Source organism: Pyxidicoccus sp. M6, from assembly GCF_055568925.1.
On the sequence record NZ_CM145714.1, the window covers coordinates 907,443 to 965,113 of the forward strand.

A 57,671-nucleotide genomic window follows, 5' to 3' on the forward strand; every position below is an offset into this window, starting at 1 on the left:
CCCCAGCATCAACATCCAGACGGCGTGCTCCACGTCGCTCGTGGCGCTGCACCTCGCGTGCAGGAGCGTGCTGGATGGTGAGTGCGACATGGCGCTGGCGGGCGCGTCCACCATCCGTTTCCCGCACAAGAACGGCTACATCTACCAGAGCGAGGACATCCTCTCTCCGGACGGGCACTGCCGCGCCTTCGACGAGAAGGCGCAGGGCACCATCTTCGGCAGCGGCGTGGCGGCGGTGCTGCTCAAGCCCCTGCGCGCGGCCGTGGAGGCCGGTGACCACATCTACGCGGTCATCAAGGGCAGCGCCATCAACAACGACGGCGGGCAGAAGGTCAGCTACGGCGCGTCGAGCGTCCCCGGCCAGGCCGCGGCGATGCTCGAGGCCATGACGGTGGCGGACGTGTCGCCCGACACCATCGGCTACGTGGAGTGCCACGCCACCGGCACCACGGTGGGTGACCCGTTGGAGGTGCAGGCGCTGACGCGCGCGTTCCGCACCGGCACCTCGCGCAAGGGCTTCTGCGGCATCGGCTCGGTGAAGACGAACATCGGCCACCTGGAGCAGACGGCCGGCATGGCCGCGCTCATCAAGACGGCGCTGGCGCTCAATCACCGCAAGATTCCCCCCTCCATCAACTTCGAGAAGCCGAACCCGAAGCTGGCGCTGCCGACGAGCCCCTTCTACATCCAGACGCAGCTCACCGACTGGGCGGCCAACCCCGAGCACCCTCGCCGCGCGGGCCTCAACGGCCTGGGCCTGGGCGGGACGAACGCCTTCGTGGTGCTGGAGGAGGCGCCGGAGCTGCCGTCGAAGAAGCGTGCCCCGACTCCGGAGGACCGGCCGCTGCACACGCTGGCCCTGTCCGCGCGCAGCGAGGCCGCCCTCACGCAGAGCGCCGGACGCTTCTCACGCTTCCTGAACGCCCACCCGGACGTGGACCTCGCGGACGTCTGCTTCACCGCGAGCACCAGCCGCGCGTCCTTCCCGAACCGCCTCGCCATCTCCGCACGCTCCACCCAGGAGCTGGTGACGCGCCTGGAGAGCGTGGGCCAGGAGGTGCTCGCGCCGGGCGTGGCCCTGGGCAACGGCAAGCAGCGCCTGGTGGCGTTCCTCTTCACCGGCCAGGGCTCGCAGTACGCGGGCATGGCTTCCGAGCTGTACCGCACGCAGCCCGTCTTCCGCGCCGCCCTCGACGAGTGCGACACGCAGTCCCGGGCGCACATGGACCGGTCGCTCTTGAGCGTGCTGTTCGCGGAGGGCGCGGACGCGCAGCTCGTCAATGAGACGGGCTACACGCAGATTGCGCTGTTCGCCGTCGAGTACGCACTGGCGACCCTGTGGCGCTCCTGGGGTATCAACCCCGACGTGGTGATGGGCCACAGCGTGGGCGAGGTGACGGCGGCCTGCGTGGCGGGCGTCATGGACCTGAAGGACGCGCTGCGGCTCATCTCGCACCGCGGCCGGCTGATGCAGGGGCTGCCTCGCAACGGCGGCATGGCGGCGGTGTTCGCCACCGAGGCGCGGGTGCTGGAGCTCATCGCGCCCTACGGCGGCAAGCTGTCCATCGCCGCGAGCAACGCGCCCCAGAGCACGGTGGTCTCCGGTGAGAAGGAGTCGCTCGCCTCGCTGCTCCTCACGCTGAGCACGCACAACATCGGCTTCAAGGAGCTGGTCGTCTCGCACGCCTTCCACTCGGCGCTGATGGACCCCATCCTCGACCAGCTCGAGGCGGTGGCCGCGTCCATCCGCTTCCGCAAGCCGAACATCAAGGTGGTGTCCAACCTCACGGGCACCTTCATGGAGGAGGCGCCCACCCCGCGCTACTGGCGCGAGCACGCGCGCGAGGCGGTGTGCTTCGCGAAGGGCATGCAGACGCTGCGCGAGGCCGGCATCGAGCTGTTCCTGGAGGTGGGCCCCGGTTCCAGCCTCCTGGGCCTGGGCCGGCAGTGCGTCCCCGACGCGACGGCCACGTGGCTGTCGTCCATCAGCCGCCAGAAGGGCGACTGGGACGTGCTCTCGGAGAGCCTGCGCGCCCTCTACGTGGGCGGACACGCGGTGGACTGGGCCGGCTTCGACAAGCCGTACGCGCGCAAGCGCCTGGCGCTGCCCACGTACCCGTTCCAGCGCAAGCGCTACTGGGTGACCGAGTCGCGCAGCACCGGCCCCGCCCAGCGCAACAAGGGCGGCCACCCGCTGCTCGGCGAGCGGCTGCGCTCCACGCTGAAGGAGGCCCAGTACGAGGCGCACTACAGCCTGGACGTGCTGACCTACCTGGATGACCACCGCATCTTCGGCCTGCCGGTGCTGCCCACCACGGCGGCGCTGGAGCTGGTGACGACGGCCGCCCGCCAGCACTTCGGCGTGGACGACGTGGTGATGGAGACCTTCCTCTACCGCGAGGCCATGGTGCTCCCCGAGGAGGGCCACCGCGTGGTGCACCTGGTCGTCTCGCCCGAGGGCGATGGCCGCGCCACCTTCAAGGTCTACAGCACCGACGAGCGGCCGGGTGCTCCGTGGATTCACCACATCGACGGCGAGCTGAAGCCGCGCCGTGACGCGAGCCCGCCGGAGCCGGCGTCGCTGGCGGCCCTGCGCGAGCGCTGCCTGAGGGCCGTGCCCGTCGACCGCTACTACCCGGCCATCCGCGCCATGGGCCTGGAGTATGGCCCTGCGTTCCGCGGCATCCAGGAGCTGTGGCAGGGCGATGGCGAGGCGCTGAGCCACGTCCGCCTGCCGGAGCACGTGCCGGCCCAGCCCTACACCGTCCAGCCCGCGTTCCTCGACGCGTGCCTCCACATCTACGCCGCGCTGGCGGAAGCCAACGGCGACTTCACCGTCCCGCCGGATGACCTCACGCGGTGCTTCCTGCCCATCAGCATGGAGCGCTACCACACGCTGGAGTCGGGCGTGCGCGAGGCCTGGGTCCACGCGGTGCGCCGCCCCGGCGCGACGCCGGACGTGATGACGGTGGACATCCACCTCTACGCGGAGGACGGCCGTCCGCTCGCGGTGATGCAGGGCCTCCAGGTCCGCCGCCTCACCCGCGAGGCCATGCAGCCCACGGCCACGGTGACGGACCCGCTGCTCGACTCGCTCTACCAGCGCACGTGGGAGGAGCGTCCCGCGCTGGCGCCGGTGGCCCGCGAGAAGGACGCGCTGGCCAACCGCTGGCTCATCCTCGCGGACCGGGGCGGCGTGGGCAGCGCCCTCGCGGAGCAGCTCCGCGAGCTCGGCGAGAAGGTCCACGTCGTCTACCCGGACCTGACGCTGGTGGTGGGAGACCGCCGCAAGCCCATCGCCGCGGACGAGCCGGGCCTGTTCCACCGGATGGTGCGCGACTACTTCGGCGTGCCCGGTGTCTCGTACCGCCACGTCGTCCACCTGTGGGGCCTGGACGCGCCGTCCACGGAGTCGCTCACGCTGGAGCAGCTCGCCGCCACCGAAGGCGGCACCGTGGGCAGCGCGCTGCTGCTGATTCAGGCCGTGTCCGTCGTCAACTCGGTGACGGGCGCCTCGCCGCGCCTGTGGTTCGTCACGCGCAACGCGCAGGCCGCCACGCCGGGCCAGGGCGCGGAGGTGGCACAGTCGCCGCTGTGGGCCCTGGGCTCCGCCATGGCCCTGCGCCACGCGGACCTGTGGGGCGGCATGGTGGACCTGGAGCATCGCGAGGCCACCAGCCCCGCGGCGGATGCCACCGCGCTCCTGTCGGAGTTCTGGCACTCGGACGGTGAGGACCAGGTCGCGCTGCGTGGCGGCAAGCGCCTCGCGCCCCGGCTCACCCGGGTGAACAAGCCGAAGCCCGCGCAGGACGGCTCGCTCTTCCGCAACGACGCGACGTACCTCATCACCGGCGGGCTCGGCGCCACGGGGCTCCAGCTCGCGGAGTGGATGGTGGCCCACGGCGGCGCGCGCAACCTGCTCCTCGCGGACACGCGTCCGCTGGACGAGCCGCGCAACCGCGCTGTCGAGGCGCTGGTGAAGCGTGGCGCGAAGGTCCACGTGTCGCAGGTGGACGTCACCCGCGAGGCCGATGTGAAGCGCCTCTTCACCGAGGAGCTGAAGGCCCTGCCCGCGCTCAAGGGCGTCTTCCACTCCGCGGCCGCGCGGCAGGACGACCTGCTGGACATGATTGTCTGGAAGAAGTTCTCCGGCGGCATGGCCCCCATCGCGAAGGGCGCCTGGCTGCTGCACCAGCACACGCAGGAGCTGAAGCTCGACCACTTCGTGCTCATGGGCTCCGTGCTGAGCTGGCTCGGCTCGGACGGGCGCGCCAACGAGGCCGCCGGCAGCGCCTTCCTGGAGGCGCTGGTGCAGGCCCGCAGGGCGAAGGGGCTGCCCGGCACCGTCATCCAGTGGGGCCCCTGGGAGCTGTCCGGCAGGACGGCCGTGCGCGGTGACCTCGCCAACGGCGTGCAGGCGGTCCAGCCCGTGCATGCGCTGGAGGCGGTGGACTACGTGCTGCGCCACGGCCTGGAGCACGCCGGCGTGACGCTCATCGACTGGACGGCGTGGACGCAGCAGTTCAAGGGCGGCGCGCCGACGCTCTACTCGAACCTGGGCAAGGGCGGCCAGCGCAAGCGCCGCGCGCAGCGGGCGGGCGAGGACCCGCGCATCCTCCTGCAGCGCATCCAGGTGGCGCCGGAGAGCGAGCGCCGCGGCGTCATCATCGAGGTGGTGCGCAAGCAGGTGACGGACGTGCTGGCCGCGGACGAGCTCGTCGCCATCGACGCGCCGCTGGTGAGCTTCGGCCTGGACTCGCTCGTCTCGGTGAACCTGGTCAACCGCCTGGAGCCCGCGCTGGGCGTGGCGGTGCCGCTCGCCAAGCTGCTGCAGGGGGCCAGCGTCCAGAGCCTCGTGGACGACCTGTTCCCCGCGCTGCGCCCTGAGGCCAGCAAGGCCGCGTGAGCCACGGACGATTCACAGGAGGAGTCTGAACCGATGAGCCAAAGGGAACCCGCGCGTTTCCTGTTGTTGAACTACATGAAGCTGGAGGCGCAGCAGGTGCCGGGTGTCTCGGACCTGCTGCGTCAGCCGCGCCCCACGGATGCGCGCTTCCCGCGCAGCCTCTACAAGCACGAGGCGGGAGACAGGCTGCTGGAGTTCATCGGCTTCCAGGAGCTGTCCGGCCTGGGCGAGCTGCTGAACGACGCCTCGTGGCGCGAGACGGAGGGCCTGGTGCGGCCCCGGCTGGCCATGGACTTCCGCCGGCAGCTCCACGCGCTGCGCGACGTGGTGAAGCCGTCCGAGTCACCCGTGCCGGGCGCGGAGCGCCTGCAGCTCAGCCGTGGGGAGATTGCGCCGCGCGCGCTGGACGAGTACCACGCGTGGCGCCGTGACACCTTCTTCCCGCACGTGCGCTCGCTCGAGCCGGTGGAGGCCTTCACTGCGTACCACTCCGTGATGAGCACCGAGCCCGGCTTCCTGTTCCTCGCCGGCTACTCGGGCCCCGCGGAGAAGTTCCTGGAGGCGCAGAAGACGCCCGCATGGCAGGAGCTGACGGGCCACGCCGCGAGCCGCTACGTGCTCGGCGCGGTGGCCACGTCCAACTGGACGCGCGTCTGAAAGACGCGCGGCTCTCCATCTTCCTTCCATTTCACTGCCGCCCCTGGGGTGTCTCAGGGGCGGCTTCGTGCGTTCAGCTCGGTGACGCTGGTGTCACGGCGGGAAGGAGCATCGTCACCTCCCGCATGAAGGCCACCAGGGCGCCCACCGCGTCATCACACTCGAGCTTCCGGTAGATGCGCGTCCAGTAGAGCTTCACCGTCGGATACGCGATGCCGAGCTCCGCCGCGATTTCCTTGCTGGTCTTCCCTTGTGACACGAAGCGGGTGAAGACCTCGCACTCGCGGGAGCTGAGCCGCTTGCGTCGCGCGTAGGCCAGCGCAATGTCGTACAGCCTGTCTCGAGGACCCGCGAGGAGTGGTGCGGCAGTGGCCCGCTCGGCGACCCTGGAGATGTCCTGATCTATCGATGATGTCTCTTGCGCAATCACAGCGGACTCCGTTCACTCGACTCGTGTATTGGCAAGCGCCCCCGAATTCCCCCCTCCGTACTCACCGTGTCACCCGTCCTATCCCGCTTGAGACGCGATTTGCCCCCGACTGCCTACAGAACTCTGAACCCACCAGGCCCACTTCCGATACCGTGAGCCATTGAGGAACCATGTCATTGACGACCAAGGATTGAGAAACGACACGCGCCATGAGCCCTCCTATTCTTCTCATCATGGTGAGTTGTGACGTAATGCATTATATCACGTATCTGACGGTTGTCTATTTTCACTTGAATTTAGTGAATTGACTACAAAATCACCATACCGCGCCTCACGACGCACGGAGGCGGCGGCACGTGCCGTGAAGTGACGGACGTACCGGGGTGATGATTGCGGGATGAAAGTTTCGCGGCGCGCGAGGAGCTCGACGTCCGGGTGAGACGGGCGGTGACGTGTTGGATGCGTGGCGCTCGGCGCGCGAGCCTGGCTCGCACGGGTGCCTTCGCTCTTCAGTAGCGTGCCCACGGACGGAACTCCCCCTCGGTTGCCCTGGCGATGTGAAGCATCGCCTTTCACAGCAGGACTGCATTCCCAAGACAATACACAGGCGCCCCTGCGGAGGGCTCTCCCCAAAGCCCTGTCGCGCGCGATGTGTATTTTTGCAACTGTAGCTACAAATGTTACAGGCGCTGAAAACGACGAAACGCCACGTCCCGCGCAGGAGCGCGGGACGCGGCGCGAGAACCGTGTATCAGTTCTTGCTGGCCTCGACGAAGCCCGCGGAGTCCTCGAAGAAGTGGTACTCGAGGATCTTGCCGTCCTTGACGACGACCTTGAGGGCCCAGTCGCTGGCATAGGGCTTGCCGGTGGTGCGGATGTTGTGGACGAAGGCGCCGCTCGCGAAGGCGACGTTGCCCTCACCGATGACGGAGTCCACGGAGAACGCCTTGGTGTCGAAGTTCTTCCCGAGGTTGGTCACGAAGTCCTTCGCGCCCTGCTGGCCGCTGTAGGAGCCGTGCAGCTGGGTGCCCTTGCGCTCGCCCTTGCGGACGGCGGTGATGACGGCGTCCTTGTGGAACGAGTTGACGACGCCCTCGCCGTCACCCTTGCCGAAGGCCTCGAAGAAGCCCTTCACGACGTCGGCGGCGCTCTTGGTGGCGGTGTTGGCGGCAGCAGCGGTGGTCATTTCCTTGTCCTTCTTGGTGGTGGCAGCGGCGGGCGGGTTCTTGCCCTCGGCCGCGGCCGTGGTGTGAATGGAGAGGGCGAAGACGATGGCGGTAAGGGTCAGCTGGACCTTCATTGTGGACTCCTGAAGCTGGGGCACACGCCTGCCCGGGCCGGGGGGCCCCGAGGCAAGCGATTGCCGGGTCGGTTCGCGCCGAGGCGCGAGATCACACACTCATTCGCACACGCTCCCGCGAGAGCGCAGGGTGTGTGTGAACGGGTTGACGGAGTGCATAGTAGGGGCCGCGGATGCGACGAACAATGACCGAAACGCTCGCTTTTCAGTCCAAAAGTCTCAGCCCGGTGGATGCACGGTGGGATGCGCTATTGTACGCCCCGGCCTATTAAGGTGGGGACCATGGACGTACTCGCGAACGTGCTGGGCGTGACCCAACTGGGTAACACGATGCTCTGTCAGTCGGAGCTCCTGTCGCCATGGGGGCTCGACATCAAGGCGAACACGAAGACGGCCGTGCACCTCGTGCAGCGGGGCGTGTGCTGGCTCCGGCTCGAAGGGGAGAAGGAGCCGATGCGGCTCGTGCCCGGCGACGTGGCGCTCGTGGGCAGCGGCGTCCGCCACTTCATGACGGACGACCCGGGCACGCGGGCGGAGCCGTGGGAAGAGGCGCTGGAGAAGGCGAAGCTGCGCCTCGCCGCGCTGCCGCCGAACGCCTCCGCGGACACCACGGTGCTCCTGTGCGCGGCCTACGAGTTCGAGCAGGACGGGCAGCACCCGCTGCTGGCGCTGTTGCCCAAGCTGATCCGCCTCAACGTGGACTACACGGAGGAGGGCGGCCAGTTCCAGGCGCTGGTGCGGCTGCTGGCCCACGAGTCGGGGCGCAAGCTGCCGGGCTCGGAAATCGTCATCCCGCGGCTGGTGGACAGCCTGTTCGTCTACATCGTGCGGGCGTGGATGGCGAGCCAGCCGGTGGGCGCCGGAGGCTGGTTCGGCGCGCTGAGGGACCCGCAGATTGGGCGCGCGCTGTCGCTCATCCACGAGAATCCGGAGCTGCCGTGGACGGTGGAGAGCCTGGCGGCGAGGGTGGCGCTGTCCCGGGCGGCCTTCGCGCGGCGCTTCGTGGAGCTCGTGGGCGAGCCGCCGCTGAAGTACCTGACGCGGTGGCGGATGAGCCTCGCCGCGAAGATTCTGAAGACGACGACGGAGTCCGTGGATGTCGTCGCGGCGCGCGTGGGGTACGACTCGCCGACGGGCTTCGGCAAGGCGTTCCAGCGCTACCTGCGCGTCGCGCCGGGCCGCTACCGCTCGGCGAGCCATCCGGAGCGTGTGGCGGACGTGGAGCACGAGGACGAGGCGGCGAACGAGTCCGAGGAGCTCTCCGAGCAGGAGTCGGTGGCCTCGCTCCCTCCGGCCGCAGCGGCGCCGCCGAGGGTGCTGCGCGTGGTCTCCGGACGGGACAGCCGCCTGCCGCGCTGAGGCGGAGAATGTCTGTCAATGCAGTGCCGTGGCTGGTGCAACCTGGTCAACGGGAGGCGTGTTCGTTGACAAGTGCCTCGCGGCTCCGTTATCTGCGCGGCCACAACTGAATCGCCGCCTGGGGTGCCCACGACGGGCATAACAGGGAAGCCGGTGTGAATCCGGCGCGGTCCCGCCACTGTGAGTGGGTGAGGCCGCTTCCACGAAGTGCCACTGGGTGCAGCAGGTGCCCGGGAAGGCGGAAGCGGCGCGGGGAGTCCTCCTCGAAGTCCGAGGAGCCCTCCGCAACCCATGAGCCAGGAGACCTACCCCAGGCAAAACGACTGACCCTCTCCGTGGACTGAGAGGAGGTTGCCATGCGCTGGGTGCATGGGCGCTGGAACGGTGCGAACCGTCCCGCTCCCGTCGACGACCGTCTCCTGTCTCGCGTGTGCGGAGCACCGCTCGTGCTCGCCGCGTTGCTGCTGTTGCCCGCGCGTGCGCATGCGATGCACCTGGCGGAGGGCGTACTGCCCCTGCCATGGGCCGCCGGTTGGACTGTCACGATGCTGCCCCTCGTGGCGCTCGGGGTGCGCGCGCTGCGGCGGCGCTCGGCGGAGGACCCCGTCTTCGGGCCGTTCCTCGCGATGCTCGCGGCGGCGGTGTTCGTCATCTCGTGCATGCCGGTGCCGGTGCCCACGGCGGGCACGTGCAGCCACCCGGTGGGTACGGGGCTGGCGGCGGTGCTGGTGGGGCCGGTGCTCACGGTGCTCGTCACGCTGGTGGCACTGTTGCTCCAGGCACTGTTCCTCGCGCACGGCGGGCTGACGACGCTGGGCGCGGACGTGTGGAGCATGGGGATTGCCGGTGGGTTCGCCGGGTGGCTCGCGTTCCGCGCGCTGAGGAAGCTCGATGTGCCGCTGTGGGGGGCGGGGTTCGTCGCGGGGCTGGTGGCGGACTGGGCGACGTATGCGACGACGGCGTTCGAGTTGGCTTCGGCGCTGCACGGGGAGGAGGGGCTGGGACGGGCCTTCACGGCGGTGGCGCTGGCCTTCGTGCCGACGCAGTTGCCGCTGGGGTTGCTGGAGGCCACGCTGACGGCGGGAGCGCTGGTGTTCATCTCGCGGCGGCGTCCGGCGCTGCTGGCATTCGGTGCCGCCGCGCAGCCTCCGGTGTCGCCGTGACGGCCGCGCCGCAGGGATGGCCTGGAGTGGACGAGCACGTGGTGCGCCCGTACGCGGAAGCCGCGGGCCGCACGCCCGCGCCGCTCTTTCCGCAGCCCGAGGGGGATGTGCTGCTCTTCGCCTTCCTCGTGGCGGGGCTCATCGGTGGCTGGGTGCTGGGGTACAGCTACCGCGCCCTCTTCGTGGAGGGAGGCCGCCGTGGTGCGTGAGCCTCCCGCGTGGGTGCGTGGGCTCGATGCGCGGGTGAAGCTGGGCATTGCGCTCATGCTCCTCGTCGCGGGGCTGGGCGGTCCACTGCCGTGGGCGCCGCTCGCGGTTGCGGCCGGCACGGGAGCGCTCGGGCTTGCGTGGGGGCGGAGTGTCTCTCGTGTGGCGCGTGGGTTCGGTGCGGCGCTGCTGGCGGGAGCGCTCGCGGCCGCGCTGCATGCAGTCCTTGGTACTCGGCTCGGAGTGGCGGCGGGGTGGCTACTGGGCGCGCGCATGGCGGCGGGCGTCGCCGTGTTCGGACTCTTCTCGCACCTGACGCCTCCGTGGGACTTCGCGCATGCGCTCCGGAGACTCGGAGTGCCGGACGTGTTCACGGAGCTGCTGGCGCTCTCGGCGCGGTACGCCCGCGTCTTCGAGGGCGCGGCACGCACGGCGCGTGAGGCGCAGTTGGTGCGTGGGGGCTACAGCGGTACGCGGCGTTCGCTCGAGTCGATGGGTGCGCTGGCGGGGCTCACGCTGGTGCGGGCTTTCGACCAGGCGTGTGCCACCGCCGAGGCACGTGCGGCGCGTGGAGTCGGGGGCCGGCTGTGACGGTGCGCCTGGGTGTGGAGGCCATCGGTGCGGGGCCCGTGGGCACTCGTGCAGTCCTCACTGGCGTGTCCTTGGAGGCTCGGGCCGGAGAAGTCGTCGCGCTTCTCGGCGCCAACGGTTGCGGCAAGACGACGCTGCTGCGCACGCTGATGGGTCTTCTTCCTGAACGGAGTGGGCGGACGCTGCTCGACGGTGCACCCCTTGGGCGGGGCGCTGCGGCGCGAGCGGCGGCGGGTGTGGCGCTCGCCTTCCAGAATCCCGACGACCAGCTCTTCGGCGCGACGCTCGAAGAGGACGTGGCGGCGGGGCCTCGAGCCCGGGGCCTGGGAGCGGCGGAGGTGGCGGCGCGCGTGGGCTCCGCACTCGAAGCCGTCGGGCTCACGGGGCTCGGCTCGCGCGAGGTGGAGCAGCTCAGCTTCGGTGAGAAGAAGCGCGCCTGCCTGGCCGGGGTGCTCGCCCTGCGTCCCCGGGTGCTGCTCCTCGATGAGCCCACCGCTGGACTCGACCCTGTCGGCGAGCGCGAGGCGGCCGGGCTCCTTCGCCGCGTGGCCCGTGAGACAGGGGCCGCCGTGCTCGTGGCCACCCACGCCGTGGACGAGGTGCCCCTCTTCGCCGACCGCGTCGCCGTGCTCGGTGAGGGCACGTTGCTCGCCTTCGGTTCACCCGAGCAGGCCTTCGCGGATGCGGACCTGCTCGCCCGTGCGCGACTGCGGCCTCCCGCCGCGCTGGAGCTGTGGACCCGGCTCGGAAGCCCCCTCCTCCCCGCGCCCCTCACGCTGGACGCCGCCGCCGAGCGCCTGCGCCCGCTCCTGGAGGTCCGCCCGTGACGACTCCTTCCTCCCGCCGGGGCGTGCTCCTCGTCGGCCATGGCAGCCGGGACCCGCTCGCGCTCGCGGAGGTTCGTGCCTTCGCCGAGGCCTTCCGCGCGCACCGTCCCGACTGGCGCGTGGAGCTCGCCTTCGTGGAGCTCACGCCGCCCCCGCTCATCGAGGCGCTCGACACGCTCGCCGCCGAGGTGGACGAGGTGCTGGTGGTGCCGCTGTTCCTCTTCACCGCGCGCCACGTGAAGAACGACATTCCTCTCGCGCTCTCGCTCGTCCGCCAGCGTCACCCCCACGTGCGCTTCACCGCGGTACAGGCCTTCGGCGTCCACCCGTCGCTCGCGCAACTGGCCTGGTCGCGATTCGAAGCGGCCGTCGGGGGACCGCTCACACCGGACGTCGCGGCGAAGACCTGCGTGGTGATGCTCGGGCGCGGCTCGTCCGACCCGGATGCCAACGGCGACTTCGTGAAGCTCGCGCGCCTGTTCGCGGAGGGACGCGGCCTCGCCCAGGTGCTGCCGGCGTTCATCGGTGTCACCACGCCCAAGCTGGATGATGCCCTCGACCTGCTCGCCCGCGCTCGCGCCGAGCGTGTGGTGGTGGTGCCCTACCTGCTCTTCACCGGCGTGCTGCTCCAGAAGGTGCGCGACCAGGTGGCCCGTTTCGGCGAGCGCTACCCCTGGGTGCGCGCCTCCCTCGCTCCGCATCTCTGGGATGGGCCCGTGGACGCGCTCCTCGCGCACGTGGAGCGGAGGATGGAGGACGCGCTCGCCGGTGACGCACCCCTGCCTTGCGACACCTGCCAGTACCGCGTGCCGCTCGCGGGCCTGCAGCGCGAGGTGGGCGGAATGCGCGCGCTCCTGTGGAGCATCCGTCACCGCGAGACGCACACCCAGGCGGCGCCTCATCCACACGCGCACCGGGCGTTGGAGAAGCACGTGCTCATCTGCGGCAACGCGGACTGCGCGGACCGGGGGAGCCTCGGGCTCATCGACGCCGTGCGCCGGCGCCTCAAGCTCTTCGACAAGTCGCGCACCGTGCGCGTGACGAAGACGAGCTGCATGGGCCGCTGCGGCGAGGGCCCCACCGTCGCCGTGTACCCGGACGGTGTCTGGTACCGCGGCGTGAAGGAAGCGGACGCGCAGGAGCTGGTGGACGAGCACCTGGTGGGTGACCGGCTGGTGGGCCGGCTCGTCGACAACATCATGAGCTGAACGAGGAGCGAACATGGCTTGCCACGAACTGGCCGCGCTGCGGCTTTCCCTGATGAACGTGCTCGGCATCGAAGATGCGGCCGAGAAGCAACACGAGCTCGCCGAGTTGGGCGCCGCGGCGGAGACCCCGGGGGTGCTGCGCTCGCTCGCCCAGTCGAGGGACCTCGCCGAGATGCAGCGCTTCTTCGAGTCCGCGCTCTCGGACCTGCAGGAGAAGGTGGCGGGGACACGCGCGGACGACCCGAAGCTGCCCTACCTGCGCACGCTGCTGGTCCTCACCCGGGGCGTGGAGCTGGAGCTGCAGCGCCACGTGGACTCTCTCACGTCGCTGTGGCGCGGGCTCGAGGAGCTGCACGACTTCACCCACGAGCTGTACCCGCGCGACTAGCGTCATGGCTACCGCACGCACCGCACGCCTGCTCGCCAGCGAGCCCGTGGACTCGCGAGGGAGACTGCTCACTTTCGAGACGCCGGAGCCCCTGGGCTTCGTGGGCGGTCAGTACATCATCGTCGACACCGGCATCGAGCGTGAGGATGGCCGGCGGCACAAGCGCGCCTACTCGCTGGTGAGCGCCGACTCCGAGCAGCGGCGCTTCCAGCTCGCGGTGTACCAACACGGCCCTGGCTCCGCCGTGCTGCATGCGGCCGAGCCAGGGGCCACGTTCTCCTTCAGCGGACCGTGGGGCAGCTTCCTCCCCGAGGACTCGCTGCCGCGCCGCACGCTGCTCGTCGCCACCGACACGGGCATCACCGCGGCGCTGGGACTGCTGCGTGCACGTACCTTCGTGCCGCACCATTCGATGACTCGGCTGCTGTGGCTGCGCCCGGAGGGCTTCGGCTTCTTCTCCGCCAGTGCCGTCGAGAAACTGGCGGGCTTCGCGCCCGAGCTGGGGACGCTGCCCCCGGTGAATCATCCGGACCGGCTGGAGGCGCTGCGCGCCGAGGTGCTTCCCTTCTTCGCCTCGCATCCTCCCCAGAGCGTGTACCTGTCCGGAGACGGCGCGGTGCTCGCGCCCCTGCGCACGGAGCTCTACGCGCTCGGGGTACCGGAGGGCGCGGTGCGACTGGAGGCGTTCTTCAATCCACCCGTGCGCAAGGCGGCGGCATGAGCCAGAGCGCCGCTCCCCTCGTCCCGCCGCGCGACAAGCGTGGCACGCGGACCGGCTTCACCACCGGCGCATGCGCGGCGGCCGCCGCCAAGGCCGCGGTGCGTGTGCTGGTGCGAGGGGGCGCGCTCACCGAGGTGGAGACGATGCTGCCCAATCGGGACCGCGTCACCTTCGCGCTGCACCGGTGCGAGACGGACGGAGAGCGCGCGGTGTGCAGCGTCATCAAGGACGCGGGCGACGACCCGGACTGCACCCACGGCGCAGAGCTGGTCGCCGAGGTGCGCCTCACGCGCGACGGTCAGGTGACGCTCGCGGGAGGGCAGGGCGTGGGCGTGGTGACGAAGGAAGGCCTGGGCCTGGAGGTGGGCGGCCCGGCCATCAACCCGGTGCCCCGGCGCAACATCATCGACATGGTGCGCGAGGAGCTTCCCGACGGCGCGGGGGCCCTGGTCACCATCCACGTGCCGCGCGGCGAGGAGATGGCGAAGGAGACGCTCAACGCGCGCCTGGGCATCCTCGGTGGCATCTCCATCCTGGGGACGACGGGCATCGTCCGGCCGTATTCAACCGCTGCCTACAAGGCGAGCGTGGTGCAGGCCATCGACGTGGCCCGGCACCGGGGCAGCGTGGACCTGGTCCTGACCACCGGCGGCAAGAGCGAGAAGTACGGGATGGCGCTCCTGCCGCACCTTCCCGAGGAGGCCTTCATCCAGGTGGGCGACTTCATCGGAGTGGGCGTGAAGCACTCGGCGCGCGTGAAGGCCGAGCGCATCCACGTGGTGGGGATGATGGGGAAGTTGTCGAAGATGGCCGACGGCAAGACGCAGACGCATGCGGCCGGTTCCGACGTGAACATGGAGCTGCTGGCGCAGTTGGCCCGTGAGTCGGGCGCGCCGGAGACGCTGGTGCGCGAGGTCGAGGGAGCGAACACCGCGCGCCACGTGCTGGAGCTGTGCGCTGCGCAGGGCTTCACCGACATCACCACCCGCGTGTGTCGGCGCGTGGTGGAGCACCTCTCGCGGCACGCGGGGCCCGGCCCCGAGGTGCGCGCGTATCTCGTGGACTTCAACGGCACGTTGCTGGGGCAGCACCCGGCGCCGCCGCGGCAGGAGGAGGCAGCGTGAGCGACATGCGCCAGTTGACGGCCCTGGGCCGTCGCATCGAGGACGAGAGCTTCTCCATCATCGACCAGGAGGCGGGAGCCCACGGCCACGCGCCCGCCGAGTGGCAGGTGGTCCGCCGCGTCATCCACGCCACCGCGGACTTCGAGTTCGCCCAGCTCGTGCGCTACTCGCCGGATGCCATCGCCTCGGGTGTGGCGGCGCTGAAGCGTGGTGCGCCCGTGGTGGCGGACGTGAAGATGATTCTCGCGGGGCTCGCGGAGGAACGGCTCGCGGCGCATGGCTGCCGCACGCACTGCTTCATCTCCGACGAGGATGTCATCGCGGACGCGAAGGCGAACAACAGCACTCGCGCCATCGAGAGCATGCGCAAGGCGCACCGGCTGGGACTGCTGGAGGGGGCAGTCATCCTGGTGGGCAACGCGCCGACGGCGCTGCTGGAGGTCGCGAGGCTGGTGCGCGAGGAGGGGCTGAAGCCAGGCCTCGTCGTGGGAGTGCCGGTGGGCTTCGTGTCCGCGGCCGAGTCCAAGGAGGTGCTGCTCGGGCTGCCGGTGCCGCACATCGTGACGCGCGGGCGCAAGGGCGGCAGTACCATCGCGGTGGCCATCGTCCACGCGCTGCTCCTGCTGACGCGGGAGGGAATGTCATGAGGCGCGCCGTCACCGTCGTCGGAGTCGGGGACGACGGGTGCGCGGGCCTGTCCGCGCGTGCGGCAAACGCGGTGGCGCAGGCCCAGGTGCTCGTGGGCGGTGAGCGGCACCTCGCGTTCTTCCCGCAGTTCACCGGGGAGCGCATCGTGCTCAAGGGTGGCCTCGGTGCCGCGCTGGAGCGGGTGGCGGAGCTGGCGCAGGAGAACCAGGTCTGCGTGCTCGCCTCGGGCGATCCGCTCTTCTTCGGCATCGGCGGGCTCGTTGCTCGCAAGGTCGGCGCGGACGCTGTGGAGTTCGTGCCCCATCCGTCCAGTGTGCAGCTCGCCTTCGCTCGCATCGGCGTGGCGTGGGAGGACGCGCAGGTGCTGTCCTTCCACGGCCGGCCGCTCACCGGCCTGTGTGCGCGACTGCGCGGCCTGGCCAAGGCCGCGCTCCTCACCGATGGCGTCAACACGCCTCCTGTGATTGCCCGGCACCTCGTCGCGCACGGGCAGACGGGGCTCACCGCGTGGGTCTGCGAGCGGCTGGGCAACCCGGGCGAGCGGGTGCGGCCCTTCACGCTGGAAGCGCTCGCCGCGTGTGACGATGTGGACCCGCTCAACGTCCTCGTCCTCCTGCGCACGGACCCGGCGTGGCGGCCTCCTCCTCGCGTGCCCTTCCTCCTCGAAGATGCGTACGCGAAGCGCGTGCCCAAGCGGGGGCTCATCACCAAGCGTGAGGTGCGGCTGCTCTCGCTCGGGCTGCTCGGGCTGCGCGAGGACAGCGTGGTGTGGGACGTCGGGGCGGGCAGTGGCTCCGTGGGAATCGAGGCGGCACTGCTCGCACCGACAGGCCATGTGTACGGCGTGGAGGTGGACCCGGAGGGCGTGGCGCTGTGCCGGGAGAATGCGCTGGCCCATGGCGCCGACAACTTCACCGTCATCGAGGGCCGCGCTCCCGAGGCGCTTGCTGAATTGCCAGCGCCGGATGCCGTCTTCGTGGGCGGCTCGAAGGGCAGCATGCGCGACATCCTCGACGTGGCCTTCGCGCGCTTGAAGCCGGGCGGGCGGTTGGTGGCCAACGCCGTCACCCTGGAGAACGTGGCCGAGGCCTACGCGGGGCTCCGGGCACTTGGCGTGGAGCCGGAGGTGCTGCTGGTCAACGTGGCCCGGGGAGAGCCCCTCGCTCGCTACCAGCGCTACGACGCGCACAACCCCATCCACCTCTTCTCCGCGACGAAGCCGGAGCAGGCACAGGTTCAGGAGGCATCCCGATGAGTGGCGTACTGGTGGGCGTGGGCGTTGGTCCCGGAGCCCCGGACCTGATGACGTTGCGAGCAGTGCGCGTGCTGCGCGAGGCGGACTGCATCGCCATTCCGCGCCGCTCGGAGTTCGACGAGTCGCTCGCGTGGCGCATCGCCAAGGGGAATGTGGGCGAGGTGCCAGGTCAGGAGCGCCTGTTCCTCACCTTCCCGATGACCAAGGACCCCGAGCGCCTCAAGCCCGCCTGGGCCAAGGCCTTCGCTGAAATCGCGCCCCGGCTCGCCGCGGGCAAGCGCGTGGCTTTCATCTCCGAGGGAGACCCGCTCGTCTACAGCACCTTCATCTACCTCCTCGAAGCCGCGCCCGAGCACTTCCCTGGCGCCCGCATCGAAGTAGTCCCCGGGGTGTCCTCCATCACGGCAGTTCCGGCCGCCGTGGTGCAGCCCATCGCCGATGGTCAGGAGCGCATCGCCGTGCTCCCCGCGACGTACGGAGTGGAGGACCTCTCGCGCGTGCTGCGCGACTTCGACACCGTGCTCCTCATGAAGGTCAGCAGCGTGATGCCGCAGGTGGTGGCCGCGCTGGAGCAGGAGGGCCTGCTGGACCGCGCCGTGTACGTGTCGCGAGCCAGCGCGGGCGCGGAACGAGTGGTGCGCGACCTGCGCAGCATCCGCAACGACAAGTGCGACTACTTCTCCATGGTGATGGTGGCGAAGAAGGAGCGCAGCGGCGTGCTCGCCGGCCGCGCGGTGGCCGCGCTCGCGGAGGCCACCTCGTGACGCCGCGAAAGCCCTTCGCCATCTACGCCATCACCCTGCACGGGCTGGACATCGCGCGCAGGCTCTCCGAGGCGCTGCCCGGCGCGGACGTGTACGTGTCGGAGAAGTTGCTCGCGAAGGCGGCTCCCGGCGCGTTGCCGCTCGGCCTGCCGATGGGGCCCACGCTGCGGCGGACCTTCACCGCGTATGACTGCCACGTCTTCATCATCTCCGTGGGCGCGGTGGTGCGCATGGTGGCTCCGCTCCTCGAGGACAAGAAGGTGGACCCGGCGGTGGTCTGCGTCGACGACGCGGCCCGCTTCAGCATCTGCGTGCTCTCCGGCCACGTGGGGCGCGGCAATGCCTTCACGGACCGCGTGGCCGAGGCGCTCGGGGCCACGTCCGTGGTGACGACGGCGTCCGACGTGCGCGGCACCCTCACCGTGGACATCCTCGGGCGCGAGAAGGGCTGGCGGCTCGATGACCCGGACCGCAACGTGACGCGAGGCTGCGCCGCCGTCGTCAACGAGACGCGCGTCCTCTTCGTGCAGGAGACAGGTGAGCCGGATTTCTGGCCGCTCGACAAGGCGCTGCCTCCGGGCGTCGAGTACGTCACGTCGCTGGAGGGCGTGGACCCCTCCGCATGGGAGGTCCTCCTCGTGGCGAGCGACCGCGACCTGAAGGAGACGCACCGCGCGCACTGGGAGAATGCGGTGGTGTACCGGCCGCGCTCGCTCGTGCTCGGCCTGGGGTGCGACCGCAACACGCCTCCCGCGCTCGTCTCGCGCGGTGTGGACACGCTGCTCGCTCGGAGCCTGCTGTCTCCACTGTCCGTCAAGGCGGTGGCCACCATCGACGTGAAGGCGGACGAGCCGGCCCTGCTGGAGTTGTGCGCGGCGCGGGGCTGGGAGCTCGTCACGTACCCGGCGGCGCAGCTCGACGCGGTGGAGGTGCCCACGCCTTCGGACACGGTGAAGCGGCACGTGGGCACGCGCGGAGTCAGCGAGCCCGCGGCACTGCTCGCCTCGGGCGCGGCTGAGTTGTTGGTCCGCAAGCAGGTCTACACGGAGGAAGGCGCCGGCCGGTCGATGACGTTCGCCGCCGCGCGCATTCCCTTCGCCTCTCGCAAGGAGTCCGCCCGTGTCTGAGGGTGTCCTGTCCGTCGTGGGCATCGGCCCGGGGGATGGCGCGCATGCCACGCCCGCCGCGCTCGCCGCCATCCGTGAGGCGGAGGTGGTGGTGGGCTACCGCACGTACATCCAGCTCGTGCGCCACCTGCTCGAAGGCAAGGAGGTGGTGCAGACCGGGATGACCGAGGAGATTGGCCGGGCCCGCTCCGCCGTGGAGCGTGCTCGCGGTGGTGCTCGCGTGGTGCTCGTCTCCTCGGGAGACGCGGGCGTGTACGGCATGGCGGGCCTCGTGTTCGAGGTGCTGCGCGACATCGGCTGGAAGCGCGGGGACTCGCCCGAGCTGCGGCTCATTCCAGGCATCACCGCCGCGTCGAGCTGCGCCTCTCGCGTGGGCGCGCCGCTGGTCCACGACTCGTGCACGATTTCGCTGTCCGACCTGCTCACGCCCTGGGCCACGATTGCGAAGCGCATCGAGGCCGCGGCGGCCGCGGACTTCGTCATCTCGCTCTACAACCCGGCGAGCGGCCGACGCACCCGGCAGATTGTCGAGGCGCAGTCCATCATCCGCCGCTACCGCGAGGGCACCACGCCGGTGGCGCTGGTGAAGGGCGCCTACCGCGAGGGCGAGAAGGTGGTGCTCACCGACCTGGACCACCTGCTCGACTACGAGATTGGAATGCTCACCACGGTCATCGTGGGCTCGAGCCAGACCTTCATGTTCGAGGGCTACATGGTGACGCCGCGTGGCTACACGCGGAAGTACACCTTCGACGGTGACGTGCTGCCGGGCCAGCGTCCGGGCCGCTCCCTCGTCGTGGCGGAGGAAGGCTGAACATGGCGCGCGTGGGACGGCTGGCCGGGGCGCTCCTGGCCGAGACGCAGGGCGAGTTCTTCCTCGTGGGAGACCTCAAGGAACCGTGTGACTGGGCCGCAGCGGGCTTCGAGCCTCCGGTGCGGACACCCGGCGTGGACGTGCACTTCGTCCGTCTCCAGCCGGTGCGCGCCGTGGAGGTGGCCCCGCCGCTGCTCGTGCTGGAGGTGGAGGGCGAGGCACTGGCCGCGCTGCTCTACGAGCGGCTCGTCATCCACCGCAACGCGAGCGTGTCCGAGCGGCTGTGGCGGCTCGTCACCCAGGGCGAGGCGGAGCCGCGTACCGACGCGCGGTGGCTCGGACAGATGCCTGGCGCCGTGTGGAACGTGGTGCGTGACGGCGTCCTCAAGTGCTCCTGAAGCGAAAGGCTCCAGCATGAAGGTCTACATCATCGGCGCGGGGCCCGGAGACCCCGACCTCATCACCGTGAAGGGTGCGCGGCTCGTCGAGCGCTGCCCCGTCGTCCTCTACACCGGCTCGCTCGTGCCCGAGGCCGTGATTGCTCGCGCTGCTCCCGGAGCGAAGGTGCTCGACTCATCGGGGATGACGCTGGAGCAGATTGTCGACGTCTTCAAGGAAGCGCACGCGCGCGACGAGGACGTGGCCCGCGTGCACACCGGAGACCCGAGCATCTTCGGCTCCACCGCGGAACAGATGCGGCAGCTGGAAGCCCTGGGCATCGAGTACGAAATCGTGCCCGGAGTCTCCAGCTTCACGGCGGCGGCAGCGGCGCTGGGCAGGGAGCTCACGCTGCCGGAGCTGTCCCAGACGGTCATCCTCACGCGCGCCGAGGGGCGCACGCCGATGCCTCCGCTGGAGAAGCTGGACGACCTGGCACGCCACCGCGCGACGATGTGCCTGTTCCTCTCGGTGAATCTCATCCGCGACGTGGTGGCACAGCTCACGCCCGCGTACGGAGCGGAGTGCCCCGTGGCCGTGGTTCAGCGGGCCACGTGGCCGGACCAGCGCGTGGTGCGCGGCACGCTCGCGGACATCGGAGACAAGGTGCGCGAGGCGCGCATCACCGCCACCGCGATGATTCTGGTGGGCGAGGTGCTTGAGGCGAAGGACTTCGCCAACTCGCGCCTGTACGACGCGAGCTTCACCCACCGCTTCCGCAAGGGGACCGACCGTGCGTCGTGACTTGCGGCTCGCGGTGACGGGCTCCGCGTCCACGGGGAAGACGGCGCTGGCCCGAGCGCTTTCCGAGGCGCTCGCGCTGCCGCTCGTTCCCGAGGAGATGCGCCCGTATCTGCTGCGCGCGGGCGTGCGGTTGGAGCAACAGCCGCCCGAGGTCGCGGGACGGGCGCTCGAAGCCCTGTGGCGCGAGCGCCTCAAGGTGGAGGCGGTGCATCCCGAGGGGTTCGTCGCGGACAACTGCGCGCTCGACTTCGCGGCGTATGCCCTGCACCACGGGTGTGCCGCTGAAGCATCCAGGGTGGTTACCGCCGCTGTCGAGCGCGGCGGCGCGTACGACGCGGTCTTCCTGCTGCCCCATGGCGTGCTGCCGTACGAGCAGGACGGGGTGCGGAACCCGAGCCCCGAGCAGGAGCTGCGCTATCAGCTCGTGCTGGAGGCGCTGCTTCGGCGGCATGTGCCCGCCGCTCGGCTCATCGAAGTGCCCTCTCGGCTGCGCACGGTGGAGGCGAGGGTGGCCTTCTGCATCGACGCGCTCTCGCGCCTGCCGCGTTCCCGGGGGCCGCTCGTGTCGCTGGTGGGAGCCGGGCCCGGTGACCCGGGGCTGCTCACCCTGCGCGCGCGGGAGGTGCTCGCGCAGGCGGATGTGATTGCGTACGACGCGCTCGTCGCGCCGGCCGTGCTGGCGTCGCTGCCACCGGGTGTGGAGCGCGTCTCGGTGGGACATCGCAATCAGGGCGCGAAGCAGGCGGGCTATCGCATCCATCCGGCGGTGCTGGAGCACGCGCGCGCGGGCCGGCATGTGGTGCGACTCAAGCAGGGTGACCCGTTCATCTTCGGTCGGGGCGGCGAGGAGGCGGAGGAACTGCTGGAGGCAGGCATCCCCTTCGAGGTGGTGCCGGGCGTCTCCGCGGCGCTCGGGGCCGCTGCGTACTCGGGCATTCCGCTGACGCATCGTGAGTACGCCTCGGACGTGACGTTCGTCACGGGGCACGACATCGACGGGCCTTCGAGTCACACCGACTGGGCGCGACTCGGCGCGGCCGCGGGGACGCTGGTGCTCTACATGGCGACGCGGAAGCTGGCGGCGAACCTCGCCCGGCTCGTCGCGTGCGGCCGGGCGGCGGAGACTCCTGCGGCCTATGTGGCTTCGGCCACCACGCCTGAACAGGAGGTGGTGGTGGGAACGCTGGCGAACCTCGCGGCGGAGGTGGAAGCGCGAGACCTCCTCGGTCCTCCGGCGCTCGTGGTGGTGGGCGAGGTGGTCCGGCTGCGCGAGCGGCTGCAGTGGTTCGAGGCTCGCGCTCGCGGGCTCGTGGCGGAGGTGGCGGCATGACGGACGCGAAGACGCGAGGGCTGCTCGTCGTCTACACGGGCGACGGGAAGGGCAAGACGACGGCGGCGCTGGGCGCGGTATTCCGAGCGCTCGGGCGCGGCCTCAAGCCCGCCGTGGTGCAGTTCATCAAGGGCAAATGGAAGACGGGCGAGCGGCTCTACGCGGAGACGATTCCCGGGCTCGTGTTCCTCACCATGGGGCGCGGCTTCACCTGGGAGAGCGATGACCTGAGCCGCGACAAGCGCGCGGCCGAGGCGGCGTGGGAGGAGGCGGCCCGGCTCATCGGCTCGGGAGAGCATGGGCTCGTGGTGCTCGATGAGCTGACGTACTGCCTCAACTACGGATGGCTCGGTGTGGACGCGGTGCTGGCCACGCTGGAGCAGCGCCCCTCGCACGTGCACGTCGTCGTCACCGGACGCAACGCGCCCGAGCCGCTGCTGGAGCGCGCGGACCTCGTCACCGAGATGCGCGCGGTGCGCCACCCCTTCACGAAGGGCCTGCCCGCGCAGCCCGGACTGGATTTCTAGGTCATGAGCGGATCCGGCATTCCCCGGCTCGTCGTCGCCGGCACGTCCAGCGGCGTGGGCAAGACGACCACGGTGGTGGCACTGACTCGCGCACTGCGGGCGCGTGGCCTCCGTGTGGCCACGTTCAAGTGCGGCCCGGACTACCTGGACCCCACGTTCCACGCGAGCGCCAGCGGTGCGCCGTGCCACAACCTCGACGGCTGGATGATGGGGCGGGACGCGGTGGTGGGTACCTTCACCCGCGCGAGCCGTGGGGCGGATGTGGCGCTCATCGAGGGAGTAATGGGGCTGTTCGATGGGGCCTCGGCGGACACGGATGATGGCTCGGCCGCGCAGGTGGCCCGATGGCTCGCGGCGCCCGTGCTCGCCGTCGTGGATGCGAGCGGCATGGCGCGGACCATCGCGGCCATCGGTCATGGGCTCGCGACGTTCCATCCGGAGGTGCGGGTGGCCGGGCTGTGGGCCAATCGTGTCGGCAGCCGGGGACATCTGGAGTTGTTGCAGCGGGCCTGTGTCGGCACGAGCACGCCGGTGATGGGCGGATTGCCAGAGCGGCCGGAGCTGGCCTTTCCCGAGCGACACCTGGGGCTCGTCACGGCGGAGCAGGGAGGCCTGCCTCCGGAACGGATGGAAGGGTGGGGGGCGCTCGCGCCCGAGTGGTGCGACCTGGACGCGGTGCTCCGGCTCGCCGCGAGCGCGGGCCCGCTCGATGAGGCCGCGGCTGAGGCGACAGGGCGTGAAGTACAGGCGCCGGTGTGCCGCATCGCCGTGGCTCAGGACGAGGCGTTCCACTTCTACTACGAGGACAACCTGCGCCGGCTGGAGGCGCTGGGGGCCGAGCTCGTGCCCTTCAGTCCGGTGCGGGACGCGACGCTTCCTCCGAACGTGCATGCCCTCTACCTGGGCGGTGGTTATCCGGAGGTGCATGCGGAGGCGCTGGCTGGCAACGCGGTGATGCGTGAGGCAGTGCATGCCTTCGCGCAGGCGGGTGGCCCGGTGTACGCGGAGTGCGGCGGGATGATGTACCTCGCCGAGGCACTGCGCACGCTCGACGGCCGGCGGCACGAGATGGTCGGGCTGGTGCCTGGCGTGGCTGTGATGGCGCCCAAGCTCCAAGCGCTCGGCTATGTGGAGGTGGAGACGGCGCGCCGGACGGTGCTCGGTGGCGCGGGGCTTCGCTTCCGTGGGCATCAGTTCCGGTACTCCACGTTGGAGGGGGCTCCCTCGGAGGGAGGGGCGCTCCGGATACGGAGGCGGCGCGGCGACTCCACACATCAGGAGGGGTATGGGCCGGACAACGTGCTCGCCTCCTATGTGCATGCACACTGGGCTTCCAATCCGCTCGCCGCGGAGGGCTTCGTGCGGAGTGCTCGTGCGTTCCGTGAGGGAACGCGATGAGTGCGCTCGCGGTCTTCCATCCGGAAGACGTGTCGGTGCCGCGCCTCGAAGATGGACTGCTCGTGGTGCGGCTCGGTGCGCCGCATGCCGTCCTCTCCTGGGCCGTACACCGTGGAGGGCGCACGCGCGCGAGCGTGGTCGCGTGGCGTCAGGTGACGGACTCGGAGCTGGGCCCGGACGTGGACCCGGCGTTGCTCCTCTCACGCAGCCTCGAAGCGCGGGAGCTGTCCGGAGCGGTGGGACTCCTCACCTCGCGCGATGTGTCGCGCTACGAGGACGTCACCCGTGTGCACGGTGAGTACTCGGCGCGGTGCGTGGCCACGGTGGGGTTGGGCAATGCGCTCGCCGTTGGGGATTCCCCCGGGCCGCTCCGCCGGAGCATGGGCACCATCAACCTGTTGTGTGTGCTGTCCCATCCGGTGGGAGAGGGCGCGCTCGTCGAGGCCGTGTCAATTGCTTCCGAGGCCCGTACAGCGGCGATGTTGGAGGCGCGGTTCCCCTCACGTCGCTCTCTGCGTGCGGCGACGGGCACCGGTACGGACTGCATCGTCGTGGCGGCACCGGAGGATGGCCCTGAACCCGAGACTTGGGTGGGCAAGCACACGGCGCTCGGCGCGGCACTTGGTGCAGCAGTGCACGAGGCCGTGGCCCGAGGCGCTCACGCGTGGCTGGTCGAGCGGGGCCTGCGATGAGTGCGCGCATCATCCTCGTGGGCGGAGGCGTGCGCTCGGGCAAGAGCCGCTTCGCACTTCAGCTCGCGGAGCAACTTGGCCCGCGTCGTACCTACTTCGCCACGGCGCAGGCCTTCGACGACGAGATGCGCGAGCGGGCACGGAACCATCAAGCAGAGCGCGAAGGTCGCTTCGCCACGGTGGAGGAACCGTGGGAGCTCTGTGAACGGCTCGCGGCTGACACGTCCGACGTGGCCGTGGTGGATTGCGTCACGCTGTGGCTCTCCAACCTGCTGCTGCGCGGAGACACGGCGGAGGCCATCCTCGCCGAAGTCGAACGGCTCACCTCGGTGCTGTGCGCACGTGCGGGCACAACAGTGCTCGTCACCAATGAAGTAGGCATGGGCGTGGTGCCGGACACTCCGCTCGGCCGCGTTTTCCGAGACATCTCGGGCGGTGCGCACCAGCGGCTCGCGGCCTGCGCGGACGAGGTGTACTTCGGCGCCCTGGGACTCCTCCTGCGCCTCAAGCCTTCGCCCCTCATGGTGGAGGTGCCGCGATGACGGGCGGGGCCCTGCATGCGGGCGCGGTGCTCGTGCTCGCCCTCCTGTGGGATGCGCTCCTGGGCGAGCCACCCGTCCCGGTGCACCCGGTGGTGTGGATGGGACGTTTGCAGCGCGCGCTGCGGCGTCGGGCTCCTCGTGCTCCATTGCCCGCGTTTCTGTGGGGGACGTTCATGGCCCTCCTGGGACCGCTCGTCTTCGGTGGCGGCTCGTGGCTGCTCCTGCGTGCGCTCGCACCGGTGCCCGCGCTCCAGTTCGTCGTCGAGGTGTACCTGCTCAAGAGCGCCTTCGCGGTGCGGGCCCTCGCGGAGGCGGGGCTCTCTGTCGAGCGTGCGCTCGGCGCGGGTGACCTCGCGGGTGCGCGGTTTGGTCTGCGCAGCCTCGTGTCCCGGGACACCTCGGAGCTGACGCCTACGCTGTTGTCGGCGGCGGCGGTGGAGTCGGTGGCGGAGAACACGTCGGACTCCGCCGTCGCGCCGCTCCTGTTCTTCGCGGTGGGCGGTGTGCCCGCGGCGCTCGTGTACCGCGCGGCCAACACGCTCGATGCCCTCGTGGGCTACCGGGGCGAGTACGAGTGGCTGGGGAAGGCGGCGGCCCGGCTCGACGATGTCCTCAACCTCGTCCCCGCTCGGCTCACCGCCGCGTTCCTCGTACTGGCGGCTCCTCTGGGGCGCGCCTCCCCTGTCGCGGCTCTGCGCTGCTGGTGGCGTGACGGAGCGCGCACCGAGAGCCCCAACGCGGGCAGGCCCATGGCGGCCGTGGCTGGTGCGCTCGGCGTGCAACTGGAGAAGGTGGGCCACTACCGGCTCGGCGCCGAGGGCCGGCTCCCGGGCATGGGTGACATCGCCCGCACGGTGCGCCTCATGGTGGGCGCCAGCCTCATGGGCGCGCTGGCCTCGGTCCTTCTCACCTTCCTGCTGTGGGGAGCCTGAACCGTCATGCGCCCATTGCCTCGTCCCGAGCTGCTCGACCTGCCTCCCGCGCCGCATGGCGGTGACGCGGCACAGGGGCTCCTGGACTTCAGCACCGGCGTGTGTCCGTTGCCGCCTCCGGACTCGGTGCTCGCGGCCCTGCGCACGGCGGATGTCACGCGCTACCCGCATCCGAGCGCGCTCCCCCTGTGCGAAGCCGCGGCCCGGGCGCACGGTGTGTCCGCGGATGAAATCGTCGCTGGCAATGGCTCGGCGGAGTTGCTGTGGGCGCTGGCTCGCGCCTTCGTGGGCGTGGGGCGCAAGGCGCTCGTGCTCACTCCGGCGTTTGGCGAGTACGCCCAGGCGGTGCGTGCCTCGGGTGGGCGCCTCGCCACGCTCACGGCGGAGGGGCCTCCCTTCCGATGGGAACTGGCACGCGTGATTGCCGCGCTCGACGTGCACCATCCCTCGCTCGTCTTCGTGGGGCGTCCGTCCAACCCGTGCCTCTCGTTGCTGCCGTATGAAACGCTCGTGAAGGCCGCGCGAGCGCATCCCGGCACGCTCTTCGCGGTGGACGAGGCGTACCTGCCGCTCTTCCCCGGCGCGGAGGGACTCACGCCCGGGCCCAACGTGGTCCTGGTGCGCTCGCTCACCAAGGTGCTTGCGATTCCGGGCGCGCGGCTCGGTTACCTCGTGGCTTCTCCCGATGTGGCCCGTGTCGTCCGCTCCGCGCTCCCTCCGTGGAATGTGTCCGCGCCCGCGCTCGCAGCGGGGCAGGCCGCGCTGGCGGTGCTTCCCTCCGTGCTGCCCCAGATTCAGGCGGAGGTCACCCGGCTGCGCACCCTCCAGTCCTATCTGCTCAGGTCCGTGGGGGCTCGGGTGGACGCGGAAGGGGGAACGTTCCTCCTCGTGCGGGTGGACGACGCTCCGGCCTTCACCCGACGGATGGCGGACGCGGGAGTGCGCGTGCGCGACGCGACGAGCCTCGGACTGCCGCACCACATCCGGCTCGGGGTCCGCCCCGAGTCCGAGCACCCTCGCTTGCGCGCGGCCTTCGTGCGCGCGCTGGAGCTGACATGACTGCTCGCACCCTGATGGTCCAAGGAACTGCCTCCAGCGTGGGCAAGAGCCTGCTCACCACCGCGCTGTGCCGCATCTACGCGCGCCGGGGTCTCCGCGTGGCGCCCTTCAAGAGCCAGAACATGGCGCTCAACTCGGCCGTGTGTCCGGACGGCGCGGAGATTGGCCGCGCGCAGTACGCGCAAGCCGAGGCGGCTCGCGCGAGCCCTCGCGCGGAGATGAACCCCATCCTCCTCAAGCCCGAGACGACGAGTGGCTCGCAGGTGGTGGTGATGGGGAAGGTGCTCGGCAGCATGCACTTCCGGGACTTCCACCAGCGCAAGCCCGAGCTGCGCGAAGTCGTGGGACAGGCGCTGGACACGCTGCGACGCGACAACGACCTGGTCCTCATCGAGGGCGCGGGCAGTCCCGCCGAGGTGAACCTCAAGTCGAGGGACCTGGTGAACATGTGGGTCGCCGAGCGGGCGGATGCGCCCGTGGTGCTCGTCACCGACATCGAGCGCGGCGGAGCGATGGCCGCGCTGGTGGGCACGCTCGAGCTCCTGGAACCACACGAACGCGCGCGGGTGCAGGCGATGGTCGTGAACAAGTTCCGAGGGGACCCGCGCCTGTTCGATGACGGGGTGCGCTTCCTGGAGGAGCGGCTCAGGGTGCGCGTGGCGGGCGTGGTGCCGCACCTCGGGGACACGGGCATCGCGAGCGAGGACTCGCTCGACCTCAAGCCCCGGGGAACGGGAAGGGGTGCGGCGCGCGTGGCGCTGGTGAAGCTGCCGCGCCTGTCCAACTTCGATGAGTTCGAGCCGCTCGCGCGCGAGGCGGGGCTCGAAGTGCATTGGTGCGAGCGGCCCGAGGAATTGGAGGGCGCGGACCTCGTGGTGCTGCCGGGCACGAAGTGCACCGCGCATGACCTCGCGTGGTTGCGGAAGACGGGGCTCGCGGCGGCGGTGGTGCGGCGGGCCCGCGCGGGCGGGGCGGTGCTGGGCATCTGCGGCGGCTACCAGATGCTCGGGGAGCGCGTCCTCGACCCGCTGGGTGTCGAGTCGAAGGAGCCCGATGTGCCGGGGCTGGGGCTGCTGCCCATCGTCACCCGCTTCGAGCGGGAGAAGGCCACCGCTCCGGTGGTGATTCGGCTCGCGGAAGGGCTTCCGTTGCTCGAAGCCGCGGGAGGGCAGGAGGCGCGCGGTTATGAAATCCACTGTGGCCGGGTGACGGTGGCTCCCGGGGCGCACGCGTTCGGGACGTTGCTGCGTCGCGGGCCGGAGCCGATGCGCGCGGACGAGGGCTGCACGGTGGGGAGCGTGGCGGGGACGCTGGTGCATGGCCTGTTCGAGAACGATGGGGTTCGCAGGGCGCTCCTGCGCACGCTCGGTGCGGAGGTCTCGGACGGACCGGCGGTGGACCCATATGAACGGCTCGCTGACCACTTCGAGGCGGCGCTCGACATGAGACATCTGGACCGCCTGGTGGGACTGTGAGCGCCATGGTGCTTCCGCAGGACTTCAGTGCCGAGGCTCGCGAGGCCGTCTACGCCGCCATCTCGAAGCGGCGGGACGTGCGGTACTTCCGGCCCGGCATTCCGCTTCCGGACGACGTGTTGGAGCGCATCCTCGGTGCGGCACATCAGGCGCCGAGCGTGGGGTACTCACAGCCGTGGGACTTCGTGGTGGTGCGCGATGCGGCGCGGCGGGCTCGCATCCGGGAGAACTTCCTGCGCTGTCGCGAGGCGGAGGCGGCGCGCTTTGCTCCCGAGCGGCGTGAGAAGTATCTCGCGTATCGGCTGGAGGGCATCGAGGAGTCTTCGCTCAACATCTGCGTGACGGTGGACCTGCGCCCGGCAGAGGAGGTGGTGTTGGGCACCACGGCTCAACCAGAAGCCCTGCGATGGAGCGCCTGCTGCGCCGTGCAGAACCTGTGGCTGGCCGCGCGCGCCGAGGGCGTGGGCGTGGGGTGGGTGAGCATCGTCGAGCCACGTGTGCTTCGCGCGGAGCTGGGATTGCCTCCGGGAATCGAGCCCGTGGCGTATCTGTGCGTGGGTTATCCGGTGGTGTTCGGCGAGAGGCCCCTGCTGGAGGAGACCGGGTGGCGCGCGCGCAGGCCTCTCTCCAGTGCGGTGCATGACGAGTGTTATCGCGGCGATTCCACCACGGTGCCGACGGATGCCCCGAGGTTGTCACACGTTGTGCCGCTGGCTGGGAGTACCCACGCCAAGACCGTGAGCACCGACGCGGCGCCTGTGTTCAATGCGGAGGCCGAGGCGCGCTCGCGTGCTCGCCAGGTACGACTGACAAAGCCGGCGGGCAGCCTCGGTCGTCTCGAAGAGCTCGCGGGTTGGTACGCGGGCGTACGCGGTCGCCACCCCGCGCCACCTCCGCGCCGCGCGCGTCTCTACCTGTTTGCCGCCGACCATGGCGTGGTGCAGGAAGGCGTGAGTGCCTTCTCCTCCGCGCTCACCGCGGCAATGGTGGGAAACCTGCTCGCAGGTGGTGCGGCGGCGAACTCCCTCGCGCGTGCGAGCAACGTGGAGCTCACGGTGGTGGACGTGGGCGTCGCGGGCGACTTGAGCGCGCTGCCCTCCGAGCGTGTCGTCCCCTTCATCTCCGCCCCCGTGCGCGCCGGTACCGGCAATCTGCGTCGCGAACCGGCCATGTCCGTGGACGAAGCTCGCGCGGCACTCACGACCGGAGAGCGCCTCGCACGAGAGGCCGCTCGCGAGGGCGTGGATGTCCTCGTCGCCGGTGAGCTGGGCATCGGCAACACCACCGTGGCCGCCGCGCTCACGTGCGCGCTCACGGGACTCTCTCCTGATGACGCTGTCGGCGCGGGCACCGGGCTCGATGCAGCGGGCGTGCGGCGCAAGGCCGACGTCGTCCGCGACGCGCTCACCCTGCATGCGTCCCGGCTGGGCACTCCTCTCGAAGCGCTCGCTACCGTGGGCGGACTGGAGCTCGCCGCGATGGCGGGGTTGATGCTCGGGGCCGCTCGCGAGCGTCGCCCGGTGGTGGTGGACGGCTTCATCGCTTCAGCCGCCGCGCTGGTCGCGGTGCGCCTGGAGCCGGCGGTCCGCCCCTTCCTGCTCTTCTCTCACTGCTCCGCCGAGCGTGGGCACCGGGCGCTGCTCGCCGCGCTCGATGCCAGGCCCTTGTTCGACCTCGGGCTCCGGCTTGGAGAGGGCACGGGCGCCGTGCTGGCCGTGCCCCTCCTTCGCGCCGCGTGTGAGGCGGAGGCGAACATGGCCACCTTCGCCACCGCCGGCATCACCGACCGGCTCCGCCCCGACAGGGACGATGCCGCGTAGGGCTCACGTCCCCTGCTGAATCAGCTCCACGCGGTAGCCGTCCGGGTCCTCGACGAAGGCAATCACCGTGGTGCCGTGCTTCATCGGTCCCGGCTCGCGCACCACCTTGCCACCGGCCTCGCGGATGGCGTCGCACGTGGCGTGGATGTCATTCACGCCCAGCGCCACGTGGCCGTACGCCGTGCCCAGCTCGTACTTCTCGACACCCCAGTTGTAGGTCAGCTCCAGCGCCGGGTGCGTGTCCTCGGGACCAAAGCCCACGAACGCCAGCGTGAACTTCCCATCCGGGTAGTCGTGGCGGCGCAGCAGCTTCATCCCGATGACCCGGGTGTAGAAGTCGAGCGACTTCTCCAGGTTCCCAACGCGCAGCATGGTGTGCAGGATTCGCATGCGCGCTTCATAACGTCTCGGGGGCGCCGCGTCTCGGCACTCCGGGGTCGCTGTTCGTTGTCCCGCACGCCGCGTCAGTTCGCCGCCCGCACGTTGCGGCGAGCCGCCTGCCGCTGATGGATGGCCCGGCGCAGCTTCGCGATGAGCACCTCCACGTTCGCCGGCCGCACCAGCACGTCGTCCGCGCCCGCCTCCAGGCCCGCGGTGACGATGGCCGGGTCCTCCTTGTCCACGATGAGGTACACCGGCAGGTCCTCGGTGGCCGCGTTCTTCCGCAGCGCCTGGAGCACGGCGTGCAAGTCGCCATCCGGGAGCGGGTCCGCGAGGATGGCCGCCTGGGCTCCCGCGCCGAGCGCCTTCTCCACCTCGGCCCGGCTCTGCGCTCGCACGGTGGCCAGCCCTTCCGCCATGAGGCGGATCTGCAAGGTCATCGCGTTGGCGGCGTCCGTCTCGCCCACCACCACGCGGGGCGCCGCCTTGCTCTGTCCCACCGCGTTCGTATTCAGCTCGGAGGCGAGGGCCTCCAGCGCGGCGGGCGGCAGTCGCGGGTCCTGACGCAGCGTCTGGAGCGCCTGGGCCGCATCCACCGGGTCCGGCTGCGCGCTCTGCACCTGGAACACGAAGCTCGCCGCGCACAGCAGCGCGCCGGCCGCGCGGTTGACGGGGGCCGGCGTCTCGCTGCCGTCCGACAGCACGGCGGAGAGCACCTCCACCACCTCCGGAAGGCCGCTGCCCACGAGCGCCAGGGCCCGGGCACGCGAGGGGAGGATGAAGCGAGCCGGCTCCTCCAGCCGCGCCGCCAGCGCCAGCGCCGAGGCCGCAGTGCCGATGAGGGTCTCCTCCACGCTGCCCGCGCCCAGCCGCGTCCCAATCCTCCGCGCCAGCTTCGTGACGAAGGGCGACAGCACCGCGCTGCCTCCCAGCATGGAAATCACGCCGTCCAAGAGCCGCGTCTGCAGCGCGCCCAGCCGGGCGAGCGGGCCTCCTTCGCCCATCAGCGCCGCGCTGAAGGAGGGCAGCAAGCGCACCTCCACTCGCGGGTGCGCGGTGCGCAGCCGTTGGGCCATGCCCGCCGCGTCCTCCACGGCGTCCTCCAGCACGAGCACCAAATCGTATCCGCCCAGTGACAGGGCCCGCTCCGCCTCGGCCGCGGGGCTCGTCGCCGCGGCGAGCCCTTCCATCAGCAGCAGCTTCACCGCGGCCTCACGGTGCTCCGACGGCTCCGCCACCACCAGCACCATGCGCGCGCGGGCGTCGCTCTGGTGGATGCGCCGGCTCGAGAGCTCGGCGGGCGTGGGCGTGCGCGGCTCGGACTCCTCGGCTCCGGCAATCTCGCGCACGTCGAACCCGGCGCGGCCGGTGAACTGCTCTACGAACTGGAGCATGCGCGCGCGGCCGTCGGTGGCTTCCACGTCGATACCCGTCTCCGGCTCCGAGCTCGGGTAGAAGCGGCGGATGGCCTTGCGGATGGCCTGCTCGCTGGCGAAGAGCCCCTGCACCGCCACGGCGCGAGCGGAGAACTTCAGCGCGTCCGTCACCTCCACGTCGCGCGGGTCCAGCACGGCGCAGAACAGCTCGCGTCCCCGCACGGCCACCGGCACGGCGCACAGCTTCTCACACAGCTCTCGAGGAACCTGCTTCAGCAGCTCCTCCGGCACCGGCACGGCCTGGAGCTTCTCGTCGGTGATGTGGGGCAGCCCCGACTGCTCGGACAGGGCGCGCACCAGGTTCTCCGGGTCCAGCTTCCGCTCCACCACGAGGAGCTGTCCCAACCTCCCGCCGCGCCGCTTCTGCAGCGCCAGTGCCTCCTCCAGCGTCTGGGGTGTCACCATGCCGCGCGCCACGAGGATGGCGCCGAGCTGCTGGCGCGTGCGGGCCCGCTGCCCGGGAGGAGGAGGCGGCAGGGAGGGATTTCGAGGTGGCGGCGCCACCGCCAGGGGCGGCGGAGGCGGAGGGCTGACGGCGGGACGCGCCATCGCCACGGCCGTCGGAGCCCCGGACGGGGGAGGGCTTCCCGCCGGACGCAGCATGGGCGGAGGCCCCGGAGGCGCGCGCCGTGCATCGCGCGAGGGTGGGGCGTGCAGGCGCGGAAGCTCCTCGCCCTCCAGTCGGATTTCCTCACCGGGCACGCCGTCCAGGTCTGCCAGCGGCGAGCGACGGTCCGGGAACGCGCGGCCGAAGAGGCCGGCGATGTCCGCCGGGCCCACGCGCAGGCGGTGGTCGAAGAGGAAGCTCTGCATGGACTCGGAGAACTCGCGCGCCGTCTGGAAGCGCGAGGCGGGCGACGCGGCGAGGGCGCGCAGCAGGATGGTCCACAGCGGCGGAGGCACGCCGGGGAGCGGCTCCAGCGAGAGCTCGTCGAAGCTGCCGAGCATGTGGATGACGTGCGGGGACGCGCCGTCGAAGAGCTTGCGGCCCGCGAGCATCTCGTACAGCAGCAGCCCCAACAGGAAGATGTCGCTGCGCTGGTCCACGGCGCGGCCCTGGACCAGCTCGGGGGCGAGATAGTTGATTTTGCCCTTCAGTACGCCGGCCTGCGTCTCCTGGGGCGCACCGGCCACCTTGGCGATGCCGAAGTCCGCCAGCTTCACGGCGCCATTGCTGGCGACCATGACGTTGGACGGATTGATGTCGCGGTGGATGATGTTGAGCGGCGCGCCGGCCCGGTCCGTGCGGCCGTGCGCGTAGGCGAGCCCGTCCGCCACCTGCTGCGCGATGAAGCACACCTCGCGCAGGCCCATGGGGAGCTGCCGTTGCCGGGCCGCCTTGAGGAGCGCGCGCAGGTTCTCCCCGTCCACGAACTCCATCACCATGTAGTACTGGCCGGCGCTCGTGCCGAGGTCCAGCACCTGCACGACGTTGCCGTGCTGGAACGCGACGGAGACCTTCGCCTCGCGCAGGAACAACTCCACGAAGTCGGCGTCCTGCACGTACGAGGGCAGGATGCGCTTGACGGCCACGGGCTTCTCGAAGCCCTCCGCGCCCACCACCTTTCCCAGGAACACCTCGGCCATGCCGCCCGCGGCCAGCTTCTTCACTATCCGGTAGGTCCCCACGGTGTTTCTCCGGAGCCGCGATGAGAGAGCAGCGATGTCGGAGAGCGAGGAAAGGCCAGAAAAGAGCTTTTCGAAGCCGAGCGGCGGCGAAAGGGAGGGACAGCGTTCGACACCCAACCTTTTCGTCGAGGGTCACTGTTGCATTCTGGATACAAGTGGAGCGCGCACCACGATTTGGCGCCCCGGTCAGGGCGTGGGCTTCGGCGGCACGGTGAAGGTGCCGGCCTCCACGCGGGACTCGTGGAGGGGCTTCCCGTCCGGCCCCTGGGCATCGATTCGCGAGCCGTCTCCGCTGGCGCGCCACAGGCCGACGAGGACCTTCCACTCGCCGGCCTCCCAGTCCTTGGTGGACACGGCGAAGGCGTCGCGCAGGAGCGTGTTCCTCGGGGCCTCGTGGAAGAAGAAGGTGCCGCCCAGCACCACGTGGTCCGCGTTCTTCCGCTTGCTGCCCTCGGGTCCGGGCAGGTGCACGAAGACTCCGGCCGAGCGCGGCACCGGTCCCGTCACCCGCCAGTAGAGGACGAGGCGGATGAGGCCCTCCGCATCCGGTGCCGGAGGTATCTCCGCCGCGACCAGCTCCACCGGCACGGAGAAGCTCACGTCCAGGCGCCGTGCATTCTCGGGCAGCGCTGCCACCTGAATCGGTGAGCCATCCGGGTTGCGAGGCACCGCGCGCGCCACCGGCTCGTGCCACGCCGTGAGCAGCGCTGCCCAGACGAACAGCGGCATGGAGGCCACCATCACCGCCTCGGGCCCGAGCCGGCTGCCGCGTGCTCGCGAGCGCCAGGCCACGAAGCCGAGTCCCAACCAGGCGAACGCCGACACCACCGCGCCTCCAATGCCCGAGCGCGGCAGGAAGGCCAGCACCACGTGGTGGTCTCCTTGTGGAAGCTGCACGCCGAGCAGCCCGTCCCGCGACACCACCTCGCCCACCGACGTCTTCCAGCCGGGGTGCCAGTTCTGGTTCACCAGCAGCACCGTGGGCTGCTTCGCCGCCACGTCCACCTCCACGCGGTTGGGCGTCCACTCCACGCGGCGCGCGGTGCCGGAGGACGCATCCTCCAGGTACTCCTCCTGCGGCAGGTCGCCACGGAGGCGGTCGGACATGGGCACCGGCCACGCTTCACCGCATGCAATCGAGCCGCGGTTGAGGGCCAGGAAGTACCCCTGCGACCAGCGGTTGCCGCGCGCCTGCGCGAAGGGCCGCTCCGCCTCGGGCGGCGTGGGCGGAGGCTCGGCCAGCATGGGCGCCCAGCGGGTGAGGCGGGTGAAGGCGTGGACCTGCACACCCCAGCCCGCCACCACGAGCACGCACGCGAGCGCCGCGCCCCACTTCCACCGAGGCGAACGCGCGCGCAGCGCCTGCACCAGCAGCACGGCGATTCCCATCGCGGCCAGCTCCGCGATGAAGAGCCCGGCCGGGACGAGGAAGCGCTCCGGGTAGCGGAACGTCCCGTAGATGGGCAGCGTCCGCAGCCCCGCGAACAGCGACGGCTTCGCCGAGTAGCCCGCCGCCATCCAGACGCACAGCGTCCCCAGCACCAGCGGGTACGGCGCGCGGCGGCGGCACAGCACCAGGGCCACGGGCACGAGCGCGAGGGCCACGGCCACGAGGAAGAAGTTGCCCGGGTTGCTGTGCCCCGAGGACGCCGGCAGCTCCAGCATCATCCGGCTCAGCGTCTGAATCGAATGCCCCGGAGTGCCCGCCATGACGCGCGGCGAGGAGCGCATCGTCTCCACCAGCGGCCACAGCCGGTACGCGCACGCGGCCAGCGTGAAGAGGGCGGTGGACCCCAGGCCCCACAGCGCCGTGCGCCACCGCGCGGTGCCACGCATGCCGACCAGCGTGCGCCCCGCCTCCAGCGCGACGAAGAGCGCGCCCATCGGCACCGGGTACGTGCCGCCGAAACCCAGCAGGAAGGCGAAGACGCCCGCCACCAGCACGGCGCCGGACACCTTTCCCCGCGCGGCCCATTGCGTGCCCAGCAGCAGCCACGGCAGCAGCAGGAAGCCCGCGAAGTTGAGCCAGCCGATGGCCCACGACAGCGCGGTGAAGCCCGTGAGGCCGAACAGCGGCGCCGCGGCCAGGGCCCCCAGCGTCGAGCCCGCGCGCCGCCGCGCGTAGCGGAAGAAGCCCTCCATGCCGAGCACGAGGAAGGCCCACAGCACCACCGGCTCCGCGCGCCGGGCACCCAGCGCCGCGGACACCAGCAGCGTGGGAGACGCCACGCGCGTTTGCGGGCTGCCCAGCGCGTACTGCCCTCCGCAGGACCACGGGTTCCATAGCGGGAGCTGTCCGTAGCGCGTCAGCGTGCGCGTGCCCGCGTCCTCGTACGAGTGCAGCAGGTGCGAGTCGCGGAAGTCATTCAGCGCCCCGGCCTTCGTCAGCGGACGCCAGCAGGCGATGAGCGCCAGCACGCCGAAGAGGGCGAGGCGCGGACCGGGAAGTGTGGCGAGTCGGTGGGCGGCGCGGAGCAGCCGGCGGGACGGAGGCGTCATTGGTGTGCGGTGTGCGCGCTTCAGTCGTAGAAGGGCCGGGGCTTGCACGGGCTGGCCGTGGCCCTGCGCGGCGGTTGGACGGGGGCCGAGTGCAGCTCCGCGTCGATGGCGTCGAACACGTCCGACACCGGCACGCCGCGCCGGCTCGCCTCGCCCATGGCCCAGCTCCGCTCGGAGGCGCCGAAGTCGTCGTCCTGGGACCAGGCGTCTCCCGGGAAGGAGTTGCGCGAGCGCTGCCTCCAGCCGGGCTCCTCGGCGGCGGCGGCGCGGCCCACCTCGACGCGCTCGGCCGGGGACAGGCGCCGCTCGGGCGGAGGGACACGCGAGGTGGCGGCACGCACCACCGCCGTCGCGCCGCACAGCGCGAAGGCCAGCCAACCCGCGAGCGACACGCGCCTCCAGTGGGGACTCATGGAGGCGCTCCTACTCCAACTCAGCCCCGCTCGTCCTCCTCGGAGTCGCTGTCGAGGCCGTGGGGATTGGAGAGCACCCGGTGCGCGCGCTCCATCATCTCCACCACGATTTGCCCGGCGGGCTGCACGCCTTCGATGCGCGCCATGCTGGCGCCGCTGGCGGGCATGCACATCTCCTCCAAATCCCCCTCGGTGCCGGGCGTGGGGATGAAGGCGCAGAACTTGGGCATGGGATAGGGCGCGTCACCGCCCGGCACGCCGGGGAAGAGCTTCGTGGTGCCGATGCGCTCCGGCGGAGGCGGCGGCGTGGGGATGCGGTCCTCGCGGCCGGCCCACTCGCGCACCACGCGGTTGCGCAGCACGCGGATGCGCGCGCCCGGCCACTCCGGGCCGAAGAGGGTGGTGAAGTCCGAGTCACCCGCGTCGCCCTCCACCAGCCGTTGCTTGTAGCCGGGGTGCGCGTACGCCTCCACGGAGGCCACCAGCCGAGTGCCCACCCAGACGCCGTCCGCGCCGTGGTGGAGGGCCCGCGCCGCGCTGAAGCCGTCGGCGATGCCACCGGCGGCCAGCAGCGTCACGTCGCGGGCCAGGGCGCGGATTTCGCGCACCAGCTTCAGCGTGGGCACGGTGCTCCGGTTGTGGCCGCCGGCCTGCCGGCCCTGCGCGATGAGGCCGTTCGCGCCCCAGTCCAACGCCTTGCGTGCCGCCTCCACGGAAGGCACCTGCATCCACACGCGCGTGCCCGCGGCCTTGAGCGCCTTCACCCACTCCGCGGGCGGCGTGTCCCAGTGGAAGGAGACGACGGGCACGCGCTCGGCGATGCACGTGTCGATGTGCTCGCGCGTGGTGAAGTCCTGGCCATTGGCGGTGGCGACGATGAAGTTGACGCCGTACGGACGCTTCGTGCCTGCCTGCACGGCCTGGAGGCGGGCGCGCAGGAAGGGCGCGGGCTCCGGCGCGGCGCCGAGCATGCCAATGCCTCCGGCCTCCGACACGGCGATGACGAGCGGCGGCAGCGCGACGAAGCCCATGCCCGCGCTGACGAACGGGTAGTGCACGCCCAATTCACGCGTCAGCCGCGTGTGCAGCGTGTTGCCCTCCTGCACAACGATGGGCCGCCGGGGCCCGTCGGTGGTGTCGTCTGCCTCGGACGCGGTGTCTTCCGGGGAACGTCCATCGTTCGTGCCGTTCATCGTGTCTCCTGGAGGGGCGGCGAATCGGATGACAGAGGTTACCAGCACCCTCGTGGATCATGCTCATGGGTGGGGAACGTGCCACCCCATCCGGTGGGCGGGTGAACGCTGTCCCACCCTAGGTGTCGAGCGTCTTGCGCATGTGCCGATGCGGAATTCCGACCTCGGTGAAAGGCTCTCCGTAAACGGCATAGCCGAGGCGCTCGTAGAAGGGGACGACGGGCGCGCGCGCGTGGAGGTGGACGTGGGTGAAGCCTCGGCGGCGAAGCTCCTCCTCCAGGGAGCGCACCAGCCGGGCGCCCAGCCCCTGGCCTTGGAGGTGGGGGGACACGGCCATCTGGAAGAGGCGGCCACCGTGCGCGTCCTCGGGGTTGAAGAGGACACATCCCAGCACGGTGTCGTCCTGGTGCGCCACGAGGTGGAGGCTGTCCGCCTCGAACGGAAAGGCCACCTGCGCGCGCGTGTAGCCCAGGGGCTCGCGCAGCACGTGGAAGCGCAATTCCAGCTCGCCCGCGTAGAGGGGGTGGCCGGGGTGGATGAGGGACAGCGTGACGTCGGACATGGCGGCGCCCGGTCAGAAGGTTCCGGTGAGCTGGAGGGTGAAGGTGCGGCCGTATTGGGGCACGGGGGCGATGGAGTTCTCGTCCGACACGGGCAGCGTGTAGCGGGCGTCCAGCAGGTTCTGCACGCCGGCGAAGTAGCGCAGCGGGCCGTAGTCGCCGGAGAGGCCGAAGCCGAGGAGCAGCGCCTCGCCGCTGTCCGCGCCGCCCGGGCCGGTGGGGCGCGCGCTCTGGTAGGTGGCCTGGGTGGCCAGCCGCATGTCGCCGCCGCCCAGCGGCATCAGCAGTCGCCCGGAGACGAGGTGCGCGGGGGCCGCGGCGGCGACTTCCTCGGTGGCCTTCTTCAGCGTCACGTACGAGTAGCTGAAGTCCACCAGCAGATAGCGCCCCGGCTGCCAGTGCACGCCGGCCTCCGCGCCCCAGGCCAGCGTGGTGCCGTCGGCGTTGACGAAGCGCAGGCACGCCGTGGTGCCGCAGTCGCCGGAGGGGGTGGCCTCCGCGCGCAACTGCACGAGGTTGGAGATGCGGTTGTGGTAGCCGGCGATGGTGAGGCGCAGCTCGTCCGTCAGGTCGTGCGAGTGCTCCAGCTCGAAGGTGGTGATGGTCTCCGGCTCCAGCCCCAGGGAGGCGGCCTGGGAGAGGGTGTCGGCGTAGTAGAGCTCGTAGACGTTGGGGGCGCGGAAGGCGCGGCCGGCGACGAGCTTGGTGAGGCCCGCGTCGTAGGGCCGGGCGATGAAGGCCAGGCGCGGTGTAATCGGCGTGGTGTCCAGGTCCAGGTACTTGTCCAGGCGCAGGCCGGCGGAGACGCTCAGCCGCGGGTGCAGCTTCCACTCGTCGAGGAGGTAGGCGGACACCAGCGTGCGATTCTGCGTTTTCAGCTCCTCGCCTTTGGCCGTCTGCCGCACGCGCAGCTGCGCCTGGCCTTCGATGCCCAGGGTGAGGCGGTTGCCCTCGAAGAGGCCCATGCGCGCGCGGGCCTCGGCGGTGAACCAGTCCGCGGCGCCCTCCTCCTTGGTGGGGCCGCCGTTCTCCTCCGGGTAGACGTACGTGCCCTCGTAGCGGCTGATGTCGAAGGCGCCGCGCAGGGAGAGGCTGAAGCGCTCGTTGAGGTCGCGCTCGTAGCGGGCCTCGGCGAAGGCGCGCAAATCCTCCACGATGTTGCCCTCGACGCCGGGCACGGTGCCGTACGGCGCGGTGGGCAGCTCCTTGGAGCGGATGTTGAACTGGGCCTGCGCCGAGAAGCCGCCGATGCGCGCCTTCAGCGAGCCGCCCGCGGCCCTCTCCGCGTCCAGGCCGGTGACGATGATGTCGTCGCTTCCCAGCCGCGTGGTATCGGCACCCGAAGCGGTCATCGCCGAGGCGCTGAAGAGGATGGAGCGGTCTGCCTCCCCCCATGCGGCGGTGGCGTGCCCGCTCGTGTTGCCCAGCGCGCCCAGCGCGCCGGTGATTTCCAGGTGGTTGTCCGGGCCGAGCGACTCGCGCGGCACCACGTTGATGACGGCGAAGAAGGCGCCCGTACCGTAGAGGGCGGAACCCGGGCCGCGGACGATTTCGATGCGCTCCACCTCCTGGAGGTCCACGCTGAGGTCTCGGGCGGCGTAGCCCTGGCCGGCCCAGACGTCGTTCATGGAGTGGCCGTCCCAGAGGATGAGGACGCGGGTGTTGAGGTCGCCCGGCGGCGAGAAGCCACGCACGCCCAGGTAGGTGTAGGTCCGGTCGTCGGTGAGGTAGAAGCCGCGCACTCCGGCGAGGGCCTCGGCGAGCGTACGCCAGCCGAAGGCGCGCAGCTCCTCCTGCGAGAGCACGGTGGTGGACGCGGCGGCGTCATCCACGGACACGAGGCTCTTGGACGCGGCGCGCACCGGCGGCGGCGCGTAGCGCAATTCCGCGTGGACCTTCACCTCCTGGTCGGAGACCACCGTCACCGTCTGGCGCAGCGGGCGGACCTCGCGGCTCTCCACCTCGAGCGAGTGCTCGCCCTCGGGGAGGGTGACGACGGTGGGGGTGAAGCCGGCGGGCTTGCCGTCCACGCGCACGGTGGCGCCGTCTCGGTTGGCGGTGACGACGAGGCGGCCGGTGGGCCTGTCCTGCACGCGCAGGGACACGGCGAGGGGCACGTTGCCGTCGGGCGGCACGTCGACGACGTACTGGCTGGGAGCGTAGCCGGGGGCGCGCACGTAGAGGACGCGCTGGCCCGGGGGCAGGCGCGCGCGGGAAGGAAGGCGGGCGATGATGGGGCCGTTGGGGGAGTCCCGCACCTCGGCGCCCTCGGGCGTGCCGGTGAGCTCCACGCCGCCGGTGATGAGGGTGAGGTCGAAGTTCTGCTCGGCTTCACGGCCGCGCACGAGCACGAGGGTGGCCTCCGCGGGGCGGTAGCCGTCCTTCTTCACCATGATTTTGTGACGGCCGGGCGTCAGCGCGAGCGTCTGTGGCGAACGGCCCCGGCTACCGAGGTCCATGCGGTCCACGTAGACCTCGGCGCCCTTGGGATTGGTCGTCACCTTGACGAGGGCGACCTTGGGGCGGAGCCGCTCCACCGAGCGGGACACCTCGGCGGCGTCATCGGTGGGGAGGTCCTCGGTGAGCAGGTCGTTGTAGTAGCGGTAGGCCTCGTTGAACTTGTTCAGCGCCTCGAAGCAGCGGGCGATGTTGAAGAGGACGTTGCGGTTGGGGACGAGGCGGTAGCTGGTGAAGTACGAGCGCAGCGCCTCGGCGTACTGGCCCTTGGAATAGGCCTCGTTGCCCAGCTCGAAGGCGATGTCGGCCTCGTCCGCGTTGTTGTCCGCGAGCACGGGGCTGGCCAGGAGCAGGAGCGATAGAAGGAGCAGGCCTTGACGGGAGGGAAGCATGGCGCGGCGGCCATTCTTCCCTCTCCGTGAGGGGAGGTCCATGGGGGGCAGCCGCCTGTCTGCCCGGAGGCTGTCACTCGGAGTCCTCGCTTCAGTGCACCACGGTCCGCGCGGACCCGGTGGCCCGGGCCGTCGCGGGCTCGCGCATGAGCTTGTCACCCGCGGACTGGAGGACGCGCGTGGTGGCGCCCTCGGGGTCGCGGAAGAAGTGCGGCGTCCACAGGCGCACCAGCTTCCAGCCCTGGCCTTCGAGCACGCCGGTGCGGAACAAGTCCCACTCCACGCGGTCGGCGGCCTTGGGGTAGCGGGTGCCGTCGCACAGCACGCCCACGGTGACGTCGCCGGGAAGGGTGGGGTGGCGCAGCGCCAGGTCCACGCAGAAGCCGTCGTTGCCCCAGTGCACGTCGGACGACACGCGGTGCTGCCTTGCCAGGTGTCCGGCCAGCGCGCGGGCGAAGGTGGAGCCGGCTTCCGTCTCGCGCTCGCGCACCGCCGGCTCGCGAGCCACGGGCGCGTCCGGGCGCGCCTGCGTCTCGGCGTCGTCGCGGGCGTAGGCGTCCGAGAGGCCTTCCGCGAACTGGAGGTACGCGAAGAGCAGCCAGCCGCCGTTGGGCTGCCGGCCCTTCTCCACGGGAGGCAGGGACATATAGGCCTCACGCGGAATGGACGTGACGAGGTGCACCTGCTGCCGAGCGCGGGTGACGAGCACGTTGAGGCGCCGGCCACCACCCGCGCTGCCCAGCGGGCCGAAGCGCCGGTAGAAGCGGCCCTGCCGGTCCGGGCCGTAGGTGGTGCTGATGATGAGGTGGTCTCGCTCGTCGCCCTGGACGTTCTCCAGGTTCTTGACGAAGAGGCCCTCGAACGAGCCCGCGCCTCGACGGGTGCGCGCCGCCGTCAGCCGGGAGGCGAAGGTCGCGTCCTCCGCGGCCATCTCATCGAGCACGTCGGTGATGGCGTCGCGCTGCGTGAGGTTGAAGCAGGCGATGCCGATGGACGGAGGCTCGGGCCGCGCGAGCAGCTCCTTCACCAGTTCGCCCACGGCGCGGGCCTCGAGGCGGTTGACGCGCTTCTCGTAGGTGCCGGCCACGGGCAGCAGGCGCAGCGGCGCGTGCGGTGCGCGGTGGGACGGGTGCGCGGGGATGGCCTGGAGCCGCCTGTCGTAGAAGTGCTCGTTGCTGAAGGCGATGAGGTCCGAGTTCCGCGAGCGGTAGTGGACGTCGAGGTAGCACTGGTCGATGTCCAGGTTGAGCGCGGCGGACAGGAGGTCCTCCACCTCGGACTGCTGCTCCTCGAAGAGTCCCTGCTCGGTCTCCGCCTCCTGCTCCTGGCTCTGCACCACCGCGGACTCGAAGAAGCGCGTGGGTGGGAGTTGCTTCGGGTCTCCGGCGATGACCACCCGCTTCGCGCGGGTGAGTACGGGGAGGGCTTCCTCCAGCCGGCACTGCGAGGACTCGTCGAAGATGACGACGTCGAAGATGGGGCGGCGCGGGAAGATTTGCGCCACCGTCTGCGGGCTGGCCATCCACACGGGGCGCACGTCGAAGAGCGGGTCTCCGCCTTCGATGCCCTGGCCCGTGGAGATGACCTGGCGCACGCGCATGGCGCGCTCTCCGCGCAGCATGAGACGGCGGCGCAACTCCGCGCCCTGGCTGTTGAGCCGGCCGCCGGTGCCCGCGAGCAACCGCTCGCGCTGGCGCTGCGTCCACCGGTGGATGAGCGCGTCGCGCACGAGGCCGCGCTTCTTCTCCTCCAGCGCCCGGTAGCGAGCATGGGTGGCCTGCACACGGTCGGCGTCGATGTGCTGGAGCGCCGGGTCTTCACGCAGGCGGGAGGAGATTTCAGCGGCCAGCGTCGCCTTCAGCACCGCGCACCAGCCGGCCTCCGCGTCCGCGCCCTGACGGGCCAGTCCCTCGACGGCGGTCTCCAGCGCGGGAGGCATGCCGGACAGCAACGAGCGAAGGCGCAGCAGGCCCTCCACCGTGGACAGGCGAGCCTGGAGCGCGGTGCCGAGCGGTGAGAACCGCCCACCGCCGCGCAGCTCGCGGGCGCGCGTCTGGAGCCACGCGGTGGAGAACAGGCCCGTCTCCGCGAGCCGCGCCTCCAGCCGGGCCACGGCCTCGCCTCGGGCCGCGGACTGCAGGAGTCCGGAGAGCAGGGACAGGCGCGAGCTCGCATCACCCTCGAGCGCCGTGCGCACGGCGTCACGGCACGAGGCGAGCAGGGGCGCGCTGTCCAGCTCACCGAGCAATTCGAAGAGGGCCGCGTGGGTGCGCAGGCTGCGCGAGAGGGCTTCGTCGGTGAGTGTCTCGGCGGAGCCGGGCGCGAGCGTGGTGCGGTGGTACTCGGTGAGCAGGGTGCGGGCACGGGCGCCGGTGAGGAAGCGGTTGACGCGCTCGGCGGCGGCGATGCCCAGGGTGAGACCGAACTGCTGGAGCACCTTGCGTGCGCCGGCCCTCCGCGCGAAGTAGAAGAACGCGTACCACTTGCGAGCGATGGCCAGGTACGTGCCCAGCGCGGCGAGCGCCATGGACAGTGCGCTCAAGGCCTGGGGCTGTTCGCGGTGGACCAGCGCCAGCTCCGTGTCCAGCGGCCCCTCGGCGAGCACCTGTGTCTGCGGCGTCAGTCCATCGAGCTGGGCCTTTGCGGCGCGAACGGAGTCCGGTGATGCCGAGCCCCAGCGGGCGAGCATGTCCGGGCTGGCCGTCTCCAGCAGCGGGGCCAGCTTCTCCGCGAAGGCCGCGCGCGCCGCGCCTTCCGCTCGAGGGTCCGCGCCAAAGGCGGGCACGTCCGGGGACGCAGCCGCATCCGCGTCGCGAGCCGCCTGCGCCACCGTGTCGAGGCGCTCGCGGTAGGTGGCCACCGGATGTGCCAGGTACGTGGCCAGGTCGACGCCGAGGGCGTCGCGCCAGGGGTTGTCCGGGTAGCTCTCGCGGATGCCGCGCTCCAACACTTCGCGCACCTCGCGCTCACGAGGAGACACGTCCGCGAGCCGCGCGGAGGCGAGGCTGGCCACGGTGGGGGCGAGGGCCTCGGAGGACTCCATGGCGAACCACTGGCCCACCAGCTCGTGGAAGGAGGGCGCGGTGCCGCCGGCGGGGCGCTCGGAGAGGGCGCGGTCGGCGGTGGCCAGCTCGTCATGGAGCGACTGCAGCTCCGCGTTCACGCGGGACAGCTCGGTGGACACGGAGGCGTCGGTGCGCGTCTCCGGCAGCGAGTCGAGCTGCTCGCGGATGCCCATGTAGAGGTCGCGCTGGTCCCGCTGCGCGTCGTGCACGACGGCACACAGGTTGCCGAGGCCGAGGTGGTCCAGACGGTGCTTCACCACGTCCAGCGCGGTGCGCTTGTCGCAGACGAGCAGCACGCGCTCGCCGCGAGACAGGTGGTCGCCGATGGCATTGGCGATGGTCTGCGACTTGCCGGTGCCCGGAGGCCCGTGGACGACGAGCCCACGGCTGCTGCGAGCCAGCCGCACCGCGCGGGCCTGGCACGGGTCGGCGACGGTGACGAGCCGTTCTTCGTCCGCGCGCTTGAGGCCCTCCAGGTTGGGCTCGCCGCCACCGTGGCCCGAGGGCGCGCCGAGCGACATGTCCACGCGGAGGAAGCTCTCCAGCGGTCCCGAGATGGGCTCACCGTCCACGAGTGCTCGCATGTCATCCACGAGGCTCTGGTTGGACAGCGGGTACAGGCCGAGCACGGCGCTGGAGAGGATGGTGGGCTTCGCGTCGCCGTCCTCGTCCGAGCGGGGCACGGGGGACAGCGGCGCGGTGGCGGAGAACGGGGAGGGCGCGGGCAGGTCGAGCGCCTTCGCCACGGCGGCGACGAGCTCGTTCAGCTCGCGCCATGGGTCGGTGCCTTCCTCGTCGGCGAAGAGCTCGCCGAAGCGCTGGCCGGTCTGCTGTTCCACCCAGGCGAGCAGGGCGGTGTTGGGGGCGACGCGGTCCACGCCCTCCCCGGCGCCCTCGAGCTCCACCGAGAGCGTGCGGCCCTTCTTGACGGTGAGGCGCACGGGGACGAAGGCGATGGGAGCGAGGATGCGCCGGGTGCCGAAGCCGCGCTTGTCCTTCGGGCCCGGAGGCAGGTGAAGGAGGGGGAAGCCCACGTGCAGCACGTGCGCGCCGGTGTCCTGTTCGAAGGTGCGAGCGTCCTCGACGATGGTGGCCAGCTTGCGCAGCAGCGCCTGCTGTTCCTCCTCGGCGCGAGTGGGCGAGGCGGTGGCTTCGGCTTCGTCCTCGTCCGTGTCTGGCTCCGTGGGAGCGGCAGTCGGCCCACTCTGCATCTTCACGACGGGCAGGTTCGACGGAGTGGAGGCGTCGTCCAGTGTGGCACTGGAGCCGCTCCGCATCTTCGTGGCCGAAGGCTGCGACCGAATCGAGGCGTCCTCGGAAGAGGCGCTGAGGGTGTCCTGTATCTTCGCGGTGCGAAGGTTCGACGCAGTGGAGGCGTCGTCGAGAGAGGCGCTCCGGGCCTGCTCCGTGGGGGAGGCCGACTGCGAAGCATCGGGGACGCCCCTCATGCTCCTGCTCGGTCCCCGCTCCGAGGAGGGCGGTGCTTCCGTCCCGGTGGTGGCCGTGGCCACGCGACCCGAGCGTGAGCTTCGAGCCTTGATGGGCGGCGTCTTCTCAGTGCCTGTCTCCGGGACAGGAGGCTTCACCGCGAGCCGGACCGCGGCCTTGTCACCCAGCAGGGCGGCGAGCACGGTGTGAGGCGCGGTGCCATCGAGCTTGCTCAGCGCTGCGAGGTCCACGCGCTGGCGGCTGTTGTGGGGGCGGCAGTTGAGGCTCGGTCCAGACGCGAGCGCGGCGTAGAGCCGCTCCAGCATCTTCTCCAGGACGCGGTTGCGAGACTCGGACGGCAGGGCGGCACCTCTCGACGGGAGGGAGGCCCGTGGTCTACCACGCGATCAGCGCGCCAGCGCGGCGGAGAGCGAGCGGGCCGCCGCCTCCAGTTCCTCCGCTGAACGATGGTCCGCGGGAGGCGCATCGAAGACGGCGCGCCCCCACAGGCGCTGGGGTGTCTGCGCGAAGCGGGGCACGAGGTGCAGGTGGAAGTGCTTCAGCACGTCGCCGATGGCGAAGGCATAGACGTGCTCGGCGCCGAGTACCTCGCGTTGGGCTCGCATGACACGCGCGGTGAAGGGGCCCAGCTCGCGAGCGGCCTCGTCATCCAGGTCGTACCAGCCGCGCACGTGCCGCTCGCTGGAGATGACCACCCAGCCCGGGACGGGACTGGGCGACGCCACGCCATGCAGCACCAGCCCAGGAGCCCGGGCGAGGACCCCGCCCACGGGCCGCGTCTCCCCGCGCACGATGGCGCAGCCGAGGCACGGATTGTTCACGTCCGACATGCCCGCACCGTAGCAGGCAGCCGCGAGCGGCAGGCAGGCTTGGGACGTGGTGGGTCGGTACGGACCTCTATTGGATTCTTGGGAGAGGAGCGCCGCGCTGATCCGACAGGGTGCGAGCGGCTCAAAGGGAGAGGGTGCCCGGGAGTAAGGGGGTACCGCGTCTTGACGGGACGGGCTCGGGTCGGAGAGTGTCCGCTCCACGCCCTTCCAAGTGTTGGGGCGCCGATATTGGGGAAATTCCTTTAAAGGTGGGGATGATGAAGAAGCATCTGGTTTTTGCCGTGGTGCCGTTCCTTGCGCTCGGCTGTGGTGAGGATCTCAAGGACGAGAACGGCGACGGAATCGCGGACGGCGTGCGTGAGCCGGACAGCGTGACGGTGGTCACTCCGGCCAACCCGAAGGGCACGGTGTCCGGCCAGGTGCTGAGCACGGACCTGAAGCCGCTGAGCGAGGCTTCGGTGAAGATGACCATCGGCAGCTCCGCGGATCCGGTGGAGGCCAAGACGGACGCCGAGGGTAACTTCGAGTTCACGGAGGTTCCTGCCGGCGCGCAGGTGCTGCTGACCTTCACGAAGCAGGGCTACGCCACGCTGCGCGCCAGCTCGACGGTGCCCTCGTCGGCGGGCAATGTCCCCATCAACAACGGCAACGCGAGCTTCGGCCCCATCACCCTGGCGAAGCTGGACGGCAAGATGAAGTTCCTGCTGGTGACGCCGCAGGGCCGTCCGGCGGCGAACGTGAAGGCGACGCTCGAGGCCACGCCGGCGGGTTCCATCATCCTGTCCAACAATGAAAACACCTCGCGGGTGGTGAGCACGGTGGTGGTCGAGGCGACCTCCAACGACCAGGGCGCCCTGGAGTTCTCGGGCATCCCCAGCGCGGCGGAGATGGCGCGGCTGTACAACAGCAGCACCGGCGGTAGTGGCAGGTACAACCTGTGGGTCTCCCCCGTGGACTCCGACGATAACGGCGTCCCGGAGACCAACGGTTACGTGGACCACTACAACGGTTCGGATGTGGTCGGGAACAGCACCGTTCGCATCATCAATCTGCCGTTCTCGCAGACGACGGGCAACCCGCTGAACATCGAGAGCACCAACGTGTTCAGCCTGCGGGGGGGCGCTGATTACGACCCCCTGCGCAACATGGTTCGCCCGGGCGAGCCCATCTACCTGTTCTTCAACCAGCCGGTGCAGCCGGGCTCGCTCCTGGTGCGCATGACGGATGAGTACGCGCGCGAGTCGCTGACGGTCAACGCTTCCGTGGGCAATGGCGGCTACAGCGCTACCATCACTCCGGGCGCCGGAGTACAGGAAGGCAAGGAGTACAACCTGGACGTGCGCGCCGTGTCCGCCGAGGACGGGAGCGTCCTCACGCGTACGGGTTTCTTCTTCGCGGGTGATGCGAATGCCCCAAAGGCGGTGTCCATCACGGGCGCACGCTACCAGGAGACCGCGACTACCACGCCGACCCAGTTGAATAGCGGCGAAGTGGTCTACATCGACTTCAACATTCCCATCTCCCGTACGTTCTTCAGTGGGAACGTCTACGCGCACGTGAACTTCGATATCGGTGGTCCTACGGCGGGTGTGGTGGGTGACTATCCCGGTGAAGTGAACAATCCCGTGGGCTTCGAGTTGGTCCCCGCTGAGCCGACGGCTCCCATCCAGACGCGCATTCCGGCCGAGACGCCGGTGTTCCAGATCAGCAACTCGGGTTACACCACGCGGTGGGCATTCACCTACTCTGGCGTCAACTCCATTTCGAGCCTGAGCTTCAGCTCGATCAACATGGTGGTGGCCTTCTCCAAGCTCCCCACGCGCTACATCAACGGCACCTACGAGAGCGTCTGGGGCCAGCCTGTCACGAACGACCTGTCGATTACGGGCCTCAGTATGCAGCCCGTGCCCGTCGGACCGTGATGCGCGGTTGGTATTGAGCATCCGGTATTGAGTGGTTTCAGCGCCCCCGTGGAACGGGTTCCACGGGGGCGTTGCTGTTTGTAAGGGGGAGGACCGGGCTCTGTGTCTACCCCGTAGGACTCATGTCTCTCGGTTGGACGAACGTTCTGGAGGAGTCACCCTCTCCACGTCTCCAACCCACGGCAGTTTCAGGAGTTCCTGAAACTGCTGCTGCCATTAGGGGAGGAACACGGGCTGCATCGCCGACCTGCACCATGCGCTACCGCCAAACCCTCGCCGTGCTCGCATGCCTCTTCTCGTGGGCATGCATCGACCTGCCGGAAGTCGAACAGGTGTCCGAAACTCCTGACGCTGGTGGAGAGGAAACTCCGGTTGCTGACTCAGGAGCACTGCCGGACGCCTCTACTCTGGATTCAGGCACTCCCGATTCGGGCCTCCCCTCCCTGACTCTGACGCTCGTCACTTCGAAGTCGGTGACCAACAGTGACGTCCAGGTGAGTGGCACCGTGACCGGGGCTGCTCCTGATGAAGTCGAACTTCTAGTGGATGGCGTCGCAGTGGCCACGCTGGCTGCGCCCTACGAGCTCCGCTGGAGCACTCAATCCGTCGATGAAGGCACCCACGTGCTCGCATTGAGGGCGAGCTTCGAAGGACGCAGGTTCACGAGTGAATCGCGCACCCTCATCGTGGACAGGACACCGCCCCGCGTGGTCTCGCAGACGCCGCTACCGGGTGCTCAGTTCGTCTCCGTGCACCAGGTGGTCCAGGCGACCTTCTCGGAGCCGCTTGATCCGACCACGGTCAGCTCGGAGTCGGTGAAGTTGCAATCCGATGCGGGCGTCATCGCTGCGGAGGTGGTGCTGGCGTCTGAGGGCACGTCTCTGACGCTGAGCCCCGCTACACCCCTGCTTGCTGATACGACTGTACAGGTGAGTTTTAGCCGCCTGATGGACTTGGCAGGCAACACACTGCAGACCCTGCCACAGGGCTGGCAATGGACGCTCCCGGGCTATCTACCTTTTGGTGAATCCCCCAGCACCAATGCCGCAGAACGTTTGGTGCTGTGCCCGTCTCCTCAATTGAACGGCGAGGGACGTCCACTTGTGGCGTGGTTGGATGGAACCAAACTGGTGCCTTCAGCCATCCACGTCAAACGGTGGAATGGTACCGGCTGGGAGCCATTGGGGAGCGTGATCAACATCACTCCTGGGCACGGAAACCTCTTCTGTTCCCTCGAACTCGATAAAGAAGGGCGGCCTATTGTTGCCTGGGACGAGTACTCAGGTGCTGATGGAAGGAGGCTGTATGTTCGCCGATGGAATGGCGAAATTTGGGAAGCGATAGGCGATCCAGGAGTACTCCTGAGCCAGCAAGTCAATTCCAGTTCCTTCATCTTCAAGAGCAACAAAGCCGGTCAGCTCGCATTGGCGTTTGTAGGCGTCAGCCAGGGAACTGAATACGTAATGGTGGGACGCTGGAATGGCAGTGAATGGGGTGTTCTGGGAGGCTCACTCAAGGTCAACGCGCCATCGTTCATCAATCGCCTTTTGATGGACATCGATGCGGATGGAAACCCGATTGTCTCCTGGATTGAGGGTGGTTCCAACGGCAGTTCCACCGCGTACATGAGGCGTTGGAATGGAAGTGCATGGGACGCCATCCCCATGACAGGTCCGTTGACTGCGTTTCCCAGGGACCTCGTCATTGATGGTTCAGGAGCCCCCATTCTGGACATGCCTGTCTCGAATGGTGTGGCGTTGAGCGCTCAGCCCCGGAGATGGAATGGGAGTTCTTGGGTGGCCCTTGGTAATCCCATCAGCACCTATTCCGGCGCAACCGATTCCGTGGTGGTTGCCCTCACCGTGGATGCCCAGGGAAGGCTGGTCGTCCTGATTACTGAACCGGAAGTCGCGGGACAGGCCGCTGTTCTCTATGTTCGACGATGGACAGGTGGTGCATGGGAGCCGCTAGGTAGCGTTCTGCGAAAGAATCCAAGCCTGGTGCCCGTTCCTACCGTGATACCACTCCTCACGATGGACCCCTCAGGCCGACCGGTGGTGGCGCGGGTCGAAGAAACCGAGACCGAGCCTCGTCTGCAGACTGTCCACGTCTACACACCCAACAACTGAGCCCTCCACGGTTCTCCACTGAACACCTTCCTCGCGCTCCCGTCCCATTCGCCACTTCGGGGCTGGGACGGGCGCGTCGGAAGGGTCGTGTATAGATTCCAGGCCGCCCTTTCCCTACACGTGAGGCGTCGGTTTCATGAAGCGAACGGCCACGACACCCCCGGAAGACGAGGCGCCTGCCAACGCCCTTCCCGCCGCTGGCGGGAACAAGAAGCGGGTGCTTGTCGTCGATGACTTCGATGATGCGCGGGAGATGTACGCCGAGTACCTGGAGTTCGTCGGCTTCGAGGTGGACACCGCCTCCAATGGCGTCGAGGCGGTGGAGAAGGCGCAGGACGGGGAGCCGGACATCATCCTGATGGACCTGTCCCTGCCCATCATGGACGGCTGGGAGGCCACGCGCCTCATCAAGCAGGACGCGCGCACCCGGAACATCCCCGTCATGGCGCTCACCGGCCACGTGCTCGCGGGTAACGCGGAGCACGCCCGGGAGGCCGGCGCGGACGAGTTCGTCGCCAAGCCGTGCCTGCCTCAAGACTTGGAGAACAAGATCCGCAACATGCTCAAGCCCAGCAAGGCGAAGCCCAAGGGCGGGCAGGGGACCTGAGCCACAAGACATCCCCAGTGCCCGACACCGGACACTCGGGGCACCACGGTTCCTCAGTGCACCGTTCCCAACCCCCGCCCGGTTGACCCCTGGCGGGGGGATGCATAGGCACCCCCTGTGGGCACCTCCCCCGCCGCCTTCCCGTCGCCGGCCGACGCGTGGACTCCTCCGCAGGAGTTCGACGAGTACCGTCTCGTGCGGCCCATCGGCCGGGGGCGCACGGGCCGGGTGTACCTGGCCCACGACACGCTCCTCGAGCGCCCGGTGGCGGTGAAGTTCATCCCCGCGCTCGGCCCCAATGCCCTGGCACGCTTCCTCGTGGAGGCCCGCGCCGCCGCCCGAATCCAGCACCCCAACGTCGTCACCCTCTACCGGGTGGGACAACTGGAGGAGCAGCCCTACCTCGTCTCGGAGTTCATCCGCGGCGTCAGCCTGGACCGGCTCTCCAAGCCCCAGCCCTGGGAGCGGGTGCTGTCCATCGGCAAGGACCTCGCACGGGGCCTGAGCGCCGCCCATCGGCGCGGGGTGCTCCACCGCGACATCAAGCCCGGCAACGCCGTGCTCACCGAGTCCGGCGAGGTGAAGCTGCTCGACTTCGGGCTCGCCAAGCTGCTCGACGAGGCCGCCGAGCCCGCCGAGGCCAGCAGTGCCCGCCCGGGCACCGTGCCGCCCAAGCTGCCGGAGGACCTGGACCCCGACGCCAGCCCCAACTTCTCCGCGCGCTCGTTGGACGGAGTCTTCCTCCCCTCGCTGCCGAGCGGCGCGCTGGTGGGCACGCCCTATTACATGTCGCCCGAGGCCTGGGCGGGTGAAGAGCTCACGGCCCGCAGCGACGTGTACTCGCTCGGCATCGTCCTCTACGAGCTCTGCGCGGGCCGCGGCCCCTTCCGCGATGTGCCCTGGAAGGACCTGCCCAGGGTGGTGCAGACGAAGGACGCGCGCGCCCTGGTCGAGGCCGCGCCCAACGTGGACGCCACCTTCGCCGCCGTCATCGACCGCTGCCTCCAGCGCGAGCCCGCCGAGCGCTACACCTCCGCCGCGCACCTCCTCGACGCGCTCGAAGCCCTCTCCCGCGAGGAGGCGCCCACCGATATCCCCGAGGGCAATCCCTACCGCGGCCTCCAGGCCTTCGAGGCCGAGCACCGGGCCGTCTTCTTCGGCCGCCGGCGCGAGCAGCGCGCCGTCATCGAACGGCTTCGCGCCGAGCCCTTCCTCCTCATCACCGGCGACTCCGGTGTGGGCAAGTCATCCCTCTGCCTCGCCGGCATCCTCCCCGCCATGGTGGAAGGCGCGCTGGAGGACGGACGCCGCTGGCATACCGCGAGACTGGTGCCGGGCCGCAGGCCGATGGCGGCGCTCGCCGCCGCGCTCGCCCCACTGCTGGAAACCGAAGAGGAGCCGCTCGCCGAGGCGCTACGCAACGAGCCCGCCTCCCTCGTCCGGAGGCTTCGCGCGAGGCTCGGCGCACGCGACGGCCTCCTCCTCTACATCGACCAGCTCGAAGAGCTCGTGACACTGGCCTCACCCGTGGAGGCCGCGCTCGCGGGCCAGGCACTCGGTGCCGTCGCGGAAGGCGCCACGGGCGTGCGGCTCCTGGCCACGGGCCGGAGCGACTTCCTCACCCGCCTCACCACCGTCCCCGGCCTGGGCGCGGAGGTGCCAAGAGCGCTGTACCTCCTGCGCGCCCTGACGCCCGAGGAGACGCGCGAGGCCGTCACCGGGCCCGCCCGTGTGAAGGGCGTGGCCTTCGAGTCCGAGGCCCTGGTGGATGCGCTCGTCGCCTCCACCACCGCCGCCGATGGAGGCCTGCCGCTGCTCCAGTTCGCTCTCGCGGAGCTCTGGGAGGCGCGCGACGCGGAAGGGCACGTGATTACCCAGGCTGCGCTGGACTCGCTGGGCGGTGTGGCCGGAGCACTGGCGCGGCACGCGGACGCCGCGGTGGCCCGGCTCCTCCCGGACCAGCGCATCGCCGCGCGAGGCGTGCTCCTGCGCCTCGTCACCGCGGACGGCACTCGCGCGCGCAAGACGGACCGCGAATTGGTGGGCGAGGACGCTCGCTACCGCGCCGCCCTCGAGGCCCTCGTCCACGCGCGGCTCCTGGTGGCGCGCGAGGCCCAGGAAGGCACCTCGTACGAGCTCGCCCACGAGGCACTGCTCGCCGGCTGGAGCACCCTGGCCCGCTGGCTCGCGGAGGCCGCCGAGCGCCGCGAGGTACAGGCCCGGCTTGAGGCCGCCGCCGCGCACTGGGAGAAGCTCGGCCACGCGCGCGAGACACTCTGGGGACCGCGCCAGCTCGCCGAGACGAAGCTGCTCGACACGGGCGAGCTCACCCGCCGCGAGCAGGACTTCCTCAAGGCCTCGCGCCGCACGGTGGTGCGCAGCCGGCGCATGCGGCAGGCGCTGGCCGCGGGCTTCGTCCTCTCCCTCGGCCTCGTCTACGGCGGCCTCAAGCTGCGCGAGCGCTGGGGCCTGGACCGCCAGGTGAGTGCCGAGCTCCAGGAGGCCGCGCACGCCCTGCGCTCGGTGGGCCTGGAGCGCGCGGCGCTGGGCCACGAGCGCGCCGAAGCCTTCCGCCTCTACGGCAGTGGCCACCGCGCGGACGCCGACAAGCTCTGGGGCAAGACGGGCGCGCAGGCCGTGGCGGTGCGCCACCGCTACGACGCCGTCGCCGGGAAGCTGGAGCGCGCTCTCGCCCTCGCTCCGGGCCGTCCCGACGTGCGCGAGGCGCTCGCGGACTTCCTCTACGAGCGCGCCCTCTGGGCCGAGCAGGACGGAGACACCGCGACGCTGCCCACGCTGCTCCAGCGCCTGAAGCTCTACGACACCGCGGGCACGCGCTGGCAGCAGTGGAACGCTCCCGCGCGACTCACGCTGGAGACGCCCGTCCCCGGCGTCCAGGTGGAGCTCCGTCCACTGGCCCGCGACGCGCAGGGCCGCGAGCAGCTCGAAGAGCCGCTGCCGCTCGTCGCGGGGCCGTGGGTGGACGTGCCGGTGCCGCCGGGGCGCTACCAGCTCTCCCTCCGCGCGCTGGGCCACGAGCCGGTGGTGCAGCCCGTGCTGTTGCGTCGCGGGGAGTCGAGGAAGCTCGCCGTGCCCCTGCCTCACGTGGGCGCGGTGCCCGAGGGCTTCGTCTTCGTCCCGCCGGGAGAGGTGCGCTTCGGCAGCGCGGCCGAGGCCAGCGTGCGCGAGTTCTTCAACGCGGTGCCTTTGCACTCCGTGGACGTGCCGGGCTTCCTCATCGCCCGCCACGAGGTGACGTACGCGGACTGGCTGCACTTCATCGAAGCGCTGCCGCCCGAGGAGCGCGCGAAGCACCTGCCTCGCGTGGGCACCGGCGGCTACGCGGGGCTGCTCGCGCTGGACAGGGTGGACGGCGCCTGGCGGCTGCGCTTCCAGCCCGGCAGCGAGCCCTACGTCGCGCGCGCGGGAGAGAAGCTGCGCTACGCCCAGCGCGCGCGGCGCGCGGAGCAGGACTGGCTGCGCTTCCCCGTCAGCGGCATCACCTTCGCGGACGCGGAGGCATACGCGGCCTGGCTGTCCTCCAGCGGCAGGGTGCCCGGCGCGCGGCTGTGCTCGGAGCTGGAGTGGGAGCGCGCGGCGCGCGGAGTGGACGGCCGCGAGTACCCGCATGGCGACACGCTGGGCCCGGACGACGCCAACATCGACACCACCTACGGCAAGCAGCCAGGAAGCTTCGGCCCGGACGAGGTGGGCAGCCACTCCGCCTCGCGCAGCCCGTTCGGCGTGGACGACATGGCCGGCAACGTCTGGGAATGGACGCGCTCCTGGCTGGAGCCGGGCAAGGCGGTGGCGCGCGGCGGCAGCTTCGCCTTCGCGGCCACCTCGGCGCGGGCCACCAACCGTGAGCTGCCGGAGCCCTCGCTGCGCGACGTGACGGTGGGCCTGCGCGTGTGCGCGGACCCGCCCTGAGCCGCCTGCCCGCACGCCGAGCCTGCTGCCAACCGCCGTACACCCCGCATTACACGACGTTGGAAACCCGGGTCCGCCCTGGCGTGCCAATGCATTGCTCAAAGACAGACGTTGCAAGTGCTCGTCCGAATGCGGGTGGCTTGCGGTACATCTCACCACTGCAAATCTTGCAAGGCGTTGGCGGGTCGGGTCGGGAGGTCGGGTCATGGGTGAGTGGCGGGTGGTGCGGGCGGTAGTCCTTGCCTGCGGGGTGGCGGGGTGTGCGGGCGAGGCAGTCACGGAGCCCGAGCCCACGCTCCGGTCCCAGGTGGCGGCGGTGGCCGCGCCCAATGGACGCAACCTCAACGGGCGCAACCTCAATGGACGCAACCTCAACGGCACCGAGCTGGGGGCGCTCGTCTCCGTGAATCTGTCCGGAGCCATGTCCGCGGACATCGTGGACGACTCGATGAGCTCCGTGTGGTTGGAGGGCAGCGTCTTCCACGGCTTCAACGGAGGCCGAGAGGTGTCCGGCATGGACTTCCTCGGCGCGCGCTTCGTCGGCAACCTCGCCGACGGACAGAAGGTGGACCTGCGCGTGGACGCGATTCAGCCGGCCACCGGCGCCAGCGGCGACATCTGGTCCTACCGCGTCTCCTTCTTCGACGCCGTGGAGGGCACGTGGAAGCCCGCGTGCCCCGCGGCGGATGGCTCCGCGCTGGACGCCATTCCCGTCTCGGGCACCTGGAACTACCGCGAGGGTGAGTTCGGTGGTGGCGCGTACCTCGAGGACCCCAGCCTCTTCACCTTCGCATGCGAGGGCGCGGCCATCGCCAAGTGCATCCACTTCGGCTACCGCCCTTGGGCGACGACGGAGGACGGCCGGAGTCTCGCGGACCATCACCAGGCCTGCACGCGCATGGTGCGCGCGGACTACTGCGGCGACGGCACCTCGCACACGCAGGACGGCAACTGGGTGAACCTCTACGACGCGCTCGGCGTGCAGCAGGACACCGAGTCGTGGCTGCTGGAGGCCGAGTGGAACACCGACGGCGCGCTCTGCGTCTCGTCGTCCAACCGCTCCACCTCGCCGGTGAGCTGCCCCAACAAGCCGCGGATTTCCGGCTGCGGTCGGTGGGGCCACTTCCGCACCGGCACGCTCCTCATGAGCGAGGTTCCGCCCGCGACGAAGCCGTGACACGCGACGGGCGCGTCCCGTCACGGCGGCCCGCTCGCACGCCTGCTCCGCTTCCAGGCAGTGGACGCGCGAGCATTCAGGGTGCGGAACGACACCGGGTGCGGCTACCGGAGGCAGGGGGCCGACACCATGGTTAGCCGGCTCGCCGGGGCCCCCGAGGCCGGCCCGGCGGAGGACGGGAGACTCGCCGTGAGACGCGCGCACGAGAGCGGGAGGACACGCGGTTCAAGGCTCGGGCTGCTGCTGGGCGTGGCCTGTGTCATCGCGATATCCGGTTGCAAGAGAAACCCGGACGGCGCCGCGCCGCCCGCGGAGCCGGTGGTGACGTTGGGGCAGGAGAACGTGGCCCGCGCCGAGGTGCGCGAGCTGCAATCCGGCCCCGGTATCTCCGGCACGCTGCAGGCGCGCACGGCCGCCGCGGTCCGCGCCGAGGTTGGCGGCACCATCCTCGAAATCAAGGCCGAGCAGGGTCAGCGGGTGAAGAAGGGCCAGGAGCTGGCGCGCATCGAGGACGCCACGCTGAGGGACCAGCTCATCGCCGCGCGCACGGCGGCTCGCACGGCTGTAACCGCTCTCCAGGTGGCCAGGGCGGAAGAGGAGCGCAACGCGAAGCTCGCGAAGGCGGGCGTCATCACCCAGCGCGACTACGAGCGCGTCCAGCTCTCCGTGTCCCAGGCGGAAGGGCAGCTCGCGGAGGCACGCTCGCGGCTGGCGCTGGCGCAGGAGCAGGTGGGCCGCGCGCGCGTCATCGCGCCCTTCGACGGTGTGGTGAGCGAGCGGCAGGCGAGCGCGGGAGACGTGGTGCAGCCCGGCGCGCCGCTCTTCACGGTGGTGGACCCGCGCACGCTGCGGCTGGAGGCCTCGGTGCCCGCCGCGCGGCTGGAGCAGGTGAAGGCGGGCACACCGGTGGAGTTCCAGGTGACGGGCTACGGCGACCGCTCCTTCAGCGGCAAGGTGGAGCGCATCAACCCCGTGGTGGACCCGGGCACCGGCCAGGTGCGCATCTACGTGGCCATTCCCAACACGGACCTCGAATTGCTCGTGGGCCTCTTCGCGGAGGGCCGCGTGGCCTCGGAGGCGCGGCGTGCTCTCGCAGTGCCGGTGGATGCGATTGATGGAACCAACCACGCCACCGCCGTGCTGCGCATCCGGGACG

General features: G+C 70.6%; 44 protein-coding genes and 1 riboswitch (2 of these 45 cut by a window edge). Of the genes, 33 read left to right on the plus strand and 11 right to left on the minus strand.

The window, feature by feature from the left end:
• Together ACVTJA_RS03915 and ACVTJA_RS03920 are read left to right on the plus strand one after the other, a co-directional pair.
• Positions 1 to 4,906, plus strand: the 3' portion of a protein-coding gene (locus ACVTJA_RS03915; protein WP_465833880.1) for a type I polyketide synthase. The gene continues 515 nt to the left of window position 1, outside the view; the window shows 4,906 of its 5,421 coding nt (coding positions 516–5,421); its start codon lies off the left edge, out of view; it ends in the stop codon at positions 4,904 to 4,906.
• Positions 4,907 to 4,939: 33 nt separating this feature from the next.
• Positions 4,940 to 5,563: a hypothetical protein gene (locus ACVTJA_RS03920; RefSeq protein WP_465833881.1), complete on the plus strand. Its 624-nt coding sequence runs from the start codon at positions 4,940 to 4,942 to the stop codon at positions 5,561 to 5,563.
• Between the two features lie 73 nt (positions 5,564 to 5,636).
• On the opposite strand, the gene ACVTJA_RS03925 is transcribed toward ACVTJA_RS03920, so the two are convergent.
• A complete protein-coding gene (locus tag ACVTJA_RS03925; protein WP_465833883.1) occupies positions 5,637 to 5,993 on the minus strand; it encodes a response regulator transcription factor in 357 nt (118 codons plus the stop codon).
• Positions 5,994 to 6,744: 751 nt separating this feature from the next.
• Positions 6,745 to 7,293, minus strand: coding sequence for a nuclear transport factor 2 family protein (locus tag ACVTJA_RS03930; RefSeq protein WP_465833884.1), 549 nt, complete (start codon positions 7,291 to 7,293; stop codon positions 6,745 to 6,747).
• A 282-nt stretch (positions 7,294 to 7,575) separates the two neighbouring features.
• Between ACVTJA_RS03930 and ACVTJA_RS03935 the strand changes: the two genes are divergently transcribed.
• The 25 genes from ACVTJA_RS03935 (at position 7,576) to cobT (ending at position 30,446) form a co-directional block, all read left to right on the plus strand.
• Positions 7,576 to 8,652, plus strand: a complete 1,077-nt coding sequence (locus ACVTJA_RS03935; protein ID WP_465833886.1) for a cupin domain-containing protein — start codon at positions 7,576 to 7,578, stop codon at positions 8,650 to 8,652.
• Positions 8,653 to 8,756: 104 nt separating this feature from the next.
• Positions 8,757 to 8,979, plus strand: a riboswitch (cobalamin riboswitch).
• A gap of 29 nt (positions 8,980 to 9,008) precedes the next feature.
• Positions 9,009 to 9,815, plus strand: coding sequence for an energy-coupling factor ABC transporter permease (locus tag ACVTJA_RS03940; protein WP_465833888.1), 807 nt, complete (start codon positions 9,009 to 9,011; stop codon positions 9,813 to 9,815).
• 26 nt (positions 9,816 to 9,841) lie between these two features.
• Positions 9,842 to 10,024: a hypothetical protein gene (locus ACVTJA_RS03945; RefSeq protein WP_465833889.1), complete on the plus strand. Its 183-nt coding sequence runs from the start codon at positions 9,842 to 9,844 to the stop codon at positions 10,022 to 10,024.
• Positions 10,014 to 10,613 carry an energy-coupling factor transporter transmembrane component T family protein gene (locus tag ACVTJA_RS03950; RefSeq protein WP_465833891.1) on the plus strand — a complete coding sequence of 200 codons (600 nt, stop codon included), beginning with the start codon at positions 10,014 to 10,016 and terminating at the stop codon, positions 10,611 to 10,613. The genes ACVTJA_RS03945 and ACVTJA_RS03950 overlap by 11 nt, the downstream gene beginning before the upstream one ends.
• Positions 10,614 to 10,678: 65 nt before the next feature.
• Entirely contained in the window at positions 10,679 to 11,440 is a 762-nt protein-coding gene (locus ACVTJA_RS03955) for an energy-coupling factor ABC transporter ATP-binding protein (RefSeq protein ID WP_465833893.1), read from the plus strand.
• A complete protein-coding gene (locus tag ACVTJA_RS03960) occupies positions 11,437 to 12,648 on the plus strand; it encodes a CbiX/SirB N-terminal domain-containing protein (protein WP_465833895.1) in 1,212 nt (403 codons plus the stop codon). The genes ACVTJA_RS03955 and ACVTJA_RS03960 overlap by 4 nt, the downstream gene beginning before the upstream one ends.
• 13 nt (positions 12,649 to 12,661) lie before the next feature.
• On the plus strand, positions 12,662 to 13,036 hold the full coding sequence (locus ACVTJA_RS03965) for a DUF3209 family protein (protein ID WP_465833897.1): 375 nt from the start codon (positions 12,662 to 12,664) through the stop codon (positions 13,034 to 13,036).
• A gap of 4 nt (positions 13,037 to 13,040) precedes the next feature.
• Positions 13,041 to 13,757, plus strand: coding sequence for an FAD-dependent oxidoreductase (locus ACVTJA_RS03970; RefSeq protein ID WP_465833899.1), 717 nt, complete (start codon positions 13,041 to 13,043; stop codon positions 13,755 to 13,757).
• Positions 13,754 to 14,881 carry a cobalt-precorrin-5B (C(1))-methyltransferase gene (locus tag ACVTJA_RS03975; RefSeq protein WP_465833901.1) on the plus strand — a complete coding sequence of 376 codons (1,128 nt, stop codon included), beginning with the start codon at positions 13,754 to 13,756 and terminating at the stop codon, positions 14,879 to 14,881. The genes ACVTJA_RS03970 and ACVTJA_RS03975 overlap by 4 nt, the downstream gene beginning before the upstream one ends.
• Positions 14,882 to 14,886: 5 nt before the next feature.
• Positions 14,887 to 15,528: a precorrin-8X methylmutase gene (locus ACVTJA_RS03980; protein WP_465840303.1), complete on the plus strand. Its 642-nt coding sequence runs from the start codon at positions 14,887 to 14,889 to the stop codon at positions 15,526 to 15,528.
• Complete coding sequence (gene cbiE, locus ACVTJA_RS03985; RefSeq protein WP_465833903.1) at positions 15,525 to 16,784, plus strand: precorrin-6y C5,15-methyltransferase (decarboxylating) subunit CbiE; 1,260 nt, start codon at positions 15,525 to 15,527, stop codon at positions 16,782 to 16,784. Before ACVTJA_RS03980 ends, cbiE begins: the two co-directional genes overlap by 4 nt.
• Entirely contained in the window at positions 16,781 to 17,548 is a 768-nt protein-coding gene (cobI, locus tag ACVTJA_RS03990; RefSeq protein WP_465833905.1) for a precorrin-2 C(20)-methyltransferase, read from the plus strand. The genes cbiE and cobI overlap by 4 nt, the downstream gene beginning before the upstream one ends.
• Positions 17,545 to 18,675, plus strand: a complete 1,131-nt coding sequence (locus tag ACVTJA_RS03995) for a cobalt-precorrin 5A hydrolase (RefSeq protein WP_465833907.1) — start codon at positions 17,545 to 17,547, stop codon at positions 18,673 to 18,675. Before cobI ends, ACVTJA_RS03995 begins: the two co-directional genes overlap by 4 nt.
• On the plus strand, positions 18,668 to 19,489 hold the full coding sequence (cobJ, locus tag ACVTJA_RS04000) for a precorrin-3B C(17)-methyltransferase (RefSeq protein ID WP_465833909.1): 822 nt from the start codon (positions 18,668 to 18,670) through the stop codon (positions 19,487 to 19,489). Before ACVTJA_RS03995 ends, cobJ begins: the two co-directional genes overlap by 8 nt.
• 2 nt (positions 19,490 to 19,491) lie before the next feature.
• Positions 19,492 to 19,887 carry a precorrin-3B C(17)-methyltransferase gene (locus tag ACVTJA_RS04005; RefSeq protein WP_465833911.1) on the plus strand — a complete coding sequence of 132 codons (396 nt, stop codon included), beginning with the start codon at positions 19,492 to 19,494 and terminating at the stop codon, positions 19,885 to 19,887.
• A 16-nt stretch (positions 19,888 to 19,903) separates the two neighbouring features.
• On the plus strand, positions 19,904 to 20,671 hold the full coding sequence (gene cobM, locus ACVTJA_RS04010) for a precorrin-4 C(11)-methyltransferase (RefSeq protein ID WP_465833912.1): 768 nt from the start codon (positions 19,904 to 19,906) through the stop codon (positions 20,669 to 20,671).
• A complete protein-coding gene (gene cobA, locus ACVTJA_RS04015; RefSeq protein ID WP_465833914.1) occupies positions 20,661 to 22,001 on the plus strand; it encodes a uroporphyrinogen-III C-methyltransferase in 1,341 nt (446 codons plus the stop codon). The genes cobM and cobA overlap by 11 nt, the downstream gene beginning before the upstream one ends.
• Positions 21,998 to 22,528, plus strand: a complete 531-nt coding sequence (gene cobO / locus ACVTJA_RS04020; RefSeq protein WP_465833915.1) for a cob(I)yrinic acid a,c-diamide adenosyltransferase — start codon at positions 21,998 to 22,000, stop codon at positions 22,526 to 22,528. The genes cobA and cobO overlap by 4 nt, the downstream gene beginning before the upstream one ends.
• A gap of 3 nt (positions 22,529 to 22,531) precedes the next feature.
• Positions 22,532 to 23,926 carry a cobyrinate a,c-diamide synthase gene (locus ACVTJA_RS04025; protein WP_465833916.1) on the plus strand — a complete coding sequence of 465 codons (1,395 nt, stop codon included), beginning with the start codon at positions 22,532 to 22,534 and terminating at the stop codon, positions 23,924 to 23,926.
• Positions 23,923 to 24,618, plus strand: a complete 696-nt coding sequence (locus tag ACVTJA_RS04030) for an adenosylcobinamide amidohydrolase (RefSeq protein ID WP_465833918.1) — start codon at positions 23,923 to 23,925, stop codon at positions 24,616 to 24,618. Before ACVTJA_RS04025 ends, ACVTJA_RS04030 begins: the two co-directional genes overlap by 4 nt.
• On the plus strand, positions 24,615 to 25,160 hold the full coding sequence (gene cobU / locus ACVTJA_RS04035; RefSeq protein ID WP_465833920.1) for a bifunctional adenosylcobinamide kinase/adenosylcobinamide-phosphate guanylyltransferase: 546 nt from the start codon (positions 24,615 to 24,617) through the stop codon (positions 25,158 to 25,160). The genes ACVTJA_RS04030 and cobU overlap by 4 nt, the downstream gene beginning before the upstream one ends.
• Complete coding sequence (cbiB, locus tag ACVTJA_RS04040; RefSeq protein WP_465833922.1) at positions 25,157 to 26,092, plus strand: adenosylcobinamide-phosphate synthase CbiB; 936 nt, start codon at positions 25,157 to 25,159, stop codon at positions 26,090 to 26,092. The genes cobU and cbiB overlap by 4 nt, the downstream gene beginning before the upstream one ends.
• 6 nt (positions 26,093 to 26,098) lie before the next feature.
• A complete protein-coding gene (locus ACVTJA_RS04045) occupies positions 26,099 to 27,151 on the plus strand; it encodes a pyridoxal phosphate-dependent aminotransferase (protein WP_465833924.1) in 1,053 nt (350 codons plus the stop codon).
• On the plus strand, positions 27,148 to 28,626 hold the full coding sequence (locus ACVTJA_RS04050) for a cobyric acid synthase (protein WP_465833926.1): 1,479 nt from the start codon (positions 27,148 to 27,150) through the stop codon (positions 28,624 to 28,626). Before ACVTJA_RS04045 ends, ACVTJA_RS04050 begins: the two co-directional genes overlap by 4 nt.
• Before the next feature lie 5 nt (positions 28,627 to 28,631).
• Complete coding sequence (cobT, locus tag ACVTJA_RS04055; protein ID WP_465833927.1) at positions 28,632 to 30,446, plus strand: nicotinate-nucleotide--dimethylbenzimidazole phosphoribosyltransferase; 1,815 nt, start codon at positions 28,632 to 28,634, stop codon at positions 30,444 to 30,446.
• Positions 30,447 to 30,449: 3 nt separating this feature from the next.
• On the opposite strand, the gene gloA is transcribed toward cobT, so the two are convergent.
• The 9 genes from gloA to ACVTJA_RS04100 all read right to left on the minus strand — a co-directional run bounded on the left by gloA (position 30,450) and on the right by ACVTJA_RS04100 (position 46,750).
• On the minus strand, positions 30,450 to 30,836 hold the full coding sequence (gene gloA / locus ACVTJA_RS04060; protein ID WP_465833929.1) for a lactoylglutathione lyase: 387 nt from the start codon (positions 30,834 to 30,836) through the stop codon (positions 30,450 to 30,452).
• Between the two features lie 74 nt (positions 30,837 to 30,910).
• The gene (locus ACVTJA_RS04065) at positions 30,911 to 33,892 is read right to left on the minus strand and encodes a protein kinase domain-containing protein (protein ID WP_465833931.1); all 2,982 of its coding nucleotides are present in this window, start codon (positions 33,890 to 33,892) and stop codon (positions 30,911 to 30,913) included.
• Between the two features lie 186 nt (positions 33,893 to 34,078).
• Complete coding sequence (locus ACVTJA_RS04070; protein WP_465833933.1) at positions 34,079 to 36,391, minus strand: hypothetical protein; 2,313 nt, start codon at positions 36,389 to 36,391, stop codon at positions 34,079 to 34,081.
• A 20-nt stretch (positions 36,392 to 36,411) separates the two neighbouring features.
• Positions 36,412 to 36,804, minus strand: a complete 393-nt coding sequence (locus ACVTJA_RS04075; RefSeq protein ID WP_465833935.1) for a hypothetical protein — start codon at positions 36,802 to 36,804, stop codon at positions 36,412 to 36,414.
• A gap of 20 nt (positions 36,805 to 36,824) precedes the next feature.
• Positions 36,825 to 37,997, minus strand: coding sequence for an NAD(P)H-dependent flavin oxidoreductase (locus tag ACVTJA_RS04080; RefSeq protein ID WP_465833937.1), 1,173 nt, complete (start codon positions 37,995 to 37,997; stop codon positions 36,825 to 36,827).
• A gap of 118 nt (positions 37,998 to 38,115) precedes the next feature.
• Entirely contained in the window at positions 38,116 to 38,559 is a 444-nt protein-coding gene (locus ACVTJA_RS04085; RefSeq protein WP_465833939.1) for a GNAT family N-acetyltransferase, read from the minus strand.
• A 12-nt stretch (positions 38,560 to 38,571) separates the two neighbouring features.
• Positions 38,572 to 41,406, minus strand: coding sequence for a TonB-dependent receptor domain-containing protein (locus ACVTJA_RS04090; RefSeq protein ID WP_465833941.1), 2,835 nt, complete (start codon positions 41,404 to 41,406; stop codon positions 38,572 to 38,574).
• 91 nt (positions 41,407 to 41,497) lie between these two features.
• Entirely contained in the window at positions 41,498 to 46,225 is a 4,728-nt protein-coding gene (locus ACVTJA_RS04095; protein ID WP_465833943.1) for an AAA domain-containing protein, read from the minus strand.
• Between the two features lie 81 nt (positions 46,226 to 46,306).
• A complete protein-coding gene (locus tag ACVTJA_RS04100; protein ID WP_465833945.1) occupies positions 46,307 to 46,750 on the minus strand; it encodes an HIT family protein in 444 nt (147 codons plus the stop codon).
• Between the two features lie 254 nt (positions 46,751 to 47,004).
• Here ACVTJA_RS04100 and ACVTJA_RS04105 point away from each other — a divergent pair, with 254 nt between their 5' ends.
• The 6 genes from ACVTJA_RS04105 to ACVTJA_RS04130 form a co-directional block, all read left to right on the plus strand.
• Entirely contained in the window at positions 47,005 to 48,672 is a 1,668-nt protein-coding gene (locus ACVTJA_RS04105; protein WP_465833946.1) for a carboxypeptidase-like regulatory domain-containing protein, read from the plus strand.
• A gap of 254 nt (positions 48,673 to 48,926) precedes the next feature.
• The gene (locus ACVTJA_RS04110; RefSeq protein WP_465833948.1) at positions 48,927 to 50,801 is read left to right on the plus strand and encodes an Ig-like domain-containing protein; all 1,875 of its coding nucleotides are present in this window, start codon (positions 48,927 to 48,929) and stop codon (positions 50,799 to 50,801) included.
• Positions 50,802 to 50,937: 136 nt separating this feature from the next.
• Complete coding sequence (locus tag ACVTJA_RS04115) at positions 50,938 to 51,408, plus strand: response regulator (protein WP_465833950.1); 471 nt, start codon at positions 50,938 to 50,940, stop codon at positions 51,406 to 51,408.
• A gap of 117 nt (positions 51,409 to 51,525) precedes the next feature.
• Positions 51,526 to 55,338, plus strand: a complete 3,813-nt coding sequence (locus ACVTJA_RS04120) for an nSTAND1 domain-containing NTPase (RefSeq protein WP_465833951.1) — start codon at positions 51,526 to 51,528, stop codon at positions 55,336 to 55,338.
• Between the two features lie 205 nt (positions 55,339 to 55,543).
• Positions 55,544 to 56,515 (plus strand): ADYC domain-containing protein, encoded by a 972-nt coding sequence (locus ACVTJA_RS04125; RefSeq protein WP_465833953.1) that lies wholly within the window; start codon positions 55,544 to 55,546, stop codon positions 56,513 to 56,515.
• A 189-nt stretch (positions 56,516 to 56,704) separates the two neighbouring features.
• On the plus strand, positions 56,705 to 57,671 hold the 5' portion of the coding sequence (locus tag ACVTJA_RS04130) for an efflux RND transporter periplasmic adaptor subunit (protein ID WP_465833955.1). Its footprint extends 230 nt past the window's final position; the window shows 967 of its 1,197 coding nt (coding positions 1–967); the start codon lies at positions 56,705 to 56,707; the stop codon falls past the right edge of the window.

Excerpts from the sequence above, each read along its gene's own strand:
- ACVTJA_RS03920 (WP_465833881.1), top strand. The coding sequence starts at position 4,940 with ATGAGCCAAAGGGAACCCGCGCGTTTCCTGTTGTTGAACTACATGAAG.
- ACVTJA_RS03930 (WP_465833884.1), bottom strand. The coding sequence starts at position 7,293 with ATGAAGGTCCAGCTGACCCTTACCGCCATCGTCTTCGCCCTCTCCATT.
- ACVTJA_RS03935 (WP_465833886.1), top strand. The coding sequence starts at position 7,576 with ATGGACGTACTCGCGAACGTGCTGGGCGTGACCCAACTGGGTAACACG.
- ACVTJA_RS03940 (WP_465833888.1), top strand. The coding sequence starts at position 9,009 with ATGCGCTGGGTGCATGGGCGCTGGAACGGTGCGAACCGTCCCGCTCCC.
- ACVTJA_RS03965 (WP_465833897.1), top strand. The coding sequence starts at position 12,662 with ATGGCTTGCCACGAACTGGCCGCGCTGCGGCTTTCCCTGATGAACGTG.
- ACVTJA_RS03970 (WP_465833899.1), top strand. The coding sequence starts at position 13,041 with ATGGCTACCGCACGCACCGCACGCCTGCTCGCCAGCGAGCCCGTGGAC.
- ACVTJA_RS03975 (WP_465833901.1), top strand. The coding sequence starts at position 13,754 with ATGAGCCAGAGCGCCGCTCCCCTCGTCCCGCCGCGCGACAAGCGTGGC.
- ACVTJA_RS03980 (WP_465840303.1), top strand. The coding sequence starts at position 14,887 with ATGCGCCAGTTGACGGCCCTGGGCCGTCGCATCGAGGACGAGAGCTTC.
- cbiE (WP_465833903.1), top strand. The coding sequence starts at position 15,525 with ATGAGGCGCGCCGTCACCGTCGTCGGAGTCGGGGACGACGGGTGCGCG.
- cobI (WP_465833905.1), top strand. The coding sequence starts at position 16,781 with ATGAGTGGCGTACTGGTGGGCGTGGGCGTTGGTCCCGGAGCCCCGGAC.
- ACVTJA_RS04005 (WP_465833911.1), top strand. The coding sequence starts at position 19,492 with ATGGCGCGCGTGGGACGGCTGGCCGGGGCGCTCCTGGCCGAGACGCAG.
- cobM (WP_465833912.1), top strand. The coding sequence starts at position 19,904 with ATGAAGGTCTACATCATCGGCGCGGGGCCCGGAGACCCCGACCTCATC.
- cobO (WP_465833915.1), top strand. The coding sequence starts at position 21,998 with ATGACGGACGCGAAGACGCGAGGGCTGCTCGTCGTCTACACGGGCGAC.
- ACVTJA_RS04025 (WP_465833916.1), top strand. The coding sequence starts at position 22,532 with ATGAGCGGATCCGGCATTCCCCGGCTCGTCGTCGCCGGCACGTCCAGC.
- ACVTJA_RS04030 (WP_465833918.1), top strand. The coding sequence starts at position 23,923 with ATGAGTGCGCTCGCGGTCTTCCATCCGGAAGACGTGTCGGTGCCGCGC.
- cobU (WP_465833920.1), top strand. The coding sequence starts at position 24,615 with ATGAGTGCGCGCATCATCCTCGTGGGCGGAGGCGTGCGCTCGGGCAAG.
- cbiB (WP_465833922.1), top strand. The coding sequence starts at position 25,157 with ATGACGGGCGGGGCCCTGCATGCGGGCGCGGTGCTCGTGCTCGCCCTC.
- ACVTJA_RS04045 (WP_465833924.1), top strand. The coding sequence starts at position 26,099 with ATGCGCCCATTGCCTCGTCCCGAGCTGCTCGACCTGCCTCCCGCGCCG.
- ACVTJA_RS04050 (WP_465833926.1), top strand. The coding sequence starts at position 27,148 with ATGACTGCTCGCACCCTGATGGTCCAAGGAACTGCCTCCAGCGTGGGC.
- cobT (WP_465833927.1), top strand. The coding sequence starts at position 28,632 with ATGGTGCTTCCGCAGGACTTCAGTGCCGAGGCTCGCGAGGCCGTCTAC.
- gloA (WP_465833929.1), bottom strand. The coding sequence starts at position 30,836 with ATGCGAATCCTGCACACCATGCTGCGCGTTGGGAACCTGGAGAAGTCG.
- ACVTJA_RS04070 (WP_465833933.1), bottom strand. The coding sequence starts at position 36,391 with ATGACGCCTCCGTCCCGCCGGCTGCTCCGCGCCGCCCACCGACTCGCC.
- ACVTJA_RS04075 (WP_465833935.1), bottom strand. The coding sequence starts at position 36,804 with ATGAGTCCCCACTGGAGGCGCGTGTCGCTCGCGGGTTGGCTGGCCTTC.
- ACVTJA_RS04080 (WP_465833937.1), bottom strand. The coding sequence starts at position 37,997 with ATGAACGGCACGAACGATGGACGTTCCCCGGAAGACACCGCGTCCGAG.
- ACVTJA_RS04085 (WP_465833939.1), bottom strand. The coding sequence starts at position 38,559 with ATGTCCGACGTCACGCTGTCCCTCATCCACCCCGGCCACCCCCTCTAC.
- ACVTJA_RS04090 (WP_465833941.1), bottom strand. The coding sequence starts at position 41,406 with ATGCTTCCCTCCCGTCAAGGCCTGCTCCTTCTATCGCTCCTGCTCCTG.
- ACVTJA_RS04095 (WP_465833943.1), bottom strand. The coding sequence starts at position 46,225 with ATGCTGGAGCGGCTCTACGCCGCGCTCGCGTCTGGACCGAGCCTCAAC.
- ACVTJA_RS04100 (WP_465833945.1), bottom strand. The coding sequence starts at position 46,750 with ATGTCGGACGTGAACAATCCGTGCCTCGGCTGCGCCATCGTGCGCGGG.
- ACVTJA_RS04105 (WP_465833946.1), top strand. The coding sequence starts at position 47,005 with ATGATGAAGAAGCATCTGGTTTTTGCCGTGGTGCCGTTCCTTGCGCTC.
- ACVTJA_RS04110 (WP_465833948.1), top strand. The coding sequence starts at position 48,927 with ATGCGCTACCGCCAAACCCTCGCCGTGCTCGCATGCCTCTTCTCGTGG.
- ACVTJA_RS04115 (WP_465833950.1), top strand. The coding sequence starts at position 50,938 with ATGAAGCGAACGGCCACGACACCCCCGGAAGACGAGGCGCCTGCCAAC.
- ACVTJA_RS04125 (WP_465833953.1), top strand. The coding sequence starts at position 55,544 with ATGGGTGAGTGGCGGGTGGTGCGGGCGGTAGTCCTTGCCTGCGGGGTG.